We start from the raw sequence: 57,671 nt of genomic DNA on the forward strand, positions 1-57,671 counted from the left end.
GCAGATTTACCGGTTGAGCCGCTACGAGGGCCTTTCCATCCCCGAAATCGCCGCCAGGTTGCAGCTGTCTCCCAATACGGTGAAAAACCATTTGGTGCGGGCGCTGCAGTCGGTCAGGGATTTCGTCCGCAAAGCGGGATTGTTCTGGTTCTGAAAAAAAATCGAAAATATTTTCGGGCGCACTGGTCCTAACCCGCCGTTCGATAGTTATAGCTATATCGTTGTTGCAAATTTCTATTCCACCATGTCAAACGAACAAAGGGACAAAGTGCGTCTCCTCCTCCGGCAATATTACGCCGGCAGCATAGGAGAAAGCGAAGCCGCCGAACTGGGCCGGTTGCTGCAGGAAGGGCGGTACGACGCCCTCATGCACGAAACCCTCGCCGGGCTCGGTGAAGCCGAACAGCCGATGGACCTGGCGCCGGGAGACATGGACCGGACCATGGCCCGCATCCACGCCAGGAAAGCGCCCGCGAAAGTGCGCAGCCTGCATTGGCGGAAAATCGCCGTGGCCGCCGCGATCGTGCTGATGGCCAGCGCCGGCGGATATTACGCCCTGCGGCCGGCAGGAAAAACGGCTGCCACCGCCCGGCATTTCGGTGGAGAAGCGATGCCCGGCTCCAACAAGGCCACGCTGACCCTGGGAGACGGCAGCCTGCTGAACCTTTCCGATGCGGAAAACGGGGAACTGGCTGCGAAAGGCGGCGGCAACGCGGTGAAGACGGGACAGGGTGCCCTGGCTTACGCCGAAGGCGCCGGTGACGTGGAATATCATACGCTCACAACGCCCCGCGGCGGACAATACCGGCTTACCTTGCCCGATGGCTCGGTGGTGTGGCTGAACGCGGGCAGCGCCCTTCGCTACCCAACGGCGTTCGAAGGAAAGGAAAGGGCCGTGGAACTGACCGGCGAAGCCTATTTCGAAGTGTCTGCCCAAACGGAGCGCCCCTTCACCGTAAAGCTCCGCGACGGCGCGAACGTGCTGGTATTGGGAACGGGATTCAACGTACAGGCGTACGCCGACGAGCCCGCCAGCCGCACAACGCTGGTGAACGGCGCAGTGCTCGTGAAAAAGGGAACGGAACAGCAACTGTTGCGCCCGGGCCAGGAAGCCATTGCGGCGGCCGGCATCCAACTGAACGCGCAGGCCGACGTGGAAGCCGCCACCGCCTGGAAGAACGGCATCTTCCTCTTCCGCGACGCGCCGATAGACATCGTGATGAAACAGTTATCCCGTTGGTATGACGTGGATGTGAAATATGAAAAAGGAACGGTGAAGGAATTCTTCAATGGCACGATCCCGCGGAACGTTCCGCTGTCGAAAGTGCTGGAATTATTGGAACTGACAGGACTTGTACACTTTACAATCAATGGAAATACAGTAACTGTGACACCCTGATGAACAGCTGCATCGGGTAGTACGCAGGCCATCTGAATCGCAGGTATCCCGGAGCGGAAAAACGCCGCCGGGAAAGGGACCGCCTTGTCTGAAAGGGCGGCCCGGGGAAAAGGGACATACATTTCAGACAGAGATTATTTATCACCAAAATCGAATTTATGAATTCATGCGCCTGGCGCCAGGCGGATCGGGGCATTGCATGCCAACCGGCCATCCGCAGGGCTTACCGTATGCTGACGTTGTTCTTGTTGATGCTCACCGCAGGCACCGCTGCCCGCGCGCAGGAGATCACCCTGCAATTGCGCAACGAACCGTTTTTGAAAGTCCTTAAGCTGATCGAAAAACAGAGCGGCTACACCTTTATCTATGGAAAAAATCAGTTAGACAACGCCAAGCCCGTGACCCTCAGCATCCGCAACGCGTCTTTGGACGAAGTGCTGACGGCCTGTTTCAAGAACCAACCATTAACGTATTCCCTCCGGGAACCGAAATTCATCGTCATCAAAAGCCGCGAGAGCGTGCTGTCTGCAGACGCGTTGTATGAGTCGCCCCGCGCCGCCATGAATTACGAAGGGCGCGTAACCGACGAAGGCGGTACGCCTTTGACCGGGGTAACCGTGCGCTCGGTCACCAAACATCCGCAGGGCGTCAACCACATCGCCAATACCGACAACGATGGCCGGTTTACCATTCCCGGCGTGTACGATCCGCAGCTGATCTTCTCTTACATCGGCTACGAACCGGTTGCCCTCACGCCGCGCAGTTATACTTCGCTGGCCGTGAAACTGAAACGTTCCACCTCGAAACTGGAGGAACTGATCATCACCGGGTATACCGCCAAATCGGCCAAGGAACTGACCGGTGCGGTACAGAAAGTAACCGGCGACCAGCTCCGCAGCAGCGTAACCACGCCCAATGCCCTGTCTATGCTCAAAGGCAAGACCACCGGCCTTTACATCACCGAAACATCCGGCGAATCGGGCGCGAAGGGGCAGGTCATCGAACGTGGACAATCATCCATGGCTACGGCTACCAATAGCTATTACGGCCCCCTGTTCGTAGTGGATGGCGTCATCACCAACTATACCAGCCTGCAGGACGCGGTAAACCCTTCCGACGTGGAAGACATTACCATCCTGAAAGACGCCTCGTCTACCGCCATCTACGGCTCCCGCGCCGCCCAGGGCGTGATCGTGATCACGACGCGCCGGGGCAAAAAAGGCCGCACGGACGTGAATCTCAATATGCAATACGGCGTTATACAGCCTAAGCGCGCGATCCGGTTTATGAACACCGGCGAGCTGATTTCCTTTATGGACAAGCAGATGCAGCGCTATTGGGAACAGACGCCCTCCATCCAGGCCACCTTCCCCGACGTGCAGGAATTCATCCGCCAGCGGCGCACTTATACGGACGCCGACCGCAACAATAACTTCAACTGGGAAGATGCGATCTACAGCAACGGTAATTTCCGGAATACCGAACTGAACATCCGCAGCGGTAACGATAAAACCCGCTTCTACGGCGGCGTAGCCTGGTACAAGGAAAATGGTGCGCTGTACGATAACGGTTTCGACCGGAAGAGCATCCGTATGAACATCGACCAGCAGGTGAGCGACCGCTTCTCCGTGGCGTTGAACATCAGCTCCATCCTGGATAAAACCACGAAGCGCAACGGCATCCCCGAACTGTACATGATCCAGCCGTTCATGAATCCCTACAACGCAAACGGTACGCTGGCCGACAGCATGCCCGTCAAGCAATCGAGCAATTACGGCCCGGCTTTCACTACCTGGACGCAGAACTTCCTCGCAGAAACGCAGTACGACAATTCCGCGCGTACCGACGTGCAAAACCACCTCGGCGCCATCAAGCTGAAATACGATATCACGCCCTGGCTGTTCATCCAGAGCGCGAATTCGATCAATTACATGAACACGCGCTTCAATTCCTACCTCGATCCGCGTTCCTATTCCGGTAAATACGGTGGTTATCCTTACCTGTTCAACGCTGCCAGTCCGCTGCTGCCCAACGGTACCCTCACTATCCGCGACAAGCGTTACACCGATTATCTCACGTCCAACACCCTCAACTTCCGCAAATCTTTCGGCATGCATTCCGTTTCGGCGCTGCTGGGGCAGGAATGGGGCAAGCGGACGACGGAAGACTACAACGCAGACATGTACAACCTGCTGCCCGGCGAACGGAATGCGGGGGCTGCAAAAAGCTTCGGTGACGCCATCTATGTAGCTTACCGGAATTCCTTCCCGCCGCCGGCACCGCAGGGCGGCTACCAGGAGCGCGCTACCTTCTCCGTATTCGGACAGGCGGATTATAACTACGACCAGCGCTACTACGCTTCCGCATCGGTGCGGACGGACGCTACCACCAACTTCGGCCGCGATAAACGTTACGGTACTTTTTATTCCGTGGGCGGTGGATGGATGCTTTCGAACGAAGCGTTCCTCAAAGGCAATGAAGCCATCAGCAACCTGAAGCTCCGCGCGGTATACGGCACATCCGGCCGCGACCTGGGCGATGGTTACCTCAACACCACGTTTTATACCGATAACCCGAACCGCCCGTACGGTACGCCCGACCACGTAAGCTCCGGCATCTCCCAGCTCGCCAACCCGGCCATTTCCTGGGAAACGATGTACAGCACGAATGTGGGGATGGACCTCGGCCTCTGGAACCGGGTAGACCTCACGGCGGATTTCTATCACAAACGCAGCAGCGGCCTCCTCCAGAACGTGAACCTCACATCGGCACAGGGCTCGCTGAGCCAGTACCAGAATATCGGGGAAATCATCAACCGCGGGATGGAAATCATGGTGAACGCGCATGTCGTGAAATCGAACAAATTCAACTGGTACGCGAATTTCAACATCAGCTTCAACAAAAACGAGATTTCCGAGCTCTACCAGGATTCCCTGCGCGACAACTACTCCCAATCCTACTACCGGAAAGTGGGAGAAGACATCAACGTCATCAAAGCGATCCGTTTCGTCGGCATCAATCCCGAAAACGGCAACATGATCCACCAGAACTTCGACCCCTCCGGCAAACCGATGGATGTGGAAGGCATCGGCAGCACCACCAACCTGGCCAACTGGCAGGCAGTGGGCTCGGCCACGCCCAAATTCTTCGGCGGTTTCACCAATACTTTCAAATACCAGCGTTTTACGCTGAGCATGGAATGGTGGTTCCAGTACGGCAACTATGTGATGATGTCGTTGGTAAACAATTTCCAGTCACCCACTGCTCCGCGCCTTGGCCGCAACAACGTCGTATTCGGCGAAAACCAGCATATCTGGCAGGGCAAAGGCGATACGGACGCCGGTTATCCGGATGTGTTCAGTACCAATCCCAACGCCTGGAACGCACTTACTTACCGGTCTTCCCGCCTCTGGGGCGACGCGAGCCATATGCGCCTGCGCAACGTGCGGCTGGGCTACGAAGTGCCCGAAACGCTGCTGCGCAAACTGAAGATCCGGCAGCTGTCGGCCTACATCAGCGGCGACAACCTTGCCGTGATCAAGCGGAAAGACTTTGTAGGCGCGGATCCGGAAGGAGCGGTGCTGAATACGAGCACATCGTACGGCGGTGTGGGGACCGGTTTCGCCAATCCCCGCAGATTCCTGGCTGGCATCAACGTAGGCTTTTAACCATTAACACCTGAATCATGAGATCCGTTTATCAATATATCATCGCTGCGGGAACATTGCTGGCCGGCAGCGCCTGCAACAAGCAGCTCGACAAGCTGCGGCCGCATAACGTGACGTACGAAGAGCAGCAGTTTTCGTCGCCCGAGGGGTTCCAGAAGGCTGTGTACGGCGCGTATTCCGCCGTGGCGGGAGGCGCCTCGGCCACTTCGTTCAACTTCAACGACATGCAGCTGTTCCTGTCAGACGCGCACGGCAACGACATTCGCGCTACAGACGCGGGCGTGAACAAGTACACCAACGCGTTCGGGTACCTGAATTCCGCCGAAAAAGACCTGTCGCTCACCCATGATTACTGGCGCGGGGCCTACAATGCATCGCTGCTGATCAACAAGATCCTCGCCAACGTGAAGCCCGGTGAAGCCAATCCCGCGATCCTCCAGGCAAAGGGCGAAGCGCTGTTCCTCCGCGCTTATATCTACTTCAACCTGGTACGCCTTTACGGCAAACCGTATTACCAGAACGGGGGCAACAACCCCGGCGTGATGCTCATTACGACAGACAATAACGGGCCCGCGTTTGCGCCGCCCCGCGCTACAGTGAAAGCCGTGTACGAGCGGGTGGTGGCAGATCTGAACGATGCACTGCCGCTGCTGAAGGCCAACAACGGGAATCTGTACGCTACGCGGTACGCGGCTTTTGGGCTGCTGTCGCGCGTGTACCTCTACATGGGCGGCACTTTCGGCGGCCCGGACGCGGCGGCTAACAGGAAAGCCCGTGAGTACGCGGATTCCGTGATCCGCAACGGCGGATACGCGCTGCTGCAGGGCGATGCCTATGCCAACTATTACAAAAACGACGCGCCCGGCAATGTTGAAGACATTTTCTCCGTGAACACCGCGTTCAACCAGGGTTTGCTGTCGAACCTGTACGCCATGCCGTCGCAGATCAATTACACGGGCGGGTTGTACCGTCCGTCGCCCGACCTGCTGGCGCAGCTGCAGCCGCAAGACCTCCGCTGGAAGTTTTTCATCCGCAACGTGACGCCGGGTTTTGCGCAAGACACGCTCGCCACGGTGAAATACATGATCAATTACACGTCGCTCTACAGCCTGTCGCCCAACCGATACCTCCGCCTGGCGGAGATGTACCTGAACCGCGCGGAGGCGGCGGTGAAGGGGGCGACAATGCCAGTGCGCTGGCAGACCTCAACGTGATCCGCCGGCGCGCGGGCGTGGGGGATACGTCCAACATCACGGGGCAGCCACTGTTCAACGAAATCCTCAAGCAGCGCCGCCTGGAGCTCATGTTCGAAGGCCATAGCAGTTACGATTGCTTCCGGAACGGATTGCCCATGGTGCGGACGTATGCTTCGGGATCGTCGGGCGCCATGACGGTGCAGGCGACCGATCCGAAGGTGTTGATGCGCATTTCGGCGGATGAGATCATCGGCAACCCGAACCTCACACAAAACGAACAATAAATCCATCGCCATGAAAAAATTCCTTTCCTTATCGCTGGTTGCGCTGGCGGCCGTTCCCGGGGCTTTTGCGCAGGAGGCGTTCACCGTCGAAGGACGGTATGCGGGCAGTGATCCGTATCTGTATTTGCAGTATCCCGGCGCAAAGGGGACTTACGTGAAAGACAGCGTAGCCGTGCGCAACGGGCAATTCCGGTTCGCCGGAACGATAGAAGGGCCCGTGTATGCGAGCCTGAGCGGGAAGTTGAAATCCCGCAGTATGGACGATCCCAACATCCAGTTCTTCTTCCTCGAGCCCGGTAAAACCACCATCACCGCGAAAGAAAACGCCTTCAAGGAAATGGCCGTTGCGGGCGGTGCGGTGCAGGCAGACTTTAACGTCGTGAACAAACAGAAAGCGCCCATCAAAAAGCAATGGGAACCTTTTTTCAAATCCCTTGATTCCATCAATAAAATCGATAATTTCAAGGCACAGGAGTTTAAGTCGGGCTTGAAGCCGTATTACGCCGACATGGAGAAGATCGATATGGCGTACATCGACGCGCATCCCGGCACCTACCTGAGCGCATTTTTGCTGCGCGGGTATAGTTATTCGCTGCCGACGGAAAAGCTGCAGGCCTATTTCGATCAGTTTTCCGCAGCCATCAAAAACGGTATGGCGAAGGGAATGGGCGATGAGCTGGAACGACGGAAGATCGGTGTGCCGGGAACGGAAGCTTACGCGTTCGCAACGTCCGACATCAACGGGCAACCCTTCCAACTGGCCGATTACCGCGGAAAGTACGTGCTGATCGATTTCTGGGCCAGCTGGTGCCTGCCCTGCCGGAAAGGCAACCCGCACCTGAAGAAACTGTACGCGCAGTATAAGGAAAAAGGGCTGGAGATCATCGGCGTGTCTGACGACGACAGCAAGCCCGAAGCCTGGCGCAAAGCGGTGAACGACGACGGGATCGGGATTTGGAAGCATGTGCTGCGCGGCATGGACCGCGAAAAGATCATGGCCGGCATCTATAACCCGACCGATATCAGCAAGCGTTTCGGCATCGCCTCCCTGCCCACGAAAGTGCTCATCGATCCCCAAGGGAAGATCATCGGGCGGTTCGAAGGCGGCGACCGCGACGATGCGAAGATGGACGCGCAGCTGGAAAGCCTGTTCGGCGGGAAGTAATCATCAAAAAATCAATCATCCATATGAAAACGATTAGCCAGATACTCGCATGTTGCCTGCTCGCAACCTCCGCCATGGCGCAGGAAGCGGTAGTGGAAGGGAAGATCGCGGGTTTGCCCGATGGCACGAAAATCTATTTCAATCCAATTTTCGCCGGTGGAAAGCCCGATTCCGCCGAGGCGAAAGGCGGCGCGTTCCGCATCGCCACAAAGGCCAGTGAATCGGATCTGTTTTTACTGCGCGCCGGCAACGACCGGTATGCAAAGCATGGCGGTGCGGTTTTCTACATGGAGCCGGGCGTGCTGAAGGTGTCGGGGAAAGGCCCGCTGCTGAAGGACCTCGTGTTTGCCGGTACCCCTTATGCCAGGGAGCTCAACAGTCTTGCCGGTCTGAACAACACCAAACCGTTCAAAGCGAGGACGGCACTGGGCGAAAAGCTGAACGCGGCATATGAGAAGAAAGATACCGTAACGTTGAAAGCACTTCGCCCGGAATTCAACAAACTGGATTCCGCCGTTACCGGCGAATATGAAAAGTGGGTCGACCAGCATCCGGCTTCGCCGGTGAGCGCCATGGTGCTGGGCTTCTTCATCCGGTACGAGGATATGGACAAGCTGGAAAAACACCTTAAAGACCTGGAGCCTTCCGCCAAACAGAACGTGTTCGCCAAAAGAATGCAACATAGCGTGGAAGCGGCCAGGGCCACGGCCATCGGGAAAATGGCGCCTGAGTTCACGCAGAACGACACGCTCGGCAAAGCCGTTTCGCTGAAAGATTTCCGCGGCCAATACGTGCTGATCGATTTCTGGGCCAGTTGGTGCGTGCCCTGCCGCGAGGAGAACCCCACTGTGGTAAAGGCTTTCCTGCGGTTCCGCGATAAGAAATTCACCGTGCTCGGCGTTTCGCTCGACCGGGAACAGGACAAAGCCAAATGGATCAAGGCCATCCACGACGACAACCTGACCTGGACACACGTTTCCGATCTCAAATTCTGGGATAACGCCGTGTCCAGACAATACGACATCAAATCCATCCCCGCCAACTTCCTCCTCGACCCGGAAGGCCGGATCATCGGGAAGAATTTAAGAGGGGAGGAGCTGGAAAAGAAACTGGCTGAGGTTTTGCTTTAGTCATTACAGCTGAATTTGATAAATAAGGCGGCCGGTTGCGGCCGCCTTTCCTTTTGGATGACGACGATCATTTGCCCGAAAACGCGTGGTTTCGTATTTTCAGGACCATGAAAATGTTATTCTTCTCCGCAAAACCATACGACAGGCAGTTTTTTCACCAGGCGAACGAAAAACACGGCTTCGAGCTGGAATTCCTGGAAACCCATCTCGGCCCGCATATCGTCAATGCCGTAGACGATGGCACCCCGGTCGTTTGCACCTTCGTGAACGACAAGCTGACCGAAGAAGTGATAGGTGTATTGGCCGCCAAGGGCGTGAAAGTGCTGGCACTGCGCTGCGCCGGGTTCAACAATGTGCAGCTGGATGCGGCCCGCAAACACGGTATCCGCGTGTGCCGCGTTCCGGCCTACTCCCCAGAAGCCGTGGCGGAACATGCCGTGGCCATGTTGCTGACGCTCGTCCGCAAAACGCACAAGGCCTACAACCGCGTACGGGAGCAGAACTTCGCGCTGAACGGGCTCCTCGGCTTCAACCTCCACGGCAAAACGGTAGGTGCGGTGGGCACAGGCAAAATAGGCAAGGCTTTTTGCAGGATCATGGCGGGGTTCGGCTGCCGGGTGATCGCTTCAGACCCGTTCCCCGACGCGGAATTGCAGGCGGCCGGGGTGGAATATTTACCATTGGAGGAGCTGATGGCCGCGGCCGACATTATTTCCTTGCATTGCCCCCTCGCTCCCGAAAACAAATATCTCATCAACCGCGAAACCCTCCGGAAAATGAAACGCGGCGTCACGATCATCAATACCAGTCGCGGAGGACTGCTGCATACCGCCGACGTGATCGACAGCCTCAAATCCGGCCACATCGCCTATCTCGGCATCGATGTGTACGAGCAGGAGGAGAAACTGTTTTTCAAAGACCTGTCTGGCAGCATCATCGAAGACGATACCATCCAGCGGCTCATGAGTTTCCCGAACGTGCTGGTAACCGGCCACCAGGCCTTTTTCACGGAAGAAGCCCTGCGGCAGATCGCGGAGGTAACATTGCGGAGCGTGGGGCGATTGATGAATGGGGAAGCGGTGGATGAGGAGGTGATACTCGTGTAAAAGTATTTTCCCGATATGCGAAAACCCGCCACGAAGGCGGGTTTTCTTTTACTCCATATAAACCAAAATCGAAGGACTTACTTATTATACTTAATCGACGCATGCACGATCCTGGAAACGGAATTCGCGCCCACCGATCCGCCGGAAACGGCTGTAGACGTTCCTGCGGTCTTGTTGGTGACGCGGATGCGGATGTAGAGCGTCTCCAGTCCGCTGGCGGCCTGCGGGAACTGGAAGTTCACCACTTTGGTGCCAGCCACCTGGGTCAGCAGGGTGTTCGACCAGTTCACCACATCCTGGAAAGTGAAGGTGCCAACGGTGTTCCAGGTTGATGCGGCATCGTTGGTGGATGCCCATTCCACGGTGAAGTTGCGAGGCCCGCCGATGTCGGAATTCCCGTCCAGCTGAAGGGAAACCGGCGTGCTGATGCCTGCCGTCGATACTTCGATCATCCAGTATTCGCCGCGGTTTTCGGTGGCGTTCCACCAGTTTTTGGTGGCCCATCCGCCATTGCCGACAGCCCCTTTGTTGGTGGTGGGCTCCTGCAGCAATGCGTTGAAGTCGGTGGCGGCGGAAATACCGCTGGAAGTGAAGTTCAGCCCGGCTTTGGGGCTTTGGTAGAATCGCCCGGATCCGGTTTCGGGGGTAAGCGGGTTCTGGGTGGCCGTGGGCGTGGCAGCAAATTCGTTGCGGAAGCGGCCCCATTCCACCAGTACGTTGGAGAACCCGTTTTCGCGGGATTGTTGTAGTGCAATGTCTTCCCGGCGGAGGTGGCGGATGGCGTATTTGCCGATGTTGCCGCCGTAACGGTCCATCGTTTCGCTCACCAGGATGCCGGCGATGGTGCCGGAGCCCTGGGGCAGGGCGTTCCCGTCCCGCCGGTAAGGCACGTCCAGGTTCGTGAGCAGGTACATGCCGTTGCCGCGGATGTCGCGGATATGCGTGGGGAAGCAGTCCATCCTGGCCGTATACCCTTCATTGATATTGGTGAAAGCGCCCCAGGGAACGGAAATCTCCACATCGCGCAGCTTCACGTAAGTATACAGGTCGTTATCGGTCAGGTCGCCGATGTATTTTTCGCGGGGCTGCAATGTGGCGGTATTGCTTTCCTTCTGCATCACCTGCGGCGCTACGATACCCGATACCGTTACACGGTCAGGATTCGTAAGGCGGGCAAGGGTGGCGCCTTTTAACCAGATTTTCACATGGTCGTTGAAGCTGAAGATATTATCGCCCGGGGTTTGGGTCTTGATGTACAGCCCCATCGTACCGTCCATGCTTTGCACATACACGGCCACGGCGTTCTCCGATTTATCGACCGTATGCTTGTTGCTGGTGGCATTTAAATTTTTGGCGATGTTGGGATGCCCCTTGTCGCTGATCACGATCCCTTCCACATAAATATTCTCATCGATAGTGCCGGCCGCGAGCGCCTGTTTGATGTAGGTGAAATCCTTCATCACCGCGCCCGTGAAATCGATGCCGGGATGCTGGTGGATGCGGACGGAATCGCGGGTAGTGGTGCCCAGCGCGTCGAGGTAACTGAGGGTGAGCAGGCCGCTGCGCATGGCGGCAGCGCGACTGGTATCGGCTTTCATGAAAAGGTAGCCGTTCTGGATGCTGGCGTTGCTGATCCAGTTTTGTTGTTCGGGATCGTCGAACCGGTAGCTGACGGTCATCTTTTCCAACGGCACGTTGGTGGTGATGACGGATTTGATGGAGCCGCCGTTCGCAATGCTTTGCAGCGTGGTGTCTGCGATGGCGATCTGCGGTGTGAGGCCCCGTTGCTGCAGGGAAATGGTGTCGGATTTGCCGCCTGCCCGCACGAGGATTTTCACCGCGCGGGGGAGATTGCCTTCGTTGCTGGTCACTTCCGCGTAAATGCTGCCTTTGCCTTCGCCGGAAGATTGCTGCAGCGTCATCCAGTCCGTTTTTTCGAGGGGCTCCACCGTCCATGTGCCTTCTGCGTACACGATGATCTGTGTGGTGTCGGGCAATGCGTTCAGGCGAACGATGCGGGTGTCTACGGCCAGTTCCGTCGTGAAATGGTAGTCTTCTTTCTTGCGGCAACCGGCGATGAGGATCGCTGCGGCGCCGGCGGCCAGGAGGAATTTATTGAAATGCTTCATGCCGTTTTATTGTTTGAGTTCGAGGAGAATGGGCCGGTGGTCGGAATGAACGGCCGTGAAGGGATCGTAGATGAACGCGCAGCGGATGATCTTCTTTTTCAGGTCGCCGGAAAGGTACACGTAATCGATGCGCGCGTTGGTAGCGATGATGCTTTTGCCGGATTGCGCCTGCTGCCGTTCGTCGAACGTTTTGCCGGCGTCGGTGAAGCCCGCGTCCAGCATCTGCTGCTGCACGGCGTAGTCTACCACGCCGCCTTCGGCGAGATTGTCGAGCACGGGGCGCTGGGCGGCCGCGGCTTTCTGGCGGGCGAGATAATCCGATTTTTCGATGCGTTCCCTGTCCAGCGGCGACACGGAATTGAAATCGCCCATCACGATCCGGTTCTTTTTATCGGTCTGCAAATCCATATTGGCGATCACCTGCGCGATCTCGGCCCTTCTTTTCTTATGCTTGTGCGGGTTGAGGTGCAGCACCACGATGTTGTATTTTCCCACTTTCGCCATGATGAAGCCATGGGTCATGTTGTCGTTGATCTTCTGGATGCCGGCGATGGGGAAGCGGGACGTGAGGCCTGTGGGATAGCCGTTTTCCTTCACGATCACCGCGTAGGGATGGCCGTAGCTCAGCGCCAGTTCTTCCAGCGATTTCTGGGTGAAACCGTTGCATTCCTGCAGGGCTACCACATCGGGCCGGTGATCCTTCACCCATTCCACGAATACTTTTTTACCGCGGGTGGTGTCTTTCACCATCCCTTCGAGGATGTTATAGCTGAGTACGCGCAGTGTGTCCTGTGCCGCGGCGGAAAAGCAGGCCAGGAGCAGGATGGCCAGGAGCGTGATATTTCTTTTCATGTGTATTACTGGTTGTAGGCGGGATTGGTTAATATGCCGTTGGAGCGCATCACTTCCTTATCCGGGATGGGATAGAATTCGTGATAGGGCAGGGCGTTGTCTTTGATGACGGGGTATTCCGTGGCGATGGTTTCCTGGATGGCGCGGAACCAGTCTCCCCAGCGCACGAGGTCCCACTTCCGGCCGTATTCGCCCATCAGCTCGCGTGCGCGTTCTTTCTTCACTTCCTCCAGGAATTCCGTTTTTCCGGGATATGCCGTCAATACGAAATCTGCGTTGGCGCGGGATTTCACTTCGTTGATGCATTGCATGGCCAGGTCGGTATTGCCGGTTTCGTTGGCAGCTTCGGCCAGCATGAGCAGCGCATCCGCATAGCGGAACACTTTCTGGTTGTTGCCGTCGGCGATGTTGGTCATGCCCGGGCACCAGAACTTCGGCCCCATCCAGGCTTTGCCGGTGCCGTTGTTGGCCATGGGCCGCTTGAACCAGGTGCCGTTGTAGGAATACGCGAGGATGATCTCCTTGCGCGGGTCGGCCAGGTCGTAGAGCGACATCATATATTCCGAAGGCGTAATACTGTTGAAGGGATTGGCCGCATTCCCCAGTTCCGGGATGTCCACGCCGTCGTACACGCTCGTGCCGGAAGCTTTGGTGGGGGTGAAGAAAGCCGCTACGGTGGAGGTTTTCTTCAGGCCGGCGGCCGACCAGGTATATTGCACCTCGAAAATTGATTCGGGCGTGTTCTTGTTCCGGAAATACATATCGGTGAGGGGATATTGCACGAGCTGGCCGTAGATCTTCCGGATTTCCTCCATGGCGCTTTCGCAGGTGGCGTAATCCTTGTTCCACAGGGCCAGTTTGCCAATGAGCATATACGCCAAGGACGCGGATATGCGGTTGTCTTTCACTTCGGAAGTGCGCGTTTGTGGCAGTTTAGGCGCGTATTCCTTCAGCTCGTTGATGAGCGCCGTCCGGGTTTCGCTGGCGTTCATGCGGCCCAGCTTACCGATGGTCTCCAGCACATCCAGGCTGTTGACATCCGCCGTGTAGAACGGCACGTCGCCGAAATTGCTGGTGAGGATGTAATAATACAGGGCCCTCAGCGCAACGGCTTCCCCTTTCAGCGCGGGTTTCCGGTCTTCGGCGATCTTCGCCTTTTCGATCCCCGCGATGGCCGCGTTGCAATACATCACGCCGCGGTAGCAGGCCGTCCATACGTTATCTCCCATCCCCGGATTGGCGGGGGAAATCTCGAGCTTGGCGTCGAGGTTGGAGGAATTAAGGAACGCCAGGTCGGTCACCGCTTCGATGGAAACCATGAGATCGGCGGCGTAAATGTTGGTAAGATCGATGTAACAGCCGTTCAGCGCGGCGATGCACTGGCTCTCCGATTTGAAGAATCCGTCTGCGTCCACGAAGCTGTGCTTCTCTTCTTCCAGCAGCTTGGCGCAGCTGCCCAATGTGAGGGAGCCGCCGAGCAACAGGAGATATAATATGCGGTGCTTGTTCGTTTTCATGTTCGGTGTTTTTAGAATTTCAGTTCTGCGCTAAAGGTGATGGTACGACTGGTCGGATAGGCGCCGTTGTCCATCCTGCGGATGGTGGAGCCGCCGCTTTGGGTAGATACTTCGGGATCATAGCCGTTGTAATGCTTCCAGAGGAAAAGATTGTTGCCGGTCAGCGCGAGGTAGAGCGAATTCAGCCTTTTGCCGGTGATGCCGTTGAGGTTGACGGGGTACCCGAGCGAGAGGTTCTTGAACCGCAGGAACGTAGCGTCGTGCAGGAAGCGGTCGTTCGGGATATCGTCTTTCGAATCCGCCCGCGGGTAATCGGAGCCCGGGTTGCGCACCGGGTGCCAGGCGTTCACCATGTAGCGGAACTGGTTGCTGAGGTAAGTGCCCGTGCCCATGAACAATTCGGTGGGATTGTAGATCTTCCCGCCCAGCGAATAGTTGAAATAGAACGAAACACTCAGTTTTTTGATCCGGAAAGTATTCTGGATGCCGCCGTACACATAGGGGTCGGCGTTCCCGAGATAGATAAGGTCGTTATTATCGAGCACACCGTCGCGGTTCTGGTCGATGTAGCGCTGGCGGCCGGGCTGGTAGAAGTTCACTGCCGCAGAGGCATATTCCTTCGTCTCCTTGTTCTTCTCGATTTCCGCCGTATTCTTCCACACGCCGGCGTATTGCATGCCCCAAACGGCGTTGAGCGGCCGGCCCTTTTCGTACCCATACATCATGTACTGCGCGCCATATGGGTTGTCGTATACGGATACGCGCTCGTATCCGCCGATATCTTCCACCCGCTGCGTGTTATGCGCCGCGGTCACGGAGGTAGACCAGGAGAAGTTTTTCCGGCGGATGTTTTCATGGTTGACGGTCAGCTCGATCCCGCGGTTGGAGGTTTTGCCGATGTTGGCCAGGCGCGAGCCGTAACCCACGTGGGTAGGCAGTTGTACGGTGAGCAGCAGGTCGGAGGTGCGGCTTTGGTAGAGGTCGAGCACGATGTCGAGCCGCTTGTTGAAGAACGACACGTCGAGCCCGGCGTTGAACGTGGTGGTCTTTTCCCAGGTAAGGCCTTCGTTGGCGATGCGGGAGGGATAGTAGGCCACGGGCTGCGCGCCGCCGAAGAGGTAGCCGCCGGTGGTAGACGTGAGCCGGGAGAGCGACTGGTACCTGCTGATGGCGTCGTTGCCGGAAGTACCGCCGCTCAGGCGCAGGGAGAGCTCGCTCAGTTTGTTGAAGCGCTGCATGAAGGGCTCGCTGCTGATGTTCCATTTAAACGCGCCGGAGGGAAAAAACGCCCATTTATTGTCGGAAGAGAAGTTCGACGCCCCGTCGCGGCGCATGGTGGCGGTGAGGTAATACCGGTTGCGGTAATTGTAATTGACGCGGGCGAGGTGGCTCATCCGGCCCTGGGTTTCCAGGGAAGAGCCGAGGTTGATCGTTTCCTTGGAAGGCAGCGCGCCCATGTCGTTGTTCTCGATATCGTCGATGAAATAACCCTGTCCGCTGGTGGTCATGTTATTGTATTGGCGCTTCTGCATGGTGAAGCCGTACATCGCATCGAAATTATGGCGCTTGTTGAACGTGCGCTTGTACGTGATGGTGTTTTCGTTCAGCAGGTTGTTTTCCGCGTATGCGCTCTTGTACGCATAGCCGCCGGAGTTGGCGTTCTGGCGCGAGGGCATGGTGGACGGGATGTACTGGTCGTTGGTCCGCGAAAGGTCGGAATAGGAAATGGTAGACCGCACCAGGATGTTTTTGACCGGGGTGATCTCCACGTAGGCCATGGAACTGAGGCTTTTCTCCAGCCGGTCGTTCTTCCGCAGTAACACGTTGGCCAGCGGCGAGTCGAACAGGGTGCCGCTGTACCACTGGGAGTTCCAGTCGTTGAAACTGCCGTCCTGCTTATATGCGGGAATGGTGGGGGCGAGGAAGATGGTGGAACGGTACCACAACGTCTGCGTGCCCACATCGGCATTGTTGAGCGCCCGGTCGAGGTTGGAATAGTTGAAACGGACGCCGGCTTTTACGTATTGATTGATGGTACGGTCGAGGTTCAGGCGCACCTGGTAGCGTTTCATGCCGCTGTTTTTGATGATGCCCTGGTTGTTGTTGTAGTTGGCGGAAAAGAAGTACTGGGTAGCTTTGTCGCCGCCGGAGGCAGACAGCGTCAGGTTATGGTACGGCGCCCTCCGGGTGATCTCCTGCGTCCAGTTGGTACCGTCGCCGAGGGCGAGCGGATTGGGGTAGGGATATTCTTCCAGCGGTTTGGTCTGGTTGGCCGTGCTGGCGAAATAATACCGGTCGTTCTGCAACTGCGCGAACTCGGTGGCGTTCATGAGGTCGAGGTAGCGGGGTAGCTCGGAGAAGCCCACGTCGTTGCGCAACGTGAAACTGGTTTTGCCTTTCTTGTCGCCGCCCGATTTGGTGGTGATGATGATGACGCCGTTGCTGCCGCGGGAGCCGTAGATGGCCGTGGAGGAGGCGTCTTTCAGGACACTGATGTTCTCGATGTCGGAAGGGTTGAGCTCACTCAGGGAGGTGATGGCGTCCATGAGGCCGTCCACGATGTACAGCGGTTCGTTGCTGGCCGTGATGGAGCGGGTGCCGCGGATGCGGACGGAGGTGCCGGAACCGGGTTCCCCGTCCGCCGAAACGAATTCCGCACCGGCGATGCGCCCCTGCAGCATCTGGTCTACCCGCGCCACGGGAACATCCGCCAGGTCAGACATTTTTACGGTAGACACGGCGCCGGTCAGGTCTTTTTTCTGTACGCTGCCATACCCGATCACCACTACTTCGTTCACGTTTTTCTTCGACGGGGAAAGCTGTACCACGAGCGGCTGTTTGATATCTTTCACGGCAATCGCTTTCCTTTCGAAGCCCAGGTAGGTGATGAACAGGATGTCCTGTTTATCCGCCTCGATGGAAAATTCCCCGTTCTCGTTCGTCTGCACGCCGCGCGAAGTGCCCGCCACGGCGATGGTGGCGCCGGGAAGCGCGTTGCCTTCTTCGTCGGTGACGCGGCCTTTAACGGGCTGGGCCTGTGCCGCAGTGGCGGCGGATTGCGGTGCGCGTGGCCGTTCCTTGATCGTGATCGTTTTGTTGCTGATCTCGTAATCGATGGGCTGGCCGGCCATGATGTCGGACAGGAAGGATTCGAGCGGTTTGTTGCGGGCTTCTACATTTACCGGCGTGGTTTTGGCCAGCAGGGAAAGGTTGTAGAATACCACGTACCCCGTCTGTTTCTCCAGCCTGGCGAAGATCTCCGGGAAAGCGAGCTGTTTGCCCGTCATGGTAATCGTCTGGGCGGCAACGTTGGCCTGTACCTGTAAGGTCAGCACCGTGGCCAGCAGCAGGATCAGTTTCATGACTGTCGGTTTTGGTTTCATGATGTGTTTGCGGTCAAAAATGTGCGTCATTTCCGTATGTGAAATTTTAGGGCATAGGTAGCCCGGCCTTAACCGGGGTTAAGGTGCGGGGACTGTATGTGCCGGATTGAATTTTTTATGGTGTGATGATCAGTTTCCTGCCTTCCAGCCTGCAATGCACGTCGGATATGGCCAGTATCCGGGTGATCTGCTGGAGGGAAAGGCTGCGTTCCATTTTTCCGCCGAATCGCAGGGGCGGTATGTCGGTTTCGTAGATTACGTCGATATCGTACCAGCGTTCCAGTTGTTTCATGACTTCGCGGATGTCTGCATTGTCGAAATTGAACATCCCGTTCCGCCAGGCCATCACCTGGCTGGTGTCGGCTTTCACGATTTTTATCGCATTTTCTCCGGTGATCCGCGCCTGTTCGCCCGGTTGCAGCACGCGCTGGTCCACGGCCACCTTGCCCTGGAGGAGCGTGGCGGCGATGAGCGGATCGTTGCCGTAGGCGGAAACGTTGAACCGCGTTCCCAGCACCAGTACTTCCGTTCGTCCGTTCACTTTCACCTTGAACGGTTTGGCCGCCATGGGCCGGATGTCGAAATAGGCTTCGCCCTTCAGTTCCACCGTTCTTTCCGCGGCATCGAAGCTGGTCGGGTACCGCAGGCTGCTGGCCGCGTTGAGCCATACGCCTGAACCGTCTGGCAGGGTTACGTGGAACACGCGGCCGCGGGGCGTGGAAAGGGTGTTGAAGGTGGATTCTCCGGGCTGCGCATCATCGTACGCCAGCGATCCGTTCCCCAGTTTCACGGAAGTGCCGCCCTGCTGGGCGATCACGCCCTGGCCAAGACTGTCGAGCGGAACGGTTTGCCCGTTCCCCAATGTCAGCAACGCTCCGCTGGATGCAGGCAAGATCTCCTGCGGCGGGGTTTCTTCCGTTTTTACCAGCGGTTGCTGCGCGGGCCGCATTTGCTGAACGCCCGTCCACACCAGTGCCGCAACCGCCGCTGCGGCCGCGGCTGTGATGGCCACGGTGCGGAGGATGGTTTTCCGCCGCGCGGGCTTCGCCTGTGCCTCCAGGATGATGGACAGGATGGCGCCGGCGCGCTCGTCGGCCACGGGCTTTTCATCGCCGGTGGTGGAAAGGATGGCCTCGTCCAGCAGCCGCTGCAGGTCTGCATCGTGCTCCGGCTTCGCCAGCAGGGCGTAGAGTTCCTGTTTTTCGGCGGGTGTGCAGGCGCCGGCCAGGAGTTTATGGAACAGCTCGTCTAGTCTGGACATTCGGTTCTGTTATGCGTTTCTATTAAAGGAGACAGTAAAAAAAGGGGAGCGGGTCAGCCGGGCGGAAAAAAATTTCAGATCATAATATTCCCTTAACAATGGTGAGCGCCGCCCAGGTGCCCAGGTGCGATACGCAGTATACGCGGATGAACTGCATGGCGTCGGAAAGGTGGCGTTTTACGGTTTCGGGGGAAAGGTTGAGCTCCACGGCGGCTTCTTCGCGCTTGAGGCCGTGTTCCTTGATGAGGCGGTATACTTTCTTTTGCTGCGGCGGCAGGCGGTCTATGGCCTGTTGCAGCACTTTGCGGTATTCTTTTTCCTGCAGTATGGCGGCGGGATTGTCTGACGCGGGGTACAAGGCATATTCCTCGGCGTCCGCCAGCGGCGCGGGTTGCGTGCGATGCGCGGTTTGTTTGAGGAGGTTGAAGAGATGGTTGCGGGTGATGGTGAACAGCCAGGCCGCGAAATGCGTGACCTGCGGGAGTTGTTCCCTTTTAAGCCAGACCTTCAGGAATACATCGAGCAGCACCTCTTCGGCGATGGCTTCGGAGCCTGTCACTTTAAAAGCGATGGCGTACACCTTGTTCCGGTAATGATGGAATATCTCGCTGAATGCTTTTTCATCGCCTTCCGCAACGGCCTGCAGCAAGCCCCGTCCGATTTCTTCTTTGCGTTCAGACATCTCATGTTTTTGTTGAGCAAATATAATTTTGCCGGCCGGATACTGCCAGTATCCGGCGCCGCAGCCTCCGTGGCAGGGATCGGGCGAAATGTCGCCAAACCTGCCGTTAGACTGGAAATAACGTGGAAAATAAGCTGCCGGGAATCACATGGAATTAACGATAAGTTAATCGTTCCCCGATTTTGGTTTGGTTCGTTTCCGGGCAAAAAATACGAAAATTATTGAGAAGCGGAAATTCAGGCCCTAATCAGGGAATATTCCCACTTTGGCGGATTAAAAAATATAATGCCTACCTTTGTGCCTTGTGAAAAAATTGCTAGCGTTGATATTGTTCGTGGTCTACACGATCTCCAGCACAGAACTCCGGGAGATCGTGAAGCTCCCCGTGCTGGTCCAGCACTTCAACGAGCACCGGCAATTGAACAAAGACATCACTTTTTCACAGTTCCTCATCGATCATTACAACAACATCCCGCATACGGACAACGACGAAGAGCGCGACAACCAGTTGCCGTTCAAACAGGCAGATACCAACCTGATGTTCAGTCCCGTTATCCCCGCACCCAGTCCGCTGGCGCTCAAAAAGCCGGTGATGCCCCTTGCGGCCGATGCATTGTTTCCCCGCTACGCCGACTTCATCCCCACCGAAGGCGTCAGCAAAATCTGGCAGCCGCCCAGGCCCGGAACGTCCCTTTTTGTGTAAGGCCTGGCCATAGCCGGGTCTGTCCAATTATTGTTTCCGGATAGATCAAAGCAGAATTTCATGTTGAATCGAATTATCGGGTTTTCCGTGAGGAATAAACTCGTTGTTGCGCTGTTTACCATCGCGCTCATCATCTATGGTGTTTTCGAACTGTTCAAACTCCCCGTGGATGCAGTTCCGGATATCACCAACAACCAGGTCCAGATCATCACCGTTGCGCCCTCGTACGGGGCTACCGACATCGAGCGGCTCGTTACTTTCCCCGTGGAGCAGGCCAGCAGCAATATTGCGGGCATCAGCGAGATCAGGAGCTACAGCCGCTTCGGGCTTTCGCTCGTAACATTGGTGTTCGACGACGGGGTGGATATTTACTGGGCACGCCAGCAGGTGTCCGAACGCCTGGCCGTGATCCAGGCCTCGATCCCCGATGGGATCGGCAAGCCCGAAATGGGGCCCATTTCCACCGGGCTGGGAGAGATTTACCAATACGTCGTCCGCCCGAAAAAAGGGTACGCGTCCCGCTACGATATTACCGAACTGCGCACTATCCAGGACTGGATCGTTCGCCGGCAATTGCTCGGCGTGAAGGGTGTGGCGGAAGTGAGCAGTTTCGGCGGAAAGCTGAAGCAGTACCACGTGGCCGTGAACCCCGCCAAGCTGCAGGCGTACGGCGTTACCATATCCGACGTGTTCAACGCCCTGGAAACCAATAACGAAAATACCGGTGGCGCCTACATCGAAAAACAGGCGACCGTGCTCTACATCCGGAGCGAAGGGCTCATTGGCAGCCAGGAAGATATCGGCAACATCGTGGTGCGGAATGGTACCGCCGGTGCGCCGCTCCTCATCCGCGACGTGGCGGATGTGCGGATCGGGTCGGCTACGCGGTACGGGGCGTTGACGTACAATAACGAAGGCGAAGTGTCCGGCGCGATCGTTATGATGCTGAAAGGTGCCAACAGCAATGTGGTGATCGAAGACATCAAAGCCAAAATCGCGGAGATACAAAAAACATTGCCGGAAGGCGTGGTGATCGAACCTTTCCTCGACCGTACCGACATGGTGTCTAACGCCATTAAAACGGTGGAGGTCAATTTGATGGAAGGTGCGCTGATCGTCGTTTTCGTGCTCGTGATCTTTTTGGGGAACCTGCGCGCGGGGCTGCTCGTGGCGTCGGTCATCCCGCTGTCGATGCTTTTTGCCGTGATCATGATGAACCTTTTCGGCGTGAGCGGCAACCTGATGAGCCTCGGTGCGCTGGATTTCGGGCTGATCGTGGACGGGGCCGTGATCATCGTGGAAGCGGTCATGCACCAGCTGAGCCACAGCAAAAAATTTGCGGGGGTGATGCAGTTGTCGAAGGTAGAGATGGACGGCGAAGTGAAAAGCGCGTCTTCCAAAATGATGAACAGTGCCGTTTTCGGGCAAATCATCATTCTCATCGTATACCTGCCCATTTTTACGCTGCAGGGGATCGAGGGCAAAATGTTCAAGCCCATGGCGCAAACGGTGGCTTTCGCGCTGCTGGGGGCGTTCCTGCTATCGCTGACGTACATCCCGATGATGAGCGCCGTAGTGCTCAGCCGGAAAGTCAAAACGAAGCCCAACCTGTCAGACAGGGCCATGGAGCGGATCGAGAAAGGATATAAAGGCTGGCTGACGAAGGCGCTGGCCATTCCCAAAATCATCGTGGGCATCGTGGTGGTACTGTTCATCGCGGCCATTTTCATCCTGACGCGGCTCGGCGGGGAATTCATCCCGTCGATCGAAGAAGGGGATTTTGCGGTGGAGACGCGCGTCCTGTCGGGCAGTAACCTCCACACCACCGTCGATCATGTGCAAAAGGTGGCGGGCATCCTGAAAAGCCGGTTCCCGGAAGTGCGCAACATCGTCACCAAGATCGGCAGCAGCGAAGTGCCCACGGAGCCATTGCCGATGGATATGGGCGATATGATCATCAACCTCAAGCCCAAATCGGAATGGACGTCGGCCCGCTCGTTCGACGAGCTTTCCGAAAAGATGGGGGCCGCGGCATCGGAAGTGCCGGGCGTCACTACCAGTTTCCAGTTCCCCGTGCAGATGCGCTTCAACGAACTGATGACGGGCGCCAGGCAAGACGTGGTCTGCAAAATATTCGGGGAAGACCTCGACACACTGGGCGTTTACGCCAAACAGCTCGCCGGCATCGTGCGCACCGTCAAAGGCGCCACGGAGCTGTATGTGGAGCAGATCACCGGCACCCAGCAGATCGTCATCAAATACAACCGCGCGGCCATCGCGCAATATGGGCTGAACATCGCCGATATCAACCGGAACGTAAATGCCGCGTTCGCCGGCCAGAGCGCCGGGCTCGTGTTCGAAGGAGAAAAGCGGTTCGAGCTGGTGGTGCGTTTGCAGAATGACCAGCGGACAGACATCCGCGACGTGCAAAACCTCCTCATCCCGACCCCTGCCGGCACGCAGATCCCGCTGTACCAGGTGGCGTCTGTAGAACTGATCGATAGCCCCAGCCAGATCCAGCGCGAAGACACCCGCCGCCGGATCCTCGTGGGCTTCAACGTAAGCGGCCGCGATGTGGAAAGCATCGTGGAAGAATTGCAGGGGAAGGTATCGGAAAGCATCAAACTGCCTGCCGGTTACGCGATCGGGTACGGCGGATCTTTCGAGAACCTCAACGAAGCCAAGGCGCGCCTGTCTGTTGCGGTACCGGTTTCGCTGGTCCTCATCTTCCTGTTGCTGTATTTCGCTTTCAATTCCATTAAATACGGCCTGTTGATCTATACGGCCATTCCCTTGTCGGCCATCGGCGGCATTTTCCTCCTCGCCATGCGCGGCATGCCTTTCAGTATCAGTGCGGGCGTGGGTTTCATCGCGCTGTTCGGGATTGCGGTGCTGAACGGGATCGTGCTGGTGGCGGAATTCAACCGCATCAAAAAATCAGGAGAAACCGATATGCAGAAAATTGTGACCCGCGGCACCGTTACGCGGTTGCGCCCCGTGCTCATGACGGCTTTCGTGGCATCGCTGGGCTTTTTGCCCATGGCGCTCAGTAACGGTGCGGGCGCCTCGGTACAGCGGCCGTTGGCCACGGTGGTGATCGGCGGACTGATGATCGCCACGCTGCTGACGCTGTTCGTGTTGCCGATCCTCTATGTTGCTTTCGAGAAAGGAGTGAAAATCAAAAGAAAGAAATTGGCGGCCGGTGTGGTATTGCTGTTGGCTGCTGTGCCCGCTTTCGCGCAGCAACCTATTCGCCTCGACGCCGCGCTGGATTCCGCCGTTCGCAATAACCTCCTCGTGCAGAACCGGCGCTTGCGCGCGGAACAGGCGAAGGAATTGATGAAAACTGCGGTTGATCTGCCGAAAACGGCCGTGGGAGCAGAGTATGGAAAGTTTAACGGTCCGTTGACGGACGACAGGATCTCCGTGACCCAGAGCTTCAGTCTTCCATCGCTGTACAACCGGCAAAAGCGGCAATTGGGCGAGGAGTGGAAAGCGGCGCTGCTGGAAACGGAATTGCAGGAAGTGGAAATCCGCCGGCTGACGACCGGTATTTTCTACGAACTGCTGCTCATGACCGAGCGCGAAAAGCTGCTCCTGCAAATGGATTCCACCTACAGCGCGTTCCTCCGCGTGGCCGCGCTGCGGCTGAAGGCGGGCGAAACGAACATCCTCGAGAAAGCGAGCGCCGAAAACCAGCTCATCCAGCTGCGGATGCTCCGCAAAACCGTAGGGCAGGAGCGCGCGTTGCTGCAACGCCAGTTCATGCTGATCCTCCATTCCCCGGAGCCCCGCATGCCCGAATCGGCCGCCTTCAAGCTCGAGATGCCGTTGCCGGATACCACCGGCCTGGCGGGCCATCCCTTGCTGAAATGGCGTCGCCAGCAGGAAACCGCCGCCGGTGCGGCCGTGCAGGTGGAAAAAGCGAAGCTGCTGCCCGATCTCAGCGCGGGGTTCAATAACCTCAGCATCCGCGACGGTGTGCGATACGGGCGGGGCGACCGGTTCAATTCGTTCCAGGTGGGCGTGGCCGTTCCCGTGTTCGCGGGCTCGCAGCGCGCAAGGATCAAATCCGCCAAAACCGGCCTCCGCATCGCGCAAAACGAGACCGAATACCAGGCCGCCGCGCTGGAAGCGGAGCTGGCCGGGGCCATGGTGCGGGTGAAGCAGTTCCACGACATCGTGAGCGATTACGAAACCGGCGCTTTGAAAAACGCGCAGGAAATCACCGCCACGCTGAACCGGCAACTGCAGGAAGGGGAAATCAATTACCTCGAATGGACCGTCCTCAACCAACAATCCCTCGGCACGCAGCTCGACTATTTCGACGCCGTTAAAAATCTCAACAATAGCATTATCCAATTGCAATACCTGTTAGCTGATTAATTATGAAACGCGATATCATTTTCAATAATACCCTCGCAGCCGCCCTTTGCCTGCTGCTCGCCGCCTGCGGGAACGCCCCGGAAGCGCCCAAAGACGCACCGGTAGCGGCGGATGCCGATGTGGTGAGCCTTACTGCGGAACAACGCAAACACGTAGACCTCCAGACCGGCCGCCTTTCCGAACAAAGCGTGAGCGGCATCCTGCGGCTCAGCGGACAGGTAGACGTGCCCCCGCAAAACATGATCTCCGTGAGCACTCCGCTCGGTGGATACCTGAAATCTACCGGCATGATGCCCGGAACGCTTGTCAGAAAAGGGCAATTGCTGGGCGTGATGGAAGATCCGCAGTTCATACAGCTGCAACAGGATTACCTTATGTCGAAAAACCGGCTGGAGTTTGCGCGGAAGGAATTCGAGCGGCAGAAAGAGCTCAACAGCAGTAAAGCCAGCAGCGACAAGGTCATGCAACAGGCCGAAAGCGAATACCGCAACGTGAGCATCTCCACCCGCGCGCTCGCCGCCAAACTGGCGCTGATCGGCATCGATGCGGACCGGCTCACGGAAAACAATATCTCGCGGACGGTCAATATCCTGTCGCCCATCAACGGCTACGTCAACAAAGTGAATGTCAACATCGGGAAATACGTGACGCCGTCTGACGTGATTTTCGACCTCGTAAACCCGGAAGACATCCACCTGAACCTGACCGTTTACGAAAAAGACCTCGCCAAACTGTCTATCGGCCAGCCGGCGGTGGTGTACACCAACGCCCGGCCCGATCAGAAATATGATGCGGAGATTATCCTGATCAGTCATTCCCTGAACGAAAACCGCAGCGCCGAGGTGCATTGCCATTTCCGGAAGTACGACAAAAGCCTCGTGCCGGGGATGTATATGAATGCGGAGGTGCGGCTGAACGATATCGTCGAGAAAGTATTGCCCACGGCGGCTTTCGTGAATTTCGAGAACCAGGATTATGTGTTCGTGCAGGAAAGCGGGGGTAGCTTCCGGCTAACGCCCGTCACTAAAGGGCAGGAGGGCGAAGGCGTGACCGTGGTCGCTTCTTCCGGACTGGAAGGGAAAACCATCGTGACCGCCGGCGCGTATTCCCTGCTGATGCAGTTGAAGAATACGGCCGAGTGAGGATGGGAACGTAATGTGAAACCCCGGGGCCTGGGCCCCGGGGTTTTTTTGTTAATATCTGTGTAGTAAGGTAATCAACTTGCCTTTATTTCTTCAGCTTCACGGGCGATTTGAATTTTCTTTCCCGGATATAGGGAACAATATCTTCGCCGCTGGCAAAGCCTTTTTCGTTGTAAGCGATACGCTCCGGCGCGGGACCTACCCATTCGCTTTTACAGCCTTCGATACTGATCGTGCCTTTACCCGGATCGATGGTAAGCGTGGTGAAAACCGCGTCGCGATAGGGGCAGGTATAAGCGATCCAGGGATGCGACGCGTGCACCTCGGGCGAATAGCTTTCGTGTTTGTATTTTCCGCCCACCCAATAATACGATGCGGAGTTGATGGTAAGATAGGGGATGCCGTTTACCTGCTGCAGCCGGTCTACATGCGTATGCCCGTTGATGACGAGCACCACGCGGCTTTTGAACCCCGAGATAATATCCTGGACCTCCTGCGCATTGTCTACCGCTGCCGGGCCTTCCAGCGGCTGGTGGCACAGGATGATGGCGGGCCCCTTTCCTTCAGTCAGCTGTGTTTTCAACCATGCGGCCTGTTCGGGGCCGATGTAGGAAGGATAGCCGCCTTTGTGCGCGGGGGAGCCTTTTTCGTTGCCGTTGAGCACGATGAACTGGTAACCGCCTGTCACCTGCGAATAATAAGGCGCCGGAATGCCCCAGAAGCGGGTGCATTGCTCGTTGGTATGGCCGCTGTCGGTATCATGATTGCCGATCACATGCAGACGTTGCCCGTGGCTTTCGTTGAAAGCCTGTATGACGGGGAGGTTCTTTTCATTGGGATAGCAAAAGTCGCCGAGCTGCGCGATGGCATCGGGTTTGCGCTTGTCCATCGCGGAAACGAAGGCCTGTATCCGCGCGGGCCCGTCGTGCATGATGTCGTGGTGGAGATCGGTGAGCAGGCCAAGGCGGAAAATGCTGGAACTGCCGCCGAAGCTCGCTTTCACGAGGTCGGGGATGAGCAGTGTTAAGCCCAGGGGCGCGGCCTGGCGGAGGAATTGCTTGCGGCTGATGTGACGGGTATGCATATGCTACAAGTTAAGTAATACTAATCAAAAAGTTTAGTATTAATTGATGGAAGGAAAACTCATCCCACCCGTTTTCCCATAATCTTCAATCCCACTTCTTTCCCGTCGAGCTCCGCGATATCGGGAAGCGTGCCCCAATCTTCGAACCCCAGTGATCTGAACAGCCGCAAACTTGGTGTGTTATGCGCGAAAATGAATCCCAGCAAGGTTTTCACTTCGAACGACGGTGCGTGTTGGATGGCGTATTTCAGCATTTCCCTGCCGAATCCTTTTCCCCGGAAATTTTCGTCGAGGTAAATGCTGATCTCGACGGTGGCGTTGTAGGCGGGCCGGCCGTAGAACGACTGGAAGCTGATCCACCCCACCATATCTTTTTCTTCGTTTTCCACCACCCACAACGGCCTCCGCTCCGGCGTATGGATATCGAACCAATGTTGCCGGCTTTCGGTGGAAACGGGTTCCGTGTCCGCCGTCACCAGCCGCGATGCTACGGTGGAATTGTAAATGGCTACGATCTGCGGGAGGTCTGCCTGTACGGCGTTTCTATATGTGAGCTGTTCCATGTTTCAGGTAGATTTTCGGACGATGAGCTCCGTTTTCAATACTTTGATGATGGATTTCCAGTCGGCCACTTCCCGGCTGATCTGGTCGATGAGCAATTGCGCCGCTGTTCGGCCGATTTCGCGGACGGGCTGCGATACGGTGGTGAGCGGCGGATCGATGAGGCCGGACACGAAATCGTTGCTGAAACCCACGACAGCTATATCTTCCGGCACCCTTAGCCCGCGTTTCCGGATCACCTGGATGGTTTCGATGGCCGTGGGGTCGTTCACCGCGAAAATGGCGTCGGGCGGGTTTTCCAGGTTCAGCAGGTGGGTGACGTAGATTTTTACTTTTTCGATGTTGAGATCGTAGGAGAGGAGCAGCTCTTCGTCCAGCGGCACATTGTGCTTGCGCAGCGCCGCCTTGTACCCGTTCATCCGCCTTTCACTGATCTTGAGCGACGATGGCCCCGCCAGGTGCGCGATGCGTTTCCGCCCGGATTCGATGAGGTAGTTCACCGCGCGGTAGGCGCCGTCGTAATCGTCCACGATCACTTTCGGCACTTCCATTTCGTCGCACACCCGGTTGAAGAACACGATGGGAATGCCTTTGCGCTGGAAGATCTTCAAATGGTCGTAGTTCCGCGTTTCCCGGGTGATGGATACGAGAATGCCGTCTACCTGGTTGGCCAGCATCACGCGGGTGTTTGCCACTTCGGTTTCATAACTTTCGTCGGACTGGCAAATGACCGTCGAATATCCCGCTTTGCTCGCCACTTCCTGCGCGCCGATGATCGCCGTGGGAAAATAGGAGCTTTTGAACTCGGGGACGATAATCCCGATCGTATTCGTTTTTTTGTAATGAGGCTGATGGCGAGCATATTCCGCTGGTAGTCCAGCTTCTCCGCCAGTTCCAGCACGGCCTGCCGCGTGTCGGGCTTCACGCTCTTGTGGCCCGTCAATGCCCGCGAAACCGTGGATTTGGACAGGTTCAGCTCCTTCGCGATATCGATGATAGTTACCTGGTGCCTTTTCATGATGCTAAGAAACGAATTATTTCAATTGGTGGGAACATTCCCGCAAATTGGGAATGTTCCCAATGTGGGAAAAGTCATTTTTTTGTTCGTGGAATAGCTGTTAGTTGCAATCTTTGGCCATCAATCAAATTCACACGTATGAAAAAGCTGTTGCGCTCCATCGGCTCACCGATGCCGGCTAATGCCACGTTTTCAGAATTGCCGGATTTCTCCGCACTACACGCATAGTTTATCTTTAAAACCTGCTGGTTTATTATGAAAGCTAAGATCTTTTTAATGCTACTGTTGTGTGTTGTGCAGGTCCAACTTACCTATGCACAGGCACAACCTTCCCAGGGCCGCTCTATCACCGGGAAGATCACAGACATGGAGGGGGAGCCGCTCCCCGGAGTAACGATTCTCCTGAAAGGCGGCAAAGTAAACGCCATGACCAACGAAGAGGGTTTGTACAACATCCGTCTTCCGCAGGTAACTGACGCCGTGCTGGTGTTTTCGTTCGTCGGGTTCCACACCAAAGAAGCCCGCATCGCGCCGAACGCCACCGTGTACAACACCAAACTTGAACCTGCCGTCAAAGGCCTGAACGATGTGGTGGTGATCGGATATGGAACGGTAAAACGCAAAGACCTCACCGGGTCGGTAGGCGAAGTGAAAATGGCCGATATGGAAAAGGCCCCCGTTGCCAGCTTCGAACAGGCGCTGGCAGGAAGGGTGGCCGGTGTGCAGGTATCCGCCGCAGACGGGCAACCGGGCGCGGGCATGCAGATCGTTATCCGCGGCAACAACTCCGTAACGCAAGACAACTCGCCGCTGTACGTGGTAGACGGCTTCCCGATGGAAAGCCCGGACAACAACGTCATCAATCCTGCAGAAATCGCATCCATCGAAGTGCTGAAAGACGCGTCGGCCACCGCTATTTACGGTGCGCGCGGCGCCAATGGCGTGATCATGATCACCACCAAACAGGGGAAAGTGGGCGCGCCGGTCGTGAATTACCAGACCTGGCTGGGTGTGATGCAGAACCTGCGCCAGCAGAAGATGATGGAACCTTACGAGTTCGTCAAGTATCAGCTGGAAATGAACCCCACGCTCTATGAGCCCGTGTACCTCAAAGACGGCAAAACGCTGGAAAGCTACCGCGGCGTAAAAGGCATCAACTGGCAAGACCAGGTGTTCCGCGACGCGTTCGGGCATAACCACAGCGTATCCCTGCGCGGAGGCTCCGACAAAACCCGCTATTCGCTCTCCGGGAACGTGTTCTCGCAAGACGGGATCATCATCAACAGCGGGTTCCGCCGCTACCAGGGCCGCGTGGTGATCGACCAGACCATCAGCAGCAAGGTGAAAGCTGGCATCAACGTGAACTACACCGGTACCAAAACGTTCGGGGTATTCGCCAATTCGACAGTGAGCGGCCCGCAAAGCGGTCCCACGGCGAGTTTGATGTACAGCGTCTGGGGATTCCGGCCCGTAACGGGCGACGCCGACAGCGACGCTTCCCTTATCGACGAGCCCTTCGATCCCGATGTGGACCCGCTGAGCGAGTGGCGCATCAACCCGATCATTTCCACCCGCAACGAATACAATCCCGCTTTCAACAATACCCTTATTTCCAACGCCTACCTGGAGATCAAGCCGTTTAAATACATGACGCTGCGGATCACCGGGGGCATGACCAAAACGAACATCCGCCGCGAAATCTTCAACAATTCCAACACCCGCCTCGGCAACCCGAAAAGCAGCGCGCAGGGCGTGAACGGATCGATCGACAATACCGAGATCAATAACCTGCTGAACGAAAACACGCTCAGCTATGTGCGCACGTTCAAAAACAAGCACAGCCTCAACGCGGTGGCGGGTATGACCATGCAGCAGATCCGCTCATACCGCCATGGGTTTGTATCTACACAGGTGCCCAATGAGGCGCTGGGGATGAGCGGGCTCGACGAGGGGATCGTGGCAACGGCGCCGAACGAGAAATCCAGGAACGCGCTGATGTCGTTCCTCGGCCGTGTGAATTACGGCATCGATTCGCGGTACCTGTTCACGGTGTCTTTCCGCGCCGACGGCTCCTCGAAATTCGCGGCCGGCAACAAATGGGCGTATTTCCCTTCGGGCGCGTTCGCCTGGCGGCTGATCGAGGAAAACTGGATGAAAGACATCAGCTGGCTGTCGGACGCTAAGCTGCGCGCGGGTTACGGCCTCACAGGGAACAACCGCGTGCTGGATTTCGCGTACCTGTCTGCCCTCCAGATGTTCATCTATTCCGGTTATTCCTACGGCAATAATATGGAAGCGGGCATCATTCCCAATAACCTGGGCAACAAGGAACTGAAATGGGAAACCACCGGCCAGACGGATGTCGGCATCGATCTCGGCTTCCTGAAAAACCGGATCGCGTTTACGGCCGACTATTACAAGAAAAATACCCGCGATCTGCTGTTGCTGGCCACTTTGCCGGGGTCTACCGGCTACCTGAGCGGCTTCCGCAACGTGGGGAAAGTCTCGAACCAGGGCCTGGAGCTGACGTTGAACACCACCAATGTGCAGACGAAGAAATTCAGCTGGACGTCCAACTTCAACATTTCCTTCAACCGCAACAAAGTGGTGCAGCTCAACGAAGGCGAGCCGAGCCTGGCCACCCGCATCACCTGGGGCAATTTCAACAACGCGTTCCCGTATATCGCTATTCCCGGCCAGCCTATCGCGCAGTTTTACGGGTTCCTGTTTGACGGGGTGTACCAGTACAGCGACTTCAACAAACTGGCGAACGGTTCGTACGTGTTGAAAGACGACGTGCCGAACAACACCATGCCGCGCGCCAACATCACGCCGGGGCATATCAAATACAAAGACATCAACGGCGACGGGCAGGTGGATAACAACGATCTCACGATCATCGGCAATCCCAATCCGAAGCACACCGGCGGTTTCTCCAACAACTTCACCTATGGCGGGTTCGACCTGAACGTGTTTTTCCAGTGGAGTTACGGCAACGATATCCTGAACGCCAACCGGATCGAGTTTGAAGGAGGCGACGTGGTGCGGAATTACCTGAACATGTTCCAGTCTTTCGAAAAGCGCTGGACGCCGGAGAACCAGACGAACGAGCTGTACCGCGTTGGCGGACAGGGCCCGCAGGTGTATTCTTCCCGGACGATCGAAGATGGATCGTACCTGCGGCTGAAGACCGTGGCGCTGGGGTACACGCTGCCGCAGCGGCTGCTGCGCCGGGCGAACATCAAATCGCTCAGGGTGTATGCCGCCGCGCAGAACCTGTATACCTGGACGAACTACACGGGTCTGGACCCCGAGGTGTCTGTCCGCCATTCCGCCCTCACGCCCGGTTTCGACTGGTCGGCCTATCCCAAGGCGCGCACGCTGACGTTGGGGCTCGACCTTACGCTTTAATGATTGAACACTAAAAAGCATTGCGATGAAAAAACGCATTCTCATCATATTTCTCCTGGCGGCCGGTTTCTTCGGCGGTTGCAAGAGCTTCCTGGAAACGGAGCCCGAAGATTTCGTGACGCCCGATAACTATTACAATACCGAAGCCGATCTGCGGCGCGCCCTGAACGGGGTGTACAACCGCCTGATCGACAACTTCGGCCGCATGTATTCCCGCGGGTTGTACAGCTACCTCGCTATCAGCGACGAGTTCTTCTACAAGAACATCACCATTAACAACATCAAAGTGATGGAATTCGACGCGGGGCAGCTGGATGTGGGCCGCTTCTGGGAAACGGCCTACCAGGGCATCGACCGGGCCAACCTGCTGCTCGAGAACGTGCAGCGGCCGAAAATGGACGAAACCCGCCGCAGCATGATACGCGGCGAGGCGTTGTTCCTCCGTGCCTACTTTTACTTTTTGCTGGTGGATAATTTCGGCGGCGTGCCGCTGAAGCTCGTATCCACCAAATCACCGAACGATGCTTACCTGGCGCGCGCTACCGTGAAAGATGTGTATGCGCAGATCGTTAAAGACATGCGGGAAGCCGAAACCCTCGTGAGCGACATCAGCAACTATTCCTACAACGAAACCGTAACCAAAACCGCCGTGCAGGCCATCCTCGCCCGGGTGTACCTCACCATGGCCGGGGAGCCGCTGAAGGATACGGAACGGTATGCCGATGCGCTGGAGTATGCCGACAAGGTAATCGCATCCGGCCGTCATTCCCTCAACCCGGACTACAAACAGATCTTCATCAACCATTCCCAGGATAAATACGACCTGCAGGAATGCATCTGGGAAATCGGGATGTTCGGCAACCAGCTCGGCAGCGCACAGCTCGCCGGTGCCGTGGGCATTGAAAACGGGCTGGAGTGCCCGGACGATAAGATCGGTTACAGCGGCGGCGGCATCCACCCCACCGCGCGGATGTTCGAGATGTACGAAGCAGCCGACCTGCGGAGGGACTGGGCCATCGCACCCTATAAATACGCGGTTGTCAGCGGCGTTACCACCAAAGTGAATTACACGCCCGTCCAGATTTACGACCGTACCATCGGGAAATGGCGCCGTGAATACGAAACGGCCACGCCCAAAAGCAGATCTTACAATTCCACCAACTTTCCCGTGATCCGGTATTCCGATGTACTGTTGATGAAGGCGGAAGCGGAAAATCAGGTGAACGGGCCGAACGGGGAAGCGTACAAGGCACTGAATAATGTGCGCCGGAGAGGATACGGCAAGCCGGTGGATGCGCCCGACGCAACGGTAGACGCGCCGGAGGGATTGGATAAATTGTCGTTCCTGGCGTTCCTGCAAGACGAGCGGGCCCGCGAGCTGGCGTTCGAAGGCATGCGGAAGCACGACCTCCTGCGCTGGGGGCTGTATCTTTCCAAAATGCAGTCGCTCGCCACGGAAATCACCGCCACCGCGCCTTCCGGCTTCCGGTACGCGGCCAATGCAGCGAAGAACGTTACCGCCAGGAACCTGGTGTTCCCCATCCCGAACACCGAAATCACCGTCAACCATCTCATCAAACAAAACCCGAACTGGTAATCATGCGAAAGGTTGTATTTTCCCTGGCCGCAGCCATTGCGCTGGCGGCCTGCAATAAAGACAAGGTGGAGATGCCGGGCTTCGAAGTGCGGACAAGCGCGCAAACCTACAAAGTGGGCGATTCCGTACGGTTCGAGTTCTCCGGCAATCCTGACAATATCACTTTCTTTTCCGGCGAACCGGGCCATAATTACGAATTCCGGAAACGGACGCGCGCCGCCAACGATCTCCGGATCGAGTTTTCGACGCTCGTGCGCAGCGGGCTGATTTATCCCAACCTGCAGCTGATGGTGTCTGGCGATTTCAACGGAAAAGCCACCACGGCCGATCTGGCAGCCGCTACGTGGACGGACATTTCCGACCGGGCAGTCTTTTCCACCGGCACCGACAATACGCCTTCCGGCATCATCAGCCTGAAAGAGTTTTCGAAAGGCCTGCACGATACGGCCCGGGTATACGTGGCGTTCCGGTACACGGATTATAAGAAGCCGCAGGGCCAGAATCTCTGGGCAGTGCGTACCTTCAGTGCCACTAACGTGTCTGACGACGGCGTGGTAACGCCCCTGGCGGTGATGAGCACGGGTGGATGGCAGCAGGTGGATGTGAAGAATCCCGTTCGCGTGTGGACCATCACCACGGCCCAGTTGCTCATGCAAAACAGTAGTGCGACGGTAGACGATAACGAAGACTGGGTGATCAGCAAGGGCTTCGACCCCCGGCAGATAGCGCCGGATGCGGGCACCGCGCTGAAAAACATCAGTACCGTGCTGAGCGGGCATAGTTACGTCTACACGAAACCCGGCACCTACAAAGTGGTGTTCGAGGCTTCGGCGGTGCGGTACAACGGAGAAAAGCGGCTGACGCGTGAAATTACCTTAACCATTACACCATAAGCAGACATGAACGTTGCGATTGATACCTCGGTGATCGTTATTTTTTCGGTATTCATCATGCTGGTGGGCTTTTCCTTTTCACGGACGGGCCGTAACCTGAAATCCTTTTTTGCCGCGGGCGAAGCGGTGCCCTGGTTCATCGGCGGCCTTTCGCTGTTCATGAGCTTTTTCTCGGCCGGCACGTTCGTGGCCTGGGGATCGATCGCTTACAAATACGGCTGGGTGGCGGTAACCATCCAGTGGACGATGTGCATCGGCGGGCTCGTGACCGGCCTTTACCTCGCTCCGAAATGGAAAGCCACGGGCAACCTCACTGCGGCGGAGTTCATCCGCGAGCGGCTGGGGACGGGCGTTCAGCAATCGTATATCTACATTTTCATGGTCGTATCGCTGCTGATCAAAGGCTCGGTATTGTATTCGGTGGCGCGGCTGGTGAGCTCGTCGCTGGGTTTCCCGTTGATGCCCAGCACCGTTGTGCTCGGTTTGCTCATGATCGCCTATACGGCCGTGGGCGGGCTTTGGGCGGTGATGGTGACCGATATTTTACAGTTCGTCATCCTCACGGCGGCGGTCCTGATCATCATTCCGCTCGCGTTCGATGCGGCGGGTGGCGTGGAACATTTCCTGCATTTTTCGCCGGAAGGGTTTTTTGATGTGGTGAATGGAGAATTTTCCTGGGGTTTCATTTTCGCGTTCGCGCTGTACCATATTTTTTACATCGGCGGCAACTGGACGTTCGTGCAACGCTATACCAGCGTGGATACGCCGCGCTCCGCTTCGAAAGTGGCATATCTCTTCGCGGCGCTGTACATCATTAGCCCCGTGCTTTGGATGTTGCCGCCCATGCTCTACAAACTGATCGATCCCACGTTGCAGGGCGCGGAAACGGAAAACGCTTACCTGATGGTATGCAAGCACGTATTGCCCGCGGGATTGATGGGGCTCATCCTCACCGGCATGTACTTCTCGACGTCCGCTTCGGCCAATACGGCGCTGAACGTCGTGTCTGCCGTGTTTACCAACGATATTTACAAAGGGCGGATCAACCCCGCCGCCAGTGATAAAAAACTGATGTCGGTGGCGCGGTTGTCGTCGTGGTGCTTCGGGCTGGGGATGATCGCCATCGCGCTGATCGTTCCCTACATCGGCGGCATCGTGGAATTTACGCTGAGCATCGCCGCGGTAACGGGCGGGCCGCTGCTGGCGCCGCCGATCTGGTCGCTCTTCTCGAAACGGCTGACGGGAAAGGCCACCCTGTACATTACGGGCCTGAGCCTCGCTGCCAACCTGCTTTTTAAACTGGTATTGCCGTTCACTTCCTCCATCAGGCTCGACAGGGCGGAGGAAATGCTCCTGGGCGTGGGATTGCCTTTCCTGATGTTGCTGGTGTTCGAGATATATGCGCGGATGAAAGGCACCGTCAGCGAAGAATTCCTGCAATTGCAGCAGGTGCGCGCACAGCGGAAGGTAGTAGCGCAGGAGCTGGACCCGGAAGAAGCCGCGGCCATCCGCCAGCAGAACGTGTTCGGGCTGAAAGTGATCGCTTTTTCGCTCGCTTTCATCGCGGTGCTGATGTACGTGCTGTGCTTCTTTGCCGCGGGGAGCGCCGTACTGGTGGCCGTGATCGCGACCATCATTCTATTGCTGGCCCTCGTTCCGCTGAGGGCTTCATTCAAAAAGTCTGCGTGATGCTGAAACATACTTTTTTGTGGTTGATAGGTGGCTTGATGACAGGCAGCGCCCTGGCGCAGGACCGCATCTCGCTGGAAAGCGGGGCCGTCCGCATGCAATGGGGCGCAGCGCAGCAAGGGTTCGAGCTGCAAAACCTGTCCATCAAAAAGAACGGGAAATGGCAACCGGTGCCGCATGCAGGAGGGGAATACACCATCCTGTACGCCGCGGACAAACCGTCGCAAAACCCGGAAACGGTGCTCAACGCCGCCGGACAACCCATCCTGTTCCCGGAAAGCATTTATCGCTACATCATCCCGCTCTGGAAGGAACTGACGAGCCCCGTGCAACTGAACACCGCCGGCGAAGCCTGGCATTTCTATCCGGTAGCGGCGAAACAGGAGGGAAGCAAACCCACGTTCTCCGCCGGCAACCACCGTGCGGATATGAAAGCCACCTGGCAGCCAGACCCCGCTTTCCCATCAGACGTGCTCGTTACCATCACCCTCACCGCAAAGGCGGACGGTTATTTTTCCATCGCCACGCCTACCATCGCCAACTGGCGCGAAAACGGTTTCTCCTGGGCCGGGATCCCCGGCTACTTCCAGGGAAACGCCATAGAAAAGGATTTCATCAAATCGGCCGTGTACATGCAGGGCATCCCCGCCAAACCGATCCTGGTACGCGATAGGGCAGCGTCTACACTGGCGCCCTTCGTGGAAGGGAAAAACGGGGTAACGATGTCGGTCATCGCTGCGCCCGGCACGGCCCGCGACCCCTGGGCCGACAGCGTAAAAACGCAGACCGTGTGGCGCCTGGGCCTGTCGCTCATGAACCGGAAAGGGCAACTCACGCCCACGCTGTATCACCCGGTGCTGGGAGAAGAAAACTCGTTCCTCCGGAAAGGCCAGTCAGCCACGTTCTCCTTCCGCTATACTTTGCAAAACGCGGACTGGTACACGGTTTACAAGCATGCCGTGAACGATATCTACCGGTTCCCGGATTTCCTGGCGCTGAAAAGTACGCGTCGCTCGCTGACAGACCGCATCCTGGCCATGCACCGCTACGTTACGAACGATTCTACATCGCTTTGGCGGACGGAAACGTTCCATGGCATGAAAATCGGTGCGCAAGCCTATCTCGGTGGGGTGTACGGTTCGGAGAAAGACGCGATGAAGAACTCCGACTACGGCGCCATGTGGATGCTCGCTACTATTATGAACGATCCGGTGCTGCAGGAAACGCGGCTCCCCTTCGCCAGGAACTTCAAGCTGCAACAGCAGGCGACGGAGCCGGGGTTTTTCCATGGCGCTGCCGCGGGACAGTATTACCTGTCTAAAAGCAAACGGTTTACGGAAGAGTGGGGGCCATACGTGGAACCCATCGCTACAACATATTACGTGTTGATGGACGCGGGGAACGTGCTGCTGTTCAACCCTGGCGATACCGCCATGCGGCGGGAAGTGACCGCCGCGGCCGACCGCCTCCTTTCCTGGATGGATGCGCAGGGCCAGTGGCAGGTGGCGTACGATCAGGCCACACAAAAGCCCATGTTCCGCGAAGTGGACGATCTGCGGCCCACGTTCTACGGCTTGCTCATCGCCTGGAAAATATTGAAACAGCCGCGCTACCTCGCCGCGGCACAGAAAGGGGCCGATTGGTTCATCCGGCATGCCGTGGATTCCGGCCGTTTCCTGGGCGTTTGCGGTGATACCCGCTTTGTTCCGGACTTCGCGACGGCCCAGAGCGCGCAGGCCCTGCTGGAATTGTACGAAGTTACCCGCAAGGAAAAGTATAAAACAGCGGCGGTCAACACCGCGAAAATGTATACCACGTCCATCTTCACGCATCCTGTTCCCAATAATGCGATTAAAAAGGTGAATGGCGTGGAACGGAAGGATTGGGAGATCAGCCAGGCCGGCCTCAGCTTCGAGCACGGCGGTACTTTCGGCAGCGCCAATTACCGCGGCCCGATATTGCTGGCGAGCCATGCGGGCATGTTCGTACGGATGTTCGCGCTCACGAAAGATTCGCTCTTCCTCAACATGGCAAGGGCCGCCGCGCTGGGGCGCGACGCGTTCGTAGACGATGCCACGGGCGTGGCTTCCTATTACTGGGATGTCATGAACAAAGGCGCTGGCCCGTATCCGCATCACGCCTGGTGGCAGATCGGGTGGATCACGGATTATTTGCTGGCGGAAGCGGAAATGCGCTCCGGTGGAAAGGTCGTTTTCCCGCGGGGATTCATCACCCCGAAAGTGGGCCCGCATCAATCGTACGGATTTGCGCCGGGGAAAGTGAACGGGACGGCTGCGAGGTTGCTTCTGCGCCAGGGTTTGCTTTCCTGCGAAAACCCTTACCTGGATTACTATTGCGCGCTCAGTACAGACAATAAAAAATTATTCCTGGTGCTGTTGAATAACGACGATGAAGCCATGTCGGCCTCGTTGCGCATCCACTTTGACCGTATTCCGGTGACGCCGGTTGACCAGAAGGATGTATTCGCGGTGAAGATGAAACCTTACGGAATTCAGATCGTCGAAATCCCTTTGCGTGGATAGATAGCGCCGGTTTCGGGCGAAAGTTAAAAACAAGTTATGAGATCGATCGGGATATGCATTTGGATATGCGTCACCTTCGCTATGTCCGCGAAGGCGCAGCGGAGTTATTTTCTGGAAGCGGAAGATTTCCGGATCAAAGGCGGCTGGATTGTGGAAAAGCCCCCCGGCGCCAACGTCTCCAATCACCAGATCCTGCGCGTCATTTCCGGACAGGTAAAAGCGGCAGACGCGCTGACGGTAATCCGCATCGCGCAGCCGGGCAACTACACCGTTTGGGCCCGCACCATCGATTACCCGCAAGACCGGCCGGGAACGCGCCTTTTCCAGGTGCTGCTGAACGACCGGCCGCTGGAAAACGAATTGGGCCGCCACGGAAAAGCGGGATATTACTGGGAGAAAGCCGGCGCGCTGCCGCTCGATGCCGGTGAAAACGTAGTTCAGCTGCGCGACAGCAAAGGCAACTTCGCCCGGGTGGATGCGCTTTTCCTCACGGCCGATAACATCGATCCCAACAAAAACGAGCCTTCCCCATTCAAAACCCCGCACCAGATCATCCATCCCGAACCAGCGGCGCAGCCTTCCCTCCCGGAAATTCTAATTCCGGAGAACGCCCCCGTGGAAGCCACGCTGGAAAACGAATTCCTGCAACTCGAATGGCGGAAAGGAACGGCCCTCGCCGCCCGCACCGCCATCAAGCGCAACGGGCGATGGGAACATTTGCCAGCCCCGACGGAAGAACATCGCATCCTCCTGCTTTCCGCCGGAAATCCGCAGATCACGTTCGGCGGGTTCTTCCCCGGCTGGAACGGCTCGAAAGGTTACAGCACGTTCACCTGCAACGGAAAAACCTACACCATCATGGAGCCTGAAAACCTGCGGAACCCTTTCCTGTCGGGCGATTTGACGGCCTTTCATGCCATATCCCTCCAAAAGGACGGGCCGCACCGCGTGCGCGTCATCTACCGCGCAGCCGACGGACAGGAAATTTTCGGCGCATGGTCGCTCCAGCCCGGTCATCGCCACTTCCGCCTCGACCTGGCATTCACGCCGCAGAGTCCGGCGTATTACAGCCTGGTGGTGACGGCTTTCCAGGCTACGGCCAGGGAAAAAATCTCCAACGTGCAGCTGCCGCCCATGGTCCAGTACCAGCGTATTCCCGAACAGCCGCTCATGCTCCCGAGCGCCTTGATGCCGCAACCCCTCGCCATTACAGAGCGGAAAGGCGATAGCCTGGCGCTTTTCGTAGCGGGAACGGCTGATGGCTTTCCGCTCGATTGGGCCATGGCAGGCACTTCTGTGATGGGTTTCGGGATTCAGAATGAGCGGAACGGCGTGCAGCCGGTGGTGTATTCGCCGGTACCGGGCTTGCCCGATTCCAGGCTGAAAGCGGGAGAAACATTGCGGCGGTCGTTCTCAATCGGAGCGGCAACCGGCTGGAACGATGCGCTGGCGTATGTTTCAGACAGTATTTATGGCGTCCGGGATTACCGGGCGCAACAATTATCGCTTACGGAAACCATCTTTAACATAACCGACCTTATCCGGAACGACCAAGCCGCAGGATGGGCGCCGGCATTGAAAGGTTTCTTCGACATCGAAGCAGACCCGAAAGCGGCGCCCACCGTGGTGCAATCCGCGCCCCTGGCCGTGATCGCAGCGGCAGTGATGGGGCACGACGAGGCGCTGTTCGTTAGCCGTGCGTTGCCGGTGATCGAGTACACGCTGAGCCGCAGCGGTTTCCGCTGGGCGCAGAAAGGCATGAGCAAAAAAGCGGGAACATTGAGCCCGTTCGGCTCGCAATTCACGACGGCCTATTTCGAAGGATTGCACCGGTTGCTGGGAGACGGCAATCCCTGGTTGAAAAAGATCGCGCTGCCCGATGGGAAAGTGCGCGATGCGGGCGGGTATTCCGTTTCCATCCCGGTGTGGACGCAGGAGCTGGCCGCCTGGCGGTTGACGAAAGACCGCCGCTGGCTGGATTCGGCGCGCGTGCATGCAGATGATTTCGTCAGGACGGAAGTTTACGGTACCAAGACGGTCCCGCTGACGAAACAGCCATTTTACAATACGTCCTTTTACGCCAATTGGTGGGACCTGACCGATCTGTACGACGCCACCGGCAATACATCCTACCTCGATGCCGCAGAATACGCATCGTACCATACGATCGCCGGTGTGCGGAGTTACCCGGCGGTGAAAGATACCGTGCAAACCATCCATCCGGGCAACGCTTACGAAGGAAATACTACGATGTGGTGGAAGGGCGGGGAGAAGTACCGGCTGGGCTTTCCGCGGAAGCCGGGCGACGTGCGCGAAAAGCAGGTGCCCCAGGCGCTGGTATCTCCCGTGGGGCTCGGGTTCGAGCAGCCTTACACGTTTTTCGATCCGGGGAAGCTGGTGCGGCACGTGTACATGAGCAGCTGGGCGCCGCATTTGCTGCGGTTGTACCAGCAACGGCCCAAAAAGATTCTCGAGACATATGCGAGAAACGCGGTGATAGGGCGTTTCACGAATTACCCGGGGTATTATGCCACGGGGTTCCAGGATATCACGATGCAACCGGAATTTCCTTACAAAGGGCCGGACGTGAGCTCGATCTATTATCATCATATTCCGCCGCACCTGGCATTCACGATGGATTATCTGGTTACTGAAATGCAGCAGCGGAGCGGCGGGAAGGTGAATTTTCCCTTCGTGAAACAGGATGGTTTCGTTTGGTTCAATAACCGGGTGTATGGAGGTGGAAAGGGAAAAGTGATGGACGATGAAGGTGTTAGTATCTGGATGAAGCGCGGACTTGCGGAAGTAAACCATCCCGCCGTGAATTTCCTGACAGCGGTGTCTGACAAGCGTTTCTGGATATTGCTCACCAGCGAATCCAACGAGGAATTGACTTTCCCGATAACGCTGGGGGCAGAAGCGCCGGTGGCCGCCAATGCCCGCGCCGCTTTTTTCTCCGACGGGAAGTCGGGCGTGTTGGATGTGGAAGGCCGTTCCTTCAGCGTTTCCATTCCCCCGAAAGGCTTTACGGCTGTTAGTTTGCCGCTGTCCGGAAAGAAACCCCTCCGCCCGAAAATCTCCCCGTTGAAAGAAGGGATGCGATCCACGGATTTTGGCCCCGGTATCGGGAAGTGCTACCTGTTCCGCATCCGCACGCCGTTTGGCTGGGACGCGGTCTACGGTTACCTCGAATCCACGCTTTCCGAAGGCGCCCGCGTCACCATTAACATGAACCACCGCGAAGAAACACTGACGGCATATCCGTTCGAATGGTCGTTCCACCCGCTGCCACCCGGCGAAGAAGCCGCGGTAAAAGTGGTGGTGACCACGAAAGACGGCCGCACATTTGAAAGAAACATGCATTTATGATCCATATCCGAAACCTGACGGGCTTGTGGTGGATGCTGTTAACGGCTCCTGCGCTGGCGCAAAGCAACAGCGACCTGATCGCCGCATCGCAGGCGGGCGCGTCGCCACTGTATTTCCAGGTGGCGCCGGGCACTACGCTGGTGAGCACCGGCAATTTCAATGACCACCGGGAATGCGTTCCCCGCAACGGACTACCGGACTTCTTCGCGAAAGCGGCCGCAGGCAAACCGTTGAAGATCGGTTTCATTGGCGGCAGTATCACGCAAGGCAATGCCGGATACCGGCCGCAGGTGCTGCGGTACCTGCAAAAGATGTTCCCCGCCAATGATGTCTCCGCGCTGAACGCGGGCGTATCCGGCACCGGGACAGACCTCGGCGCCTGCCGCGTGCAGGAACAATTGCTGCAACACCGGCCAGATCTGGTGTTCGTGGAGTTTGCCGTCAATGGTGCGTACGCCGAAGGAATGGAAGGCATCGTGCGACAGGTGCGAAGCGCCGGTGCTGAAATTTGCCTCATTTATACGATCACCGGCCAGCAAACGCAGACCTACGCCGCCGGGGAAATCCCTGCATCCATCCAGGGCCTGGAGAAAGTGGCGGCGCATTACGGCGTGCCGTCGGTACACATGGGCATGGAAGCGGCGCGAATGGAAAAACAGGGGTCGCTGGTCTGGAAGGGCGACGCGAACGACACCCTCGGCCATGTACTCTTTTCAACGGACGGCATCCATCCACTGCCCGCCGGCGGGAATTTGTATGCCGCCGCCGTGGCGAGGGGAATGGAGAAGATGAAGAAGATGCACCGGCGCAAGGGCTCCAGGCCTTTGCCGGCTCCGCTTTTCGCCGACGACTGGTGGAGCGCAGGCATGTATCCGCCGCGGGAAATAGCGGTTTTCAGCGGGGATTGGTCGCAGGTAACGATGCCACAGTTCGCGGCGTGGTTCCCGGTGATGGAAAAGGCTTCCACGCCGGGTGCTTCTTTCAGCTTCCGCTTCAAAGGCTCGGGCTTCGGGATTTTCGACATCGGCGGGCCGGAAGCGGGGCAGATCACCATCGAAGTGAACGGAAAGCCCATGCATGTCGAGCCGCCACTGGTGCCCGGGACGCAGGTGTACCGGCTGCGGGAAGGGGATAGTATCCCGGTTAACAGGTTCAACAGTTTCTGCAACAACCGCTACCGCGGGCAACACCAGCTTTTCACCCTGCCCGAAGGCGAATACACCGTCACCATCCGGCTTTCTTCCCAACGGGCCGACAAGCGCGCGATCCTCGGCGCCAGCCAGGGAACAGACATCCTCCGGCACCCGGAAAGGTACGATCAGACCGTGTTGTACCTCGGCCGGGTCCTCCTCAAAGGGAAGCCCTTGCCGCCGCCGGAACGGTAACGCGATATTTTGGGAATGCTCCCACAAATTGGGAATGTTCCCAGCCTGATTTCTTGCCGGGCGCGCTCACAGCCGTCCCGGCGCGATACTAAATTTGAACAACGAAGCGCAAACATTGCATATGAAAATCGGAATTCCACGACTTACAGCCTGTTTTATCTTCATGACCTTTGCGGCACAGGCGCAGGTACGGGTACCGTCTGCGGCGGAAGGCATCCGGATCACATCGGCCGGCCGTCAATACACTTTCCAGCCTGCATTCCGGGTTATTTTCAGCGAAAGAGACCCGGCCATGGCACTCAAGCCCGCCGGGATCAAAAATGTCGAATACAATGTGCTCACCTGGAAAGTGGAAGACAGCAGCCGTGCGGATTTCCAACAGAAAAAAATCGGAGCGGCCATGGCGGGCGACGGGTTCGACGATCGCATCCTCCGCACGCGCAGCGAATGGCGCACCGCCAATATATTCAACGTCGGCGAAAGCACGGTGCTGCAGGCCAACGCTATCCGGCAAGTGAAAGACACCGTTTTCCTCGGATTTCCGTCCAACGAACTCACCGCCTTCGTCCTGACTTCCGCCAAACCTTATCCTGTTCTGCATTTCACGTTTCGTCCCAAGCGGGATGGACATTACAGCATCGGTTTCGTGGGCGCCCCGGCCGTTCCCGTTCCCGAAGCGAAGGAAATCTGGCAACCGCTCATCTGGCAGGAGCTGCGTGCTCCCGAAGCGGCATTCCTCACACCTGCGTTCATGGCTACATTGCCGACAACCATGGTGTACAACGGCCAGCATACCCTCGGTGTGCTTGCCTCGCCGGAACATCTGCCGTTCCAGCCCTTGCCCACACTGCCCAACAGCCAATTCGGCATCGCGTTGCGGAATGAACAGGGGAAGATGCAACCGCAGGTCTACGCACCCATTCCCGGTGGCTACGGTTCGAAAATGAAAGCAGGAACGCTATTCCGGTTTTCCATGCAGCTCGTGGCGGAACCGCAGGACATTACCCATACTTATCAATTTATCGCGGAGCGGATTTTCGGATTCCGCGATTACCGGAAAAACGACATCGCGTCGCTCAATACCGTTCTCGATAATATGACCGCCTACGCCATGTCGCACTACGCCTGGTTTGTAGACAGCCTCAAAGGTTTCGCCTATTCCACCGACGTGCCGGGCGCCGTGAAAAACGTGTCCAGCCTGCATCCGCTGGAACTTTCCATCGTGCGCGACGATTCCGTGATGTTCGAGAAAAGGGCGTACCCGCTGACGGAATTCATGCTCAGCCGCGAGAAATTCCTCTTCAGCCTCGACAGTCTGCAGAAGATTCAAAGTCCGTCGAGGCGCCTGAAAGGCCCGGTGGCGCCGTTGTCTGAACTTGTGGCGTTGTACAACGTTTTCGGCCGCAGCAATCCGTTTTACCTGCAAATGATGGAACGGGAATATGCCGGTGCCCGCGTCCGTAACCTGGACGTGAAGGAAGACGGCGCCAGCTGGATCAATGCCATGCATCTCTTCAAAGCCACGGGCAACAGGGAATACCTGTCCACCGCGATCTCCAAAGCCAACACCTATCTCCGCGACCGTGTTTACCGGCCTCAAACTGCGTTCAACGACCCCTTCGCCGGGAGTTTCTTCTTCTGGCCGGCATATACCAACCGCTGGATCGAGTTGTTGCAGCTTTATGAGTTGACCAGTGATAAAAAGTACCTCGATGCGGCCGTGGAAGGCGCGCGCCACTATGCCATGTTCACCTGGATGGCACCTGCCGTTCCCGATAGCATGGTCACGGTGAATCCGGGCGGAAAGGCACCGATGTACTGGTACCTCCGTTCGAAAGGGCACGCGCAAGTGTATTATCCCGAAGAGAAAGCGCCCGCCTGGCGGCTGTCGGAAACCGGCCTCACGCCCGAATCTTCCGGCACGTCTACCGGCCACCGCGGCATTTTCATGACCAACTTCGCGCCGTGGATGCTCAAGGTTGGTTACTACGCGAAAGACACTTTTCTCATGAACGTGGCGAAAGCTTCCACCATCGGGCGATACCGCAATTTCCCGGGGTATCATATCAATACCGAACGGACGACGGCGTATGAAAAAGAGGATTTTCCGTTGCGGGAACACAAGGCCCAAAGCGTCAATTCCTTCCATTACAACCACATTCTCCCCATGGCGGCGATGCTGATCGATTACCTCGTGACGGACGTGTTCGTCCGCAGTAAAGGGAAGGTCCATTTCCCGGCGGAGTACGTCGAAGGATATGCGTACCTCCAGAATAATATGTACGGCGGCGCGCCCGGCACTTTTTACGGTGAAAAGGACGTGCAGTTGTGGATGCCGGCGAAACTGCTGACGGCCGCGAGCCCGGAGCTGAATTACATCGCCGGGCGAAAAGGGGACCGCGTTTTCCTCGCTTTCACCAATCAAAGCAAAACCACTGTGCGCACGCGGATTGCGCTCAATCCCGCACTCGTGCAAACTACGCCAGGCAGCCGGGTGACATCGCTCAACGGCGCTGTGGCCGGGAGTTTACGCCAGGGAGCCTTCGATTGTACCGTGGCGCCGGGTGACCTGGCGGTGTTCGTGGTGGAAGGGGTGAAGCCGGTCGTCCGTTTCCAGGAAAAAATATTGTCGGGCAGCAACAAAAAAGGAAATGATTTTGGGGAGATCAAGGCCGGGAACGCCAAAGCGATGCTGTTCAGGCTCGGTGCCTACGGCAGCCGGCTGTTCCTCTATCTCGAAGACGACGATACCCGCTGGCGCTCGGTGCAGCTGCATTATACGGACGCGGGCGGAAAGGAAAACCGGCTGCGCGACACGGCGTATCCCTTCGAATTTACCGTTCCGCTTCCGCAGGAATACAAGCTCAGCTGCTGGCTGACGCTGGAAGGGAAAGACGGGTCCATCGAAACCAGTGAAAAAATAACCATAGGCAATTAAATACCAGATATGATCAAGCAAGACGCAGCCGGAGTGCGCAGTTTTCCGGAAATGAACATTGTTGTTGACCTCGCGATCACCGGTGGCGGCCTCTCGGGCGTTTGCGCCGCCATTACCGCCGCCAGGCAGGGTTTGAAAGTAGTGCTCGTGCAAGACCGCCCGGTATTGGGCGGGAACGCCAGCAGCGAAGTGCGCCTGTGGATCCTCGGCGCCACGTCGCACATGGGCAACAATAACCGCTGGGCAAGGGAAGGCGGCGTGGTCGATGAAATCCTCGTCGAAAACACTTACCGCAATCCCGAAGGCAATCCCGTAATATTCGACATGATCCTGCTCGACAAAGTTTCGCAGGAACCCAATATCACCCTGCTCCTCAATACGGCCGTGTACCAGGTGGAGAAGAAAGACCCTTCCACCATCAGCGCCCTTCATGCCTATTGCAGCCAGAACCAGACAACGTACATCCTGAAAGCGCCCCTGTTCCTCGACGCTTCCGGCGATGGGGTAGTGGGCTTCCTGGCCGGCGCCGCCTTCCGGATGGGCGCGGAGAAAAAGGAGGAATTCGGCGAACTGTTTGCGCCGTCGGCGGAATACGGCGAGCTCCTCGGCCACAGCCTTTACTTCTACAGCAAGGATGCCGGAAAGCCCGTAACCTTTACCCCGCCCGCGTTTGCGCTGGGCGACATCACCAAAGTGCCGCGCTATCGCAGCTTCAACGCCCGCGAATACGGTTGCAAGCTCTGGTGGATCGAATACGGTGGCCGGCTGGATACGGTGCACGATACGGAAACCATCAAATGGGAGCTCTGGAAAGTGGTATATGGCGTTTGGCACCACATCAAAAACTCCGGGGAATTCCCGGAAGCCGCCAACCTTACCCTGGAATGGGTAGGCATGATCCCCGGTAAGCGCGAAAGCCGCCGTTTCGAAGGCGAATACATGATGGTACAGCAGGATGTGGTGGAACAGCGCGTGCATGCGGATGCCGTGGCGTTCGGGGGCTGGTCGGTGGATTTGCACCCTGCCGATGGCGTTTTCTCCGAAAAGCCCGGCTGCAACCAGTGGCACAGCAAAGGCATCTATCAGATCCCTTACCGTTGCCTCTACAGCCGCAATATCACGAACCTGCTGCTGGGCGGCCGCATCATCAGCGCCTCGCACGTGGCGTACGGCTCCACCCGCGTGATGGCCACTTCCGCTCACGTTACGCAGGCCGCCGCCATGGCTGCCGTCATCTGCAGGGAACAAAACATTTTACCCGCGGAAATTATCGGTAAAGGATATACGAACGCCCTCCAGCAGCGGTTGCTGCAGTTCGGCCAATACATCCCCGGCCTGCGGTTCGCCGCGCCGGCCGATCTCGCCCGGCAGGCCACCGTTTCCGCAAGCAGCGAACTGGTGCTGAAAGAATTCCCGGGCAAGGCCATCCTCAAACCGCTGGAAGTATCCGTGGCGCAGATGGTGCCGCTGCAGGCAGGGAAAGTGCCGGTAATGGCATTTCATGCGGAAGCTTCCGCCCACACTACGCTCGACGTGGAATTGCGGATCAGCGGCAAAAGCGGCAACCATACGCCAGACGTGACCCTGGCGCGATTGTCCCTTGCCCTGCAACCGGGCCGTAATTGCCTGCAACTGCCATTCGACGCGCAGCTGGAGGAAGCGGCCTATGCTTTCGTCACCTTCTTTAAAAACCCGGACGTGCAGCTTCATTACACAGATAAACGCGTGACCGGCCTGCTGTCCGTTTTCAATACGGTCAATAAAGCCGTGTCCAACTACGGTAAACAAACCCCGCCGGAAGACATCGGGATGGAAGCATTCGAGTTCTGGTGCCCGCAGCGCCGGCCGGAAGGGCATAACCTCGATTTCAAAGTGAGCGATGGATTGCCCGTTTTCTCCGCCGCCAACGTCATCAACGGCCTGGAGCGCCCCGTGTCGCAGCCCAACGCCTGGGTGGCCGACTGGCAGGATACACAGCCTGCGCTCACGCTCACCTGGCCGGCAGCGAAAGCCATCCGCACGATAGAGCTTTTCTTCGACACCGATTACGACCATCCCATGGAATCTGTCCTGATGACGCACCCCGAAACGGCGATGCCTTTTTGCGTACGGGATTTCAAGGTGAAAGACGATGCCGGGAACATCATCGCGGAGCGAAAAGGCAACTACCAGGCTTTTAACCGCATCGAACTGGACAAGCCCGTCAATACGGAAAAACTCGTCATCGAAGTGGCGCACCCTTCAGCGGAAGTGCCCGCCGCCATTTGCGCGGTACGGTGTTACGCATAATCCGATCAACCCGCTTGAAACGCACAAATCCCGCCACATGAGCGGGATTTGTGCGTAATTACTCAACAGTTTTTTAACATGGCAGAAGGGCAGTAGCGCAACCGGATCGTTTTGGTGCATGATGGCGTGAATGCAATTCCCGATGGAAATCGGGAATCCTGTACTGCTTCAAATTATTCTTTTCAGTGTCATAATGTTGGACCGTGTATATCTTAATGATCTACACTTCCTGAAAACCATGCGAATTCGTGATAAAGGGATTCCCTGAGCCGGTGAATCCCAAAAAGAAAATAAATGGTTGGTTTTTGAATTACGTCTGTTTTTCGGTTGATCTGCTGCCCTGTCTGCTGGCGTATTATTTCCATACTAAATTCAAAAATCTTTTCTAATTTTTGCACGATGGACGAATAAACCGTAAATTTTCCGGTAAAAGGCCTGAAATTGGCATTTTTTCCGGATGGGCCGGGCCGGCGGTGGCCGGAAACCCGAACTTCTTCCGGTTCCATATTTTCAACTTTTTGCCATGCAAGACATAGATCAGACGGATTTGGAGATTTTGCGCCTCCTCCAGCGCAACGCAGAGCTGACGAACAAGGAAATTTCCGGCAAGCTGCACAAGTCGGTGGCCGCCGTCCACGAACGGATCAGGCGCCTCAAGCAGCAGGGCTTCATCCGCAGGATCGTGGCCATCCTCGACCGCAAAAAGGTGAACCGCGGCCTCATCGCCTTCAGCCATGTATTATTGAAAGACCATTCCGCCCACACCCTCAGCTCTTTCGAGAACGAAGTGGTAAAGTTCCCCGAAGTGATGGAATGCTTCCAGATGACGGGCACTTTCGATTTCATCCTGCGCATCGCCACCGAAGACATGGACGCTTACCACGTTTTCTACCGCAAACTCGCCACCCTGCCCAATATTACCACGGTGCAGAGCTTTTTCGTGCTTTCCGAAACGAAAAGCGATACGGCCTACCCGCTGTAATCGCCGGTACAACCATTGCATTTCCGGGGGATTTTGGCGAAATTCGCTGCTGATCCAAACGGGACCATTTTCATACCATTCGTTTTCTCCCTGCGACGGCACTATATTTCATCACCAATTGCGTTTCCTTGAACGAAGACGGTCAACTTATTGACGCTCCTGAACTTTTCAGCCGGATCGCCTCCGGCGACGAAGCCGCGTTCCGTGAACTGTTCGAGCTGTATGTACCCCGGCTGCAGGCCATGGCTTCGCGCATCACGGGGTCGGCGGCGGTGGCGGACGATCTCGTGCAGGAAACCTTCCTCAAAGTCTGGATCGCGCGGGACCAGCTCACCGGGCTGGAGCAGCCGGGCGCCTGGGTCCGGAAGATCTGCTTCTTCCTGGCCGTGAACCACGTGCGCCGGCAAGCCGTCCGCGATAAAGTCATGGACCACATCGCCCACGAAAAGGACGCTTCCGGCAAATCGTTACCGGTGGCGGAAATGGCGGAATTCAGGCAGCTGCTTTCCCTCGTGGGCGACGCTGTTGACCGCCTGCCTGAAAAACAACGGCGGATTTACCGCCTCAGCCGGGAAGAGGCGCTCACGATTTCCGAAATCGCTGACCGCATGGGGCTCGCCTCCAGCACCGTGAAAAACCTCATGGTAATGGCGCTCAAAAATATCCGGGCTTCCCTTCAAAATGCCGGATATCCATTGTCTGTGCTCGTTTTGATCGATATTCTCCTCTGATTGTACCCCCGAACGAAAAAAACTTTGATTTTTTTCGGTACTACCTGTCCGCCCGATTGTCTGGTATAGATAAGGGGGGACTGAAACATCATCGTTTACCTGATCCCGAAATGCATGGAAAAGCACGACCGCTTACAATATTTGCTGGAACGCATGGCCAGTGGCGCCGCCACGGATGCGGAGCTCGGGGAGCTGCAAGCCCTCGTTGACCGCGACGATTCCGCTATCGGCGAAGCCGAAAGCTGGCTGGAAGCTGCCCGTCCTGAAGCGGCCCGGCCTTTCGACCGCCAGCACTGGATGCAGGTGGCCGACCGGATATTGGCTGCAGACAAGCGCCCGGCCGATGAAACCGCTCCGCCGAAGCTGCGTGTGCATTACCTGCACCGGTGGTGGTCGGCCGCAGCGGCGGTATTGTTCGTGGCCGCAGGGGTTTGGTATTTCAACCGCCATCAGCCCGTGCCCAAACCGATGCTGTCGGTGAACACCCCGCTGGACGTCGAGCCTGGCAGGAACGGCGCCATCCTCACCCTTTCCGACGGCTCGCAGCTGGAGCTGGACAGCGCCGGCAACGGCCTCATTTCACGCCAGAGCGGGACGGCCGTGGTGTTGGGCAGCGATGGATTGCAGTATACGCCGGAAGACCCCGGTGCGGGGGAACTGAAATACAATACTATCGCCACTTCCAAAGGGCGGCAGTTTACGGTGACCTTGCCTGACGGGTCGAAGGTCTGGCTGAACGCGGCCAGCTCGCTACGGTTCCCGGTGGCGTTCAACGGGGGCGACCGGACCGTGGAGTTTTCCGGGGAAGGATATTTCGAAGTGGCGAAAGATGCCGCGAAACCTTTCCGGGTGAAAGTGCCGGGGAAGTTAGACCTCGAAGTGCTGGGCACTTCCTTTAACGTGAACGCCTATGCCAACGAACAGAATAGCTATACCACACTGGTGACGGGCGCCGTGAGGATCGCGCAGGCGGGGAACGGCGCGGGCGCCGTGGTACTGAAGCCCGGAGAGCAGTTGCAGGCCGGCGGGAACGGAATGGAGGTGATGCGCAACGCAAACCTCGATAAAGCCATCGCCTGGAAAAACGGGCTGTTTAACTTCGACGGGGCCGGGCTGCGCGACATGATGCGCCAGCTGGAACGCTGGTACGATCTTGAAGTGGTGTATGAAGGAAATGTGCCCGATGTGGTGTTTTTCGGGGAAATGAGCCGGAAACTGAAGCTGTCTGACGTGTTGAGCGGACTGGAGCGGTCGGATGTGCATTTCCGGCTGGAGGAGGGGCGGCGGCTGATCGTAATGCCTTAGCACATATTTATCCCTATACCATAAAACAGCAAATCATACATGGACTAGTAAATATCAACTAAGATCGGTCGGCCGGAAATAAAAACGGAAGTGCTGCGAACACTCCCGTAAAAGTTTGCCGGTTGATAAAAAACGGGTTTCGAGACCTCCATTTCTAACAACCAAACGTTGCAAATCTATGCAAAAAACTGCTTACTGGAGCCGTTGGGAATTGCCATGCCGGTTCCCAGCCAAAATCCTCCGGATCATGAAAATTACCAGTGTTCTCCTTCTCGCCATTTGTTTACATGTATCAGCCAGCACGTATTCCCAGTCTATTACTTTTTCCGGAAGGGAAGTGCCGATGAAAAGGGTTTTTGCGGCCATCAAGCAGCAAACCGGGTACGTGGTCTGGGGTAAATCCGACCTGCTGCGCCAGGCCGGCACCATTTCCGCATCCGTGCAGAATATGCCCCTGCTGAGCTTCCTGGACCTCATCGTCAAGGACCAGCCGTTTCAATACAAGATCGCCGACAACACGATTTTCCTCTACGGGAAGTTCGATCCCGTTCCTGTCGAACAGGTACAGGCCGTGAAGGAAACCCCCGTTACCGGGCGCATCATCGACAGCACCGGCGTTCCGCTCATCGGCGCCACCATCGTGGCAACGGGCGGCGGCCGCTCCGCCATCACCGACGCGGAGGGCAAATTCACCCTCCCGGTACAGGAAGGGAGCGTGGTGCGCATCAGCTTCATCGGTTTCAAAACCAAAGATGTGACCATCACGGCGCGCATGCTGCAAAGCGGCACCATGGGCAATGTGGTGCTTTCCATGATATCGTCCAACCTCACCGAACTGAACGTTACCGCCAATACCGGTTACCAATTGATCCCCAAAGAGCGCGCCACCGGCGCATTCAGCGTGATCACCGAAGAAACGCTGGGCGCCCGTATGCAAACGAGCCTCATCAGCCGGCTGGAAGGCACGGTGCCGGGGCTTTTCATGCAGAACGGATCGGTGAACCTGCGGGGGATTTCCACCCTGTACGGTACCCAGAGCCCGCTGTTCGTTGTGGATGGTTTCCCCTATGAAGGAGACCTCAACTACCTCAACCCCAACGATATCGTGAACGTGACCGTCATGAAAGACGCCGCCGCCAGCTCCATCTACGGCACCCGCGCCGCCAACGGCGTCATCTCCATCACCACCCGCCACGGCAGCGCCCGGAAACTGACGGTCAACTTCAGCAGCACCGCCTTCCTCACGCCCAAATCCGACGCAGGCTACCTGAACCTCATGAACTCGAAGGAAATGGTAGATATGGAAGTAGAGCTCTTCAATAAATGGCACCCTTCGTTCAACGACAGGCTCCAGCGCACCGGCAAAAGCAAAGTGAAAGAGGCGCTCTACGATCACGAACAGGGTAACATCACCAAAGCCCAGCTCGACGAAATCCTCAACCAGCTCCGCAGTTACGACGGCCAAAGCCAGGTGGAAGACCTCTATATGCGCAATCAATTCAAACACCGCGAGAGCTTTTCCGTCAACGGCGGCAACGACGCCCATCAGTACAACCTTTTCATGAACTATACCGGCAATTCCGGATTTGGCCTGCGCGATCGTGACGAAGTCGTGAACGTGGGACTGAACGACCGCGTGAAAGTCTTCAAATGGCTGGATGCGGAAGCAGGGGTGATGACCAATCTCAGTAATGCGAAATATACCCTTGAAAGCCCTGAGCGATACTATACCAATATGCCGTACGAGATCATGCAGTATGCAGACGGAAGCCCGGCTCCCTTCACCAAACTGAAATCGCCGTACGAAAACAACCGGCTGGTGGAAGTTGGGCTGTATGATGAAACATATTATCCGCTGGAAGAAATGGACAGGGCCAAATTGTCGAACTGGTCGAACTACTTCCGGTTGCAGGGCGGCTTTACGGCAAAAATCATCCGCGGGCTGACGCTCGACCTGAAATACCAGACGGAAAGAGGGTCCAGCTTAGGCAAAACGTACTACTCGCCCACGTCCTATTACACCAAGCGCATGATCAACGATGCGGCGCAGATAGATAATAACGGGGAGCTTATCAAAAATATTCCCGATGGCGGACAGATTTTCGAAACCAGGGGCAGCTCCAAATCCTACACCGCCCGCGGCCAGTTGAGCTTTGACCGGGAAGTGGCGCCCCGCCATCGTTTGACGGCCATCGCCGGTACGGAATGGCGCGCGATTTCGGGCGGCGCCACGAAGCTGTCCAAAATGGGGTATAACGATAATAACCTCCAGTTCCAGCCCATCAACGAAGCGCAGCTCGGCAGCCTGAAAAATACGCAGTCGGTCGATGGCACCTTCTTCTGGGGCTTCAATGACGATACTTACTACCGTTATTGGGAAAACCGTTACGTTTCGTTTTACGGCAACTTCGGATATACGTTCGACGGCAAGTATAACCTGACCGGTAGCGCGCGTATCGACGATTCCAACCTTTTCGGCGTGGCCACCCGCGACCGCCGTTTGCCCGTATGGCACCTGGGTGCCAGCTGGCGGCTGACGGAAGAGGATTTCATGAAAAACATCAATTGGCTGAACAACCTGGCCATCCGCACCACTTATGGGCTGGGCGGCAATGTGGCCCAGACGGCCGGGCCATACCTGCAAGCTACGTCGAGCTTCTTCAACGATGCGCGCGCCAACGCCACCGATATCCTCTATCCGCCGAACGGCAACCTCCGTTGGGAAAAAACGGCGAGCACCAACATCGGGATCGATTTTGCGGTGTTGAACAACAGGATCTCCGGCTCGGTGGATTATTACATCCGCAAAACGACCGACCTGCTCGGCGAAAAACTGACGGACCCCACGAATGCGTTCCCCTTCGCCCTCATCAACTACGGTAGCATGAACAACAAAGGGCTGGAAATCGCGCTCAATACCCGCAATATCGAAAGCCGGAATTTCAGCTGGAACACGACGCTGAACCTGACTTTCAACAAAAGCCGGATGACGGACATTAACCTGCGCAACCCCGACTACCGGACGCTTACGCAGGGCTGGGGCGTAAACCGAATCGGTTACCCCATGGATGCGGTGTTCAGCTTCCGCTACGCCGGCCTCGACCCTACGAACGGTACCGTTATGGTGTACGATGCAGACGGGAAAGTGGTGAAGAACTACGATCAGTCGGGCACCGTGGTAGCGAACATGCAAGACGTCAACGGCCTCGTGTACAGCGGTACGCTCCGGCCCAAGTGGACCTCCGGTTTTACCAATACCTTCAATTACAAACAACTTACGCTCCGGGTGATGATGATCGCCAACGGCGGACATGTGATCCGCGATGTGGCGAGCCCCATCCAGAACGATTTCGGCAGCAGGAACGTAGACAAAAGGCTGATGAATTTCTGGCGCAAGCCCGGCGACGAGCTGAACCCCAATACCATGCCCGCTCCCGACCTGAATGCAGACGGCCGTGAATATTACTCGCTGATCTGGTTTGCGGCAGACAGGAACGTGCTGAAGGCAGACTATATCAAAGTGAGAGACATCTCATTGTCGTACGATTTCGCGAAAATGCTGCAATCTGTCACCAAACTCTCCTCCGCCAAATTCACCCTGCAGGTGCAGAACCCCTTCTCCTGGTTCCGTAACGGCCAGGGGATAGACCCCGAGGCATACCAGCTGGCGAGCCTGTATGCGAACAGGACGCTCTGGGTTTCGCGCGTTTATATGGCCGGAATCGACATCACCTTCTAAAACCTGGAACCATGAAGAAATTACATCTGTATATCATCAGCATAATGGCATTGTCTGGTTGCGACAAATTCCTGGACATCAAGCCGAAAGATAAATTCATCCCCACCACGGTCACCGATTACGAGAACATGCTCAATTCCGGTACCATGGTGAATTACGGGGATATGTACTGGGACCTCCAGTCAGACGACGCATTCCTGCCGGAAGGGGAGCCCGGCAACCTGTATTCGGCCCGGCAGGTTTTTGCCCGGCTGATTTACAAGTTCAATACTTCGCCGTACGACCAGGGGAACAACGATTACACCTGGAGCGAAGGGTACAAGCGTATCTTCTATTGCAACAGCGTCATCAACAATATCATGGAGGCAACTGAAGGTTCCGAAGCGAGCCGGCGCAGCATCCGCGCCGAGGCTTACCTGGGCCGCGCCATGGAGCACCTGTTGCTGGTGAACACCTATGCGCAGCATTACGACGGAGCGACCGCGGCCACCACGCCCGGTGTTCCCATCGCGCTCATCGCCGACATCAGCGCCAAGTTCACCCGGAATTCCGTGCAGGAAGTGTACCAGCAGATCCTGAGCGACCTCAATGCCGCGGTGGCCGACCTTCCCCTGAAAAACAGGCCTACCAAGTTCAGGGCCACCAAAGCAGGAGGGTACGCCGCACTGGCCCGCACCTACCTTTTCATGGGCGATTACGCCAACGCCAAAAAGAACGCCGACCTGGCGCTGGGCCTGCAAAGCGAACTGAAAGACATGAACACCTACCAGATCATCGCGCCGGGGCCTTTCCCCAACGTGCCTGGTACCCCGGTGGGCTGGACGAACATTCCCGATGCGCAACTGAACACGGAAACCATCGTGGCCAGGCACTTCCTGCGGCCGATGGGCCTCGGGCAATATGTGTGCGCTTCTCCGGAACTGACGGCCCTGTTCACCAACGACGATAAACGCTGGACGCTGTACTATGCAGACGGCTGGCCGCCGGCACCGCCGTTCAACTACATGAACCGCTATGGCGTGAAGATTTTCCTCCGCGGCGATTATTACAACAATTTCCTCGGTGTTCCGGAAATGTACCTCGTGCGTGCGGAATGCCTGGCGCGCGAAGGAAAACAGGCCGATGCGCTGGCAGACATCAACAAGCTGCGCCTGCACCGCATCACGCCGGCGGCGTACAAAGCCTTTGCCCCGGCCGATTTCGGGAACGATGCGGAACGCGTGCTGCGCTTTGTGCTGGATGAAAGACGGCGGGAGCTTGCTTTCACGGGCATCCGGGTGATCGATCTGAAACGCCTGAACAAGGAGCCCCGCTTCGCCAAAACCATCAAACATACTGCGGAAGGCACGGTCTACGAACTGCTGCCCAACAGCAAGGAATACCTGCGCCAGCTGTGGCCCAACGCCACCGTGTTCAACCCGGACTGGCCGCTCAACCCGTAATCTCCAAACCAGCCACATACCTTGATCGGCGCCGGTGAATGCCGGCGCCATCATCCTCCCTTTGCGTAAAATAACGAACATGCAAGATAACATCGTTAAGATCGAAGGGCTGTCTCACCGCTACAGCAAAGACTGGGCGGTGCAGGATATCAGCTTCGACATCAACCGGAACGGCATCGTGGGGCTGCTCGGCTCCAACGGCGCCGGAAAATCCACCACCATGAACATCCTCTGCGGCGTGCTCAGTCAAACCCGCGGCCGCGTGCTCATCGATGGCATCGATATGCGGGAACATCCGGAAGACGCTAAAAAGCGGATCGGGTTCCTGCCGCAGAACGCGCCGCTGTACCTGGAACAGACCGTAGACGAATACCTGACCTATTGCGCCCATCTCCGCCTCATCGAAAAGCGGAAGATCAAGGCGGCGGTGGATGTAGTGAAGGAACGCTGCGGCGTGGCGCACTTCAGCAACCGGCTCATCGGCAACCTTTCCGGCGGCTACCGCCAAAGGGTCGGCATCGCCCAGGCCATCATCCACCGGCCGCTGCTGGTGGTGCTCGACGAGCCTACCAACGGCCTCGATCCCAACCAGATCCTCGAAGTAAGGCAGCTCATCAAGGAAATCGCGGCAGACAGGTCGGTGATCTTCTCCTCCCACATCCTCTCCGAAATCCAGGCCACCTGTCAGGACA

General features: G+C 57.0%; 37 protein-coding genes (2 of these 37 running past the window's edge). 26 read left to right on the forward strand and 11 right to left on the reverse strand.

Annotated features, from left to right (window positions below; genetic code table 11):
• The 8 genes from WJU22_RS13675 to WJU22_RS13710 all read left to right on the forward strand — a co-directional run.
• Window positions 1–154, forward strand: partial view of an RNA polymerase sigma-70 factor gene (locus WJU22_RS13675; protein WP_341838742.1) — the final stretch only. 431 nt of this gene lie to the left of the window's left edge; the window shows 154 of its 585 coding nt (coding positions 432–585); the start codon falls outside the window, past its left edge; the stop codon is at window positions 152–154.
• Between the two features lie 90 nt (window positions 155–244).
• Window positions 245–1,399: a FecR family protein gene (locus WJU22_RS13680; RefSeq protein WP_341838743.1), complete on the forward strand. Its 1,155-nt coding sequence runs from the start codon at window positions 245–247 to the stop codon at window positions 1,397–1,399.
• A 230-nt stretch (window positions 1,400–1,629) separates the two neighbouring features.
• Window positions 1,630–5,067, forward strand: a complete 3,438-nt coding sequence (locus WJU22_RS13685) for a SusC/RagA family TonB-linked outer membrane protein (protein ID WP_341838744.1) — start codon at window positions 1,630–1,632, stop codon at window positions 5,065–5,067.
• Between the two features lie 17 nt (window positions 5,068–5,084).
• Window positions 5,085–6,281 (forward strand): RagB/SusD family nutrient uptake outer membrane protein, encoded by a 1,197-nt coding sequence (locus tag WJU22_RS13690; RefSeq protein WP_341838745.1) that lies wholly within the window; start codon window positions 5,085–5,087, stop codon window positions 6,279–6,281.
• The gene (locus WJU22_RS13695) at window positions 6,278–6,547 is read left to right on the forward strand and encodes a RagB/SusD family nutrient uptake outer membrane protein (protein ID WP_341838746.1); all 270 of its coding nucleotides are present in this window, start codon (window positions 6,278–6,280) and stop codon (window positions 6,545–6,547) included. Before WJU22_RS13690 ends, WJU22_RS13695 begins: the two co-directional genes overlap by 4 nt.
• A 10-nt stretch (window positions 6,548–6,557) precedes the next feature.
• Window positions 6,558–7,712 (forward strand): AhpC/TSA family protein, encoded by a 1,155-nt coding sequence (locus WJU22_RS13700; protein WP_341838747.1) that lies wholly within the window; start codon window positions 6,558–6,560, stop codon window positions 7,710–7,712.
• A gap of 23 nt (window positions 7,713–7,735) precedes the next feature.
• The gene (locus WJU22_RS13705; RefSeq protein WP_341838748.1) at window positions 7,736–8,842 is read left to right on the forward strand and encodes a TlpA disulfide reductase family protein; all 1,107 of its coding nucleotides are present in this window, start codon (window positions 7,736–7,738) and stop codon (window positions 8,840–8,842) included.
• A gap of 107 nt (window positions 8,843–8,949) precedes the next feature.
• Window positions 8,950–9,948, forward strand: a complete 999-nt coding sequence (locus WJU22_RS13710; RefSeq protein ID WP_341838749.1) for a 2-hydroxyacid dehydrogenase — start codon at window positions 8,950–8,952, stop codon at window positions 9,946–9,948.
• A 77-nt stretch (window positions 9,949–10,025) separates the two neighbouring features.
• Here WJU22_RS13710 and WJU22_RS13715 read toward each other — a convergent pair whose 3' ends face one another.
• The 6 genes from WJU22_RS13715 to WJU22_RS13740 form a co-directional block, all read right to left on the reverse strand.
• Window positions 10,026–12,077: a DUF5689 domain-containing protein gene (locus WJU22_RS13715; protein WP_341838750.1), complete on the reverse strand. Its 2,052-nt coding sequence runs from the start codon at window positions 12,075–12,077 to the stop codon at window positions 10,026–10,028.
• 6 nt (window positions 12,078–12,083) lie between these two features.
• The gene (locus tag WJU22_RS13720; RefSeq protein ID WP_341838751.1) at window positions 12,084–12,929 is read right to left on the reverse strand and encodes an endonuclease/exonuclease/phosphatase family protein; all 846 of its coding nucleotides are present in this window, start codon (window positions 12,927–12,929) and stop codon (window positions 12,084–12,086) included.
• A gap of 5 nt (window positions 12,930–12,934) precedes the next feature.
• Window positions 12,935–14,446, reverse strand: coding sequence for a RagB/SusD family nutrient uptake outer membrane protein (locus tag WJU22_RS13725; RefSeq protein WP_341838752.1), 1,512 nt, complete (start codon window positions 14,444–14,446; stop codon window positions 12,935–12,937).
• A gap of 11 nt (window positions 14,447–14,457) precedes the next feature.
• Window positions 14,458–17,808: a TonB-dependent receptor gene (locus WJU22_RS13730; protein ID WP_341838753.1), complete on the reverse strand. Its 3,351-nt coding sequence runs from the start codon at window positions 17,806–17,808 to the stop codon at window positions 14,458–14,460.
• A gap of 136 nt (window positions 17,809–17,944) precedes the next feature.
• Window positions 17,945–19,090, reverse strand: coding sequence for a FecR family protein (locus tag WJU22_RS13735; protein WP_341838754.1), 1,146 nt, complete (start codon window positions 19,088–19,090; stop codon window positions 17,945–17,947).
• Window positions 19,091–19,169: 79 nt separating this feature from the next.
• On the reverse strand, window positions 19,170–19,772 hold the full coding sequence (locus WJU22_RS13740; RefSeq protein WP_341838755.1) for an RNA polymerase sigma-70 factor: 603 nt from the start codon (window positions 19,770–19,772) through the stop codon (window positions 19,170–19,172).
• A gap of 304 nt (window positions 19,773–20,076) precedes the next feature.
• On the opposite strand from WJU22_RS13740, the gene WJU22_RS13745 reads away from it, so the two are divergent.
• From WJU22_RS13745 to WJU22_RS13755, 3 genes are read left to right on the forward strand one after another with little or no spacing between them, the layout of a single operon-like run.
• On the forward strand, window positions 20,077–20,475 hold the full coding sequence (locus WJU22_RS13745) for a hypothetical protein (RefSeq protein WP_341838756.1): 399 nt from the start codon (window positions 20,077–20,079) through the stop codon (window positions 20,473–20,475).
• A 60-nt stretch (window positions 20,476–20,535) separates the two neighbouring features.
• Window positions 20,536–24,861: a CusA/CzcA family heavy metal efflux RND transporter gene (locus WJU22_RS13750; protein WP_341838757.1), complete on the forward strand. Its 4,326-nt coding sequence runs from the start codon at window positions 20,536–20,538 to the stop codon at window positions 24,859–24,861.
• A gap of 2 nt (window positions 24,862–24,863) precedes the next feature.
• Window positions 24,864–26,003 carry an efflux RND transporter periplasmic adaptor subunit gene (locus WJU22_RS13755; RefSeq protein ID WP_341838758.1) on the forward strand — a complete coding sequence of 380 codons (1,140 nt, stop codon included), beginning with the start codon at window positions 24,864–24,866 and terminating at the stop codon, window positions 26,001–26,003.
• Window positions 26,004–26,088: 85 nt separating this feature from the next.
• Here WJU22_RS13755 and WJU22_RS13760 read toward each other — a convergent pair whose 3' ends face one another.
• Genes WJU22_RS13760 through WJU22_RS27265 form a run of 4 tightly spaced genes read right to left on the reverse strand, consistent with a single transcriptional unit; the run spans window position 26,089 to window position 28,666 of the window.
• On the reverse strand, window positions 26,089–27,087 hold the full coding sequence (locus WJU22_RS13760) for a metallophosphoesterase family protein (RefSeq protein ID WP_341838759.1): 999 nt from the start codon (window positions 27,085–27,087) through the stop codon (window positions 26,089–26,091).
• Window positions 27,088–27,146: 59 nt separating this feature from the next.
• Window positions 27,147–27,650 carry an N-acetyltransferase family protein gene (locus WJU22_RS13765; RefSeq protein ID WP_341838760.1) on the reverse strand — a complete coding sequence of 168 codons (504 nt, stop codon included), beginning with the start codon at window positions 27,648–27,650 and terminating at the stop codon, window positions 27,147–27,149.
• Window positions 27,651–27,653: 3 nt separating this feature from the next.
• Window positions 27,654–28,424, reverse strand: a complete 771-nt coding sequence (locus tag WJU22_RS13770; RefSeq protein ID WP_425165456.1) for a substrate-binding domain-containing protein — start codon at window positions 28,422–28,424, stop codon at window positions 27,654–27,656.
• A complete protein-coding gene (locus WJU22_RS27265) occupies window positions 28,325–28,666 on the reverse strand; it encodes a LacI family DNA-binding transcriptional regulator (protein WP_425165371.1) in 342 nt (113 codons plus the stop codon). The genes WJU22_RS13770 and WJU22_RS27265 overlap by 100 nt, the downstream gene beginning before the upstream one ends.
• 255 nt (window positions 28,667–28,921) lie before the next feature.
• On the opposite strand from WJU22_RS27265, the gene WJU22_RS13775 reads away from it, so the two are divergent.
• The 9 genes from WJU22_RS13775 to WJU22_RS13815 all read left to right on the forward strand — a co-directional run bounded on the left by WJU22_RS13775 (window position 28,922) and on the right by WJU22_RS13815 (window position 48,780).
• The gene (locus tag WJU22_RS13775; protein WP_341838761.1) at window positions 28,922–32,077 is read left to right on the forward strand and encodes a TonB-dependent receptor; all 3,156 of its coding nucleotides are present in this window, start codon (window positions 28,922–28,924) and stop codon (window positions 32,075–32,077) included.
• A gap of 25 nt (window positions 32,078–32,102) precedes the next feature.
• Window positions 32,103–33,674, forward strand: a complete 1,572-nt coding sequence (locus tag WJU22_RS13780; RefSeq protein ID WP_341838762.1) for a RagB/SusD family nutrient uptake outer membrane protein — start codon at window positions 32,103–32,105, stop codon at window positions 33,672–33,674.
• 2 nt (window positions 33,675–33,676) lie between these two features.
• The gene (locus tag WJU22_RS13785; protein ID WP_341838763.1) at window positions 33,677–34,567 is read left to right on the forward strand and encodes a DUF5017 domain-containing protein; all 891 of its coding nucleotides are present in this window, start codon (window positions 33,677–33,679) and stop codon (window positions 34,565–34,567) included.
• Between the two features lie 6 nt (window positions 34,568–34,573).
• Entirely contained in the window at window positions 34,574–36,256 is a 1,683-nt protein-coding gene (locus tag WJU22_RS13790) for a sodium:solute symporter family protein (protein WP_341838764.1), read from the forward strand.
• Window positions 36,256–38,799: a glycerophosphoryl diester phosphodiesterase gene (locus WJU22_RS13795; protein ID WP_341838765.1), complete on the forward strand. Its 2,544-nt coding sequence runs from the start codon at window positions 36,256–36,258 to the stop codon at window positions 38,797–38,799. The genes WJU22_RS13790 and WJU22_RS13795 overlap by 1 nt, the downstream gene beginning before the upstream one ends.
• Before the next feature lie 81 nt (window positions 38,800–38,880).
• On the forward strand, window positions 38,881–42,168 hold the full coding sequence (locus WJU22_RS13800; protein WP_341838766.1) for a hypothetical protein: 3,288 nt from the start codon (window positions 38,881–38,883) through the stop codon (window positions 42,166–42,168).
• Window positions 42,165–43,553: an SGNH/GDSL hydrolase family protein gene (locus tag WJU22_RS13805; protein ID WP_341838767.1), complete on the forward strand. Its 1,389-nt coding sequence runs from the start codon at window positions 42,165–42,167 to the stop codon at window positions 43,551–43,553. Before WJU22_RS13800 ends, WJU22_RS13805 begins: the two co-directional genes overlap by 4 nt.
• Before the next feature lie 121 nt (window positions 43,554–43,674).
• Window positions 43,675–46,491 (forward strand): hypothetical protein, encoded by a 2,817-nt coding sequence (locus tag WJU22_RS13810; RefSeq protein WP_341838768.1) that lies wholly within the window; start codon window positions 43,675–43,677, stop codon window positions 46,489–46,491.
• Between the two features lie 9 nt (window positions 46,492–46,500).
• Window positions 46,501–48,780, forward strand: coding sequence for an FAD-dependent oxidoreductase (locus WJU22_RS13815; RefSeq protein WP_341838769.1), 2,280 nt, complete (start codon window positions 46,501–46,503; stop codon window positions 48,778–48,780).
• Between the two features lie 212 nt (window positions 48,781–48,992).
• On the opposite strand, the gene WJU22_RS13820 is transcribed toward WJU22_RS13815, so the two are convergent.
• Window positions 48,993–49,286, reverse strand: a complete 294-nt coding sequence (locus WJU22_RS13820; protein ID WP_341838770.1) for a hypothetical protein — start codon at window positions 49,284–49,286, stop codon at window positions 48,993–48,995.
• Between the two features lie 17 nt (window positions 49,287–49,303).
• Between WJU22_RS13820 and WJU22_RS13825 the strand changes: the two genes are divergently transcribed.
• The 6 genes from WJU22_RS13825 to WJU22_RS13850 all read left to right on the forward strand — a co-directional run.
• Window positions 49,304–49,762 carry an Lrp/AsnC family transcriptional regulator gene (locus WJU22_RS13825; protein WP_341838771.1) on the forward strand — a complete coding sequence of 153 codons (459 nt, stop codon included), beginning with the start codon at window positions 49,304–49,306 and terminating at the stop codon, window positions 49,760–49,762.
• Between the two features lie 128 nt (window positions 49,763–49,890).
• Window positions 49,891–50,493 (forward strand): RNA polymerase sigma factor, encoded by a 603-nt coding sequence (locus WJU22_RS13830; protein WP_341838772.1) that lies wholly within the window; start codon window positions 49,891–49,893, stop codon window positions 50,491–50,493.
• Between the two features lie 114 nt (window positions 50,494–50,607).
• Window positions 50,608–51,798 (forward strand): FecR family protein, encoded by a 1,191-nt coding sequence (locus tag WJU22_RS13835; RefSeq protein WP_341838773.1) that lies wholly within the window; start codon window positions 50,608–50,610, stop codon window positions 51,796–51,798.
• A 247-nt stretch (window positions 51,799–52,045) separates the two neighbouring features.
• Window positions 52,046–55,537 carry a SusC/RagA family TonB-linked outer membrane protein gene (locus WJU22_RS13840; RefSeq protein WP_341838774.1) on the forward strand — a complete coding sequence of 1,164 codons (3,492 nt, stop codon included), beginning with the start codon at window positions 52,046–52,048 and terminating at the stop codon, window positions 55,535–55,537.
• An 11-nt stretch (window positions 55,538–55,548) separates the two neighbouring features.
• Window positions 55,549–56,979, forward strand: coding sequence for a RagB/SusD family nutrient uptake outer membrane protein (locus WJU22_RS13845; protein ID WP_341838775.1), 1,431 nt, complete (start codon window positions 55,549–55,551; stop codon window positions 56,977–56,979).
• 79 nt (window positions 56,980–57,058) lie between these two features.
• On the forward strand, window positions 57,059–57,671 hold the 5' portion of the coding sequence (locus WJU22_RS13850) for an ABC transporter ATP-binding protein (protein ID WP_341838776.1). It continues 332 nt past the right edge of the window; the window shows 613 of its 945 coding nt (coding positions 1–613); it begins with the start codon at window positions 57,059–57,061; its stop codon lies off the right edge, out of view.

The organism is Chitinophaga caseinilytica (assembly GCF_038396765.1).
Classification (GTDB): Bacteria; Bacteroidota; Bacteroidia; order Chitinophagales; family Chitinophagaceae; genus Chitinophaga; species Chitinophaga caseinilytica.

Coding starts and splice junctions, on each gene's coding strand:
- WJU22_RS13680 (WP_341838743.1), top strand. CDS start 245: ATGTCAAACGAACAAAGGGACAAAGTGCGTCTCCTCCTCCGGCAATAT.
- WJU22_RS13685 (WP_341838744.1), top strand. CDS start 1,630: ATGCTGACGTTGTTCTTGTTGATGCTCACCGCAGGCACCGCTGCCCGC.
- WJU22_RS13690 (WP_341838745.1), top strand. CDS start 5,085: ATGAGATCCGTTTATCAATATATCATCGCTGCGGGAACATTGCTGGCC.
- WJU22_RS13700 (WP_341838747.1), top strand. CDS start 6,558: ATGAAAAAATTCCTTTCCTTATCGCTGGTTGCGCTGGCGGCCGTTCCC.
- WJU22_RS13705 (WP_341838748.1), top strand. CDS start 7,736: ATGAAAACGATTAGCCAGATACTCGCATGTTGCCTGCTCGCAACCTCC.
- WJU22_RS13710 (WP_341838749.1), top strand. CDS start 8,950: ATGAAAATGTTATTCTTCTCCGCAAAACCATACGACAGGCAGTTTTTT.
- WJU22_RS13715 (WP_341838750.1), bottom strand. CDS start 12,077: ATGAAGCATTTCAATAAATTCCTCCTGGCCGCCGGCGCCGCAGCGATC.
- WJU22_RS13720 (WP_341838751.1), bottom strand. CDS start 12,929: ATGAAAAGAAATATCACGCTCCTGGCCATCCTGCTCCTGGCCTGCTTT.
- WJU22_RS13725 (WP_341838752.1), bottom strand. CDS start 14,446: ATGAAAACGAACAAGCACCGCATATTATATCTCCTGTTGCTCGGCGGC.
- WJU22_RS13730 (WP_341838753.1), bottom strand. CDS start 17,808: ATGAAACTGATCCTGCTGCTGGCCACGGTGCTGACCTTACAGGTACAG.
- WJU22_RS13735 (WP_341838754.1), bottom strand. CDS start 19,090: ATGTCCAGACTAGACGAGCTGTTCCATAAACTCCTGGCCGGCGCCTGC.
- WJU22_RS13740 (WP_341838755.1), bottom strand. CDS start 19,772: ATGTCTGAACGCAAAGAAGAAATCGGACGGGGCTTGCTGCAGGCCGTT.
- WJU22_RS13750 (WP_341838757.1), top strand. CDS start 20,536: ATGTTGAATCGAATTATCGGGTTTTCCGTGAGGAATAAACTCGTTGTT.
- WJU22_RS13755 (WP_341838758.1), top strand. CDS start 24,864: ATGAAACGCGATATCATTTTCAATAATACCCTCGCAGCCGCCCTTTGC.
- WJU22_RS13760 (WP_341838759.1), bottom strand. CDS start 27,087: ATGCATACCCGTCACATCAGCCGCAAGCAATTCCTCCGCCAGGCCGCG.
- WJU22_RS13765 (WP_341838760.1), bottom strand. CDS start 27,650: ATGGAACAGCTCACATATAGAAACGCCGTACAGGCAGACCTCCCGCAG.
- WJU22_RS27265 (WP_425165371.1), bottom strand. CDS start 28,666: ATGAAAAGGCACCAGGTAACTATCATCGATATCGCGAAGGAGCTGAAC.
- WJU22_RS13775 (WP_341838761.1), top strand. CDS start 28,922: ATGAAAGCTAAGATCTTTTTAATGCTACTGTTGTGTGTTGTGCAGGTC.
- WJU22_RS13780 (WP_341838762.1), top strand. CDS start 32,103: ATGAAAAAACGCATTCTCATCATATTTCTCCTGGCGGCCGGTTTCTTC.
- WJU22_RS13785 (WP_341838763.1), top strand. CDS start 33,677: ATGCGAAAGGTTGTATTTTCCCTGGCCGCAGCCATTGCGCTGGCGGCC.
- WJU22_RS13790 (WP_341838764.1), top strand. CDS start 34,574: ATGAACGTTGCGATTGATACCTCGGTGATCGTTATTTTTTCGGTATTC.
- WJU22_RS13795 (WP_341838765.1), top strand. CDS start 36,256: ATGCTGAAACATACTTTTTTGTGGTTGATAGGTGGCTTGATGACAGGC.
- WJU22_RS13800 (WP_341838766.1), top strand. CDS start 38,881: ATGTCCGCGAAGGCGCAGCGGAGTTATTTTCTGGAAGCGGAAGATTTC.
- WJU22_RS13805 (WP_341838767.1), top strand. CDS start 42,165: ATGATCCATATCCGAAACCTGACGGGCTTGTGGTGGATGCTGTTAACG.
- WJU22_RS13810 (WP_341838768.1), top strand. CDS start 43,675: ATGAAAATCGGAATTCCACGACTTACAGCCTGTTTTATCTTCATGACC.
- WJU22_RS13815 (WP_341838769.1), top strand. CDS start 46,501: ATGATCAAGCAAGACGCAGCCGGAGTGCGCAGTTTTCCGGAAATGAAC.
- WJU22_RS13820 (WP_341838770.1), bottom strand. CDS start 49,286: ATGGAACCGGAAGAAGTTCGGGTTTCCGGCCACCGCCGGCCCGGCCCA.
- WJU22_RS13825 (WP_341838771.1), top strand. CDS start 49,304: ATGCAAGACATAGATCAGACGGATTTGGAGATTTTGCGCCTCCTCCAG.
- WJU22_RS13835 (WP_341838773.1), top strand. CDS start 50,608: ATGGAAAAGCACGACCGCTTACAATATTTGCTGGAACGCATGGCCAGT.
- WJU22_RS13840 (WP_341838774.1), top strand. CDS start 52,046: ATGAAAATTACCAGTGTTCTCCTTCTCGCCATTTGTTTACATGTATCA.
- WJU22_RS13845 (WP_341838775.1), top strand. CDS start 55,549: ATGAAGAAATTACATCTGTATATCATCAGCATAATGGCATTGTCTGGT.